59 protein-coding genes, 1 tRNA gene and 2 pseudogenes (1 of these 62 cut by a window edge) are annotated in these 54757 nt (G+C 69.5%); 38 read left to right on the top strand and 24 right to left on the bottom strand.

The features are described from left to right. The 10 genes from G3I40_RS28560 to G3I40_RS28515 all read left to right on the top strand — a co-directional run. Positions 1 to 1244, top strand: the 3' portion of a protein-coding gene (locus tag G3I40_RS28560) for a methane monooxygenase (RefSeq protein WP_164305315.1). The gene continues 397 nt to the left of window position 1, outside the view; only the last 1244 of its 1641 coding nucleotides appear in the window; the start codon falls outside the window, past its left edge; its stop codon occupies positions 1242 to 1244. A 101-nt stretch (positions 1245 to 1345) separates the two neighbouring features. Further along, a complete protein-coding gene (locus G3I40_RS28555; RefSeq protein ID WP_164305313.1) occupies positions 1346 to 2368 on the top strand; it encodes a 2Fe-2S iron-sulfur cluster binding domain-containing protein in 1023 nt (340 codons plus the stop codon). A gap of 43 nt (positions 2369 to 2411) precedes the next feature. Continuing rightward, positions 2412 to 3542 (top strand): aromatic/alkene monooxygenase hydroxylase subunit beta, encoded by a 1131-nt coding sequence (locus tag G3I40_RS28550; RefSeq protein ID WP_164305311.1) that lies wholly within the window; start codon positions 2412 to 2414, stop codon positions 3540 to 3542. Further along, positions 3539 to 3892, top strand: coding sequence for an MmoB/DmpM family protein (locus tag G3I40_RS28545; protein WP_164305309.1), 354 nt, complete (start codon positions 3539 to 3541; stop codon positions 3890 to 3892). The genes G3I40_RS28550 and G3I40_RS28545 overlap by 4 nt, the downstream gene beginning before the upstream one ends. Before the next feature lie 21 nt (positions 3893 to 3913). Then, positions 3914 to 4921 carry an amidohydrolase family protein gene (locus G3I40_RS28540; protein ID WP_164305308.1) on the top strand — a complete coding sequence of 336 codons (1008 nt, stop codon included), beginning with the start codon at positions 3914 to 3916 and terminating at the stop codon, positions 4919 to 4921. After that, positions 4918 to 5658 (top strand): iron-sulfur cluster assembly protein, encoded by a 741-nt coding sequence (locus G3I40_RS28535; protein ID WP_164305306.1) that lies wholly within the window; start codon positions 4918 to 4920, stop codon positions 5656 to 5658. Before G3I40_RS28540 ends, G3I40_RS28535 begins: the two co-directional genes overlap by 4 nt. Beyond that, a complete protein-coding gene (locus G3I40_RS28530) occupies positions 5655 to 6680 on the top strand; it encodes an NAD(P)-dependent alcohol dehydrogenase (protein WP_164305304.1) in 1026 nt (341 codons plus the stop codon). The genes G3I40_RS28535 and G3I40_RS28530 overlap by 4 nt, the downstream gene beginning before the upstream one ends. A 122-nt stretch (positions 6681 to 6802) precedes the next feature. Then, positions 6803 to 8455 carry a chaperonin GroEL gene (groL, locus tag G3I40_RS28525; RefSeq protein ID WP_164305302.1) on the top strand — a complete coding sequence of 551 codons (1653 nt, stop codon included), beginning with the start codon at positions 6803 to 6805 and terminating at the stop codon, positions 8453 to 8455. Between the two features lie 4 nt (positions 8456 to 8459). Next, entirely contained in the window at positions 8460 to 9779 is a 1320-nt protein-coding gene (locus tag G3I40_RS28520) for an Nramp family divalent metal transporter (protein WP_164305300.1), read from the top strand. Between the two features lie 208 nt (positions 9780 to 9987). Then, positions 9988 to 10527 carry an EF-hand domain-containing protein gene (locus tag G3I40_RS28515; RefSeq protein ID WP_164305298.1) on the top strand — a complete coding sequence of 180 codons (540 nt, stop codon included), beginning with the start codon at positions 9988 to 9990 and terminating at the stop codon, positions 10525 to 10527. Positions 10528 to 10814: 287 nt separating this feature from the next. On the opposite strand, the gene G3I40_RS28510 is transcribed toward G3I40_RS28515, so the two are convergent. Further along, positions 10815 to 11684 carry an AraC family transcriptional regulator gene (locus G3I40_RS28510; protein WP_164305296.1) on the bottom strand — a complete coding sequence of 290 codons (870 nt, stop codon included), beginning with the start codon at positions 11682 to 11684 and terminating at the stop codon, positions 10815 to 10817. A 378-nt stretch (positions 11685 to 12062) separates the two neighbouring features. Here G3I40_RS28510 and G3I40_RS28505 point away from each other — a divergent pair, with 378 nt between their 5' ends. The 3 genes and pseudogenes from G3I40_RS28505 to G3I40_RS28495 form a co-directional block, all read left to right on the top strand. Beyond that, the gene (locus G3I40_RS28505; protein WP_164305294.1) at positions 12063 to 12887 is read left to right on the top strand and encodes an ABC transporter ATP-binding protein; all 825 of its coding nucleotides are present in this window, start codon (positions 12063 to 12065) and stop codon (positions 12885 to 12887) included. Next, a complete protein-coding gene (locus G3I40_RS28500) occupies positions 12887 to 15385 on the top strand; it encodes an ABC transporter permease (RefSeq protein WP_164305325.1) in 2499 nt (832 codons plus the stop codon). Before G3I40_RS28505 ends, G3I40_RS28500 begins: the two co-directional genes overlap by 1 nt. A gap of 320 nt (positions 15386 to 15705) precedes the next feature. After that, positions 15706 to 15792 (top strand): annotated as a pseudogene (locus G3I40_RS28495) (DNA-binding response regulator); the annotation flags it as partial. Between the two features lie 11 nt (positions 15793 to 15803). On the opposite strand, the gene G3I40_RS28490 reads toward G3I40_RS28495, so the two are convergent. From G3I40_RS28490 to G3I40_RS28475, 3 genes are all read right to left on the bottom strand, one after another. Then, positions 15804 to 16193: a hypothetical protein gene (locus G3I40_RS28490; protein WP_239091995.1), complete on the bottom strand. Its 390-nt coding sequence runs from the start codon at positions 16191 to 16193 to the stop codon at positions 15804 to 15806. Positions 16194 to 17186: 993 nt separating this feature from the next. Next, positions 17187 to 17468 carry an ANTAR domain-containing protein gene (locus G3I40_RS28480; RefSeq protein ID WP_164305290.1) on the bottom strand — a complete coding sequence of 94 codons (282 nt, stop codon included), beginning with the start codon at positions 17466 to 17468 and terminating at the stop codon, positions 17187 to 17189. Positions 17469 to 17590: 122 nt separating this feature from the next. After that, positions 17591 to 17866 carry a hypothetical protein gene (locus tag G3I40_RS28475; RefSeq protein ID WP_164305288.1) on the bottom strand — a complete coding sequence of 92 codons (276 nt, stop codon included), beginning with the start codon at positions 17864 to 17866 and terminating at the stop codon, positions 17591 to 17593. 390 nt (positions 17867 to 18256) lie between these two features. Between G3I40_RS28475 and G3I40_RS28470 the strand changes: the two genes are divergently transcribed. The 4 genes from G3I40_RS28470 to G3I40_RS28460 all read left to right on the top strand — a co-directional run bounded on the left by G3I40_RS28470 (position 18257) and on the right by G3I40_RS28460 (position 19611). Then, a complete protein-coding gene (locus G3I40_RS28470) occupies positions 18257 to 18451 on the top strand; it encodes a hypothetical protein (RefSeq protein ID WP_164305223.1) in 195 nt (64 codons plus the stop codon). Between the two features lie 158 nt (positions 18452 to 18609). Further along, positions 18610 to 18783, top strand: a complete 174-nt coding sequence (locus G3I40_RS47420) for a hydrophobic protein (RefSeq protein WP_239091987.1) — start codon at positions 18610 to 18612, stop codon at positions 18781 to 18783. 47 nt (positions 18784 to 18830) lie between these two features. Then, complete coding sequence (locus tag G3I40_RS28465; protein WP_164305287.1) at positions 18831 to 19004, top strand: CsbD family protein; 174 nt, start codon at positions 18831 to 18833, stop codon at positions 19002 to 19004. 199 nt (positions 19005 to 19203) lie between these two features. Next, positions 19204 to 19611 carry a hypothetical protein gene (locus tag G3I40_RS28460; protein ID WP_164305285.1) on the top strand — a complete coding sequence of 136 codons (408 nt, stop codon included), beginning with the start codon at positions 19204 to 19206 and terminating at the stop codon, positions 19609 to 19611. A gap of 92 nt (positions 19612 to 19703) precedes the next feature. Here G3I40_RS28460 and G3I40_RS28455 read toward each other — a convergent pair whose 3' ends face one another. Together G3I40_RS28455 and G3I40_RS28450 are read right to left on the bottom strand one after the other, a co-directional pair. Next, entirely contained in the window at positions 19704 to 20267 is a 564-nt protein-coding gene (locus G3I40_RS28455; RefSeq protein WP_164305283.1) for a hypothetical protein, read from the bottom strand. 253 nt (positions 20268 to 20520) lie between these two features. Continuing rightward, positions 20521 to 20943, bottom strand: a complete 423-nt coding sequence (locus tag G3I40_RS28450) for an adenylyltransferase/cytidyltransferase family protein (RefSeq protein WP_164305281.1) — start codon at positions 20941 to 20943, stop codon at positions 20521 to 20523. 499 nt (positions 20944 to 21442) lie between these two features. On the opposite strand from G3I40_RS28450, the gene G3I40_RS28445 reads away from it, so the two are divergent. Then, positions 21443 to 22099, top strand: coding sequence for a DNA primase (locus G3I40_RS28445; RefSeq protein ID WP_164305279.1), 657 nt, complete (start codon positions 21443 to 21445; stop codon positions 22097 to 22099). Beyond that, positions 22092 to 23177, top strand: a complete 1086-nt coding sequence (locus G3I40_RS28440) for an SRPBCC family protein (RefSeq protein WP_164305277.1) — start codon at positions 22092 to 22094, stop codon at positions 23175 to 23177. Before G3I40_RS28445 ends, G3I40_RS28440 begins: the two co-directional genes overlap by 8 nt. 91 nt (positions 23178 to 23268) lie before the next feature. Here G3I40_RS28440 and G3I40_RS28435 read toward each other — a convergent pair whose 3' ends face one another. Continuing rightward, positions 23269 to 23967: an alpha/beta hydrolase gene (locus G3I40_RS28435; RefSeq protein WP_164305275.1), complete on the bottom strand. Its 699-nt coding sequence runs from the start codon at positions 23965 to 23967 to the stop codon at positions 23269 to 23271. Between the two features lie 300 nt (positions 23968 to 24267). Between G3I40_RS28435 and G3I40_RS28430 the strand changes: the two genes are divergently transcribed. Next, positions 24268 to 25056, top strand: a complete 789-nt coding sequence (locus G3I40_RS28430) for an LLM class flavin-dependent oxidoreductase (protein WP_239091986.1) — start codon at positions 24268 to 24270, stop codon at positions 25054 to 25056. A 118-nt stretch (positions 25057 to 25174) separates the two neighbouring features. Here G3I40_RS28430 and G3I40_RS28425 read toward each other — a convergent pair whose 3' ends face one another. Together G3I40_RS28425 and G3I40_RS28420 are read right to left on the bottom strand one after the other, a co-directional pair. Then, positions 25175 to 25798 carry a TetR/AcrR family transcriptional regulator C-terminal domain-containing protein gene (locus tag G3I40_RS28425; protein ID WP_164305271.1) on the bottom strand — a complete coding sequence of 208 codons (624 nt, stop codon included), beginning with the start codon at positions 25796 to 25798 and terminating at the stop codon, positions 25175 to 25177. Between the two features lie 182 nt (positions 25799 to 25980). After that, complete coding sequence (locus tag G3I40_RS28420) at positions 25981 to 27225, bottom strand: FAD-dependent monooxygenase (protein ID WP_164305270.1); 1245 nt, start codon at positions 27223 to 27225, stop codon at positions 25981 to 25983. 330 nt (positions 27226 to 27555) lie between these two features. On the opposite strand from G3I40_RS28420, the gene G3I40_RS28415 reads away from it, so the two are divergent. The 5 genes from G3I40_RS28415 (at position 27556) to G3I40_RS28395 (ending at position 31073) form a co-directional block, all read left to right on the top strand. Continuing rightward, positions 27556 to 28371 (top strand): SDR family NAD(P)-dependent oxidoreductase, encoded by an 816-nt coding sequence (locus G3I40_RS28415; RefSeq protein WP_164305268.1) that lies wholly within the window; start codon positions 27556 to 27558, stop codon positions 28369 to 28371. Positions 28372 to 28474: 103 nt separating this feature from the next. Beyond that, positions 28475 to 29068 carry a TetR/AcrR family transcriptional regulator C-terminal domain-containing protein gene (locus G3I40_RS28410; protein WP_164305266.1) on the top strand — a complete coding sequence of 198 codons (594 nt, stop codon included), beginning with the start codon at positions 28475 to 28477 and terminating at the stop codon, positions 29066 to 29068. A gap of 147 nt (positions 29069 to 29215) precedes the next feature. Continuing rightward, positions 29216 to 29887, top strand: coding sequence for a DUF998 domain-containing protein (locus tag G3I40_RS28405; protein WP_164305264.1), 672 nt, complete (start codon positions 29216 to 29218; stop codon positions 29885 to 29887). Further along, complete coding sequence (locus tag G3I40_RS28400) at positions 29884 to 30537, top strand: helix-turn-helix domain-containing protein (protein ID WP_343245042.1); 654 nt, start codon at positions 29884 to 29886, stop codon at positions 30535 to 30537. The genes G3I40_RS28405 and G3I40_RS28400 overlap by 4 nt, the downstream gene beginning before the upstream one ends. A 323-nt stretch (positions 30538 to 30860) precedes the next feature. Beyond that, the gene (locus G3I40_RS28395) at positions 30861 to 31073 is read left to right on the top strand and encodes a hypothetical protein (protein WP_164305262.1); all 213 of its coding nucleotides are present in this window, start codon (positions 30861 to 30863) and stop codon (positions 31071 to 31073) included. A 192-nt stretch (positions 31074 to 31265) separates the two neighbouring features. On the opposite strand, the gene G3I40_RS28390 is transcribed toward G3I40_RS28395, so the two are convergent. Continuing rightward, on the bottom strand, positions 31266 to 31871 hold the full coding sequence (locus tag G3I40_RS28390) for a DinB family protein (protein WP_164305261.1): 606 nt from the start codon (positions 31869 to 31871) through the stop codon (positions 31266 to 31268). 205 nt (positions 31872 to 32076) lie between these two features. On the opposite strand from G3I40_RS28390, the gene G3I40_RS28385 reads away from it, so the two are divergent. Next, positions 32077 to 32307, top strand: a complete 231-nt coding sequence (locus G3I40_RS28385) for a hypothetical protein (protein ID WP_164305259.1) — start codon at positions 32077 to 32079, stop codon at positions 32305 to 32307. Positions 32308 to 32648: 341 nt separating this feature from the next. Here the strand turns inward: G3I40_RS28385 and G3I40_RS28380 are convergent, their stop codons facing one another. Then, entirely contained in the window at positions 32649 to 33773 is a 1125-nt protein-coding gene (locus G3I40_RS28380; RefSeq protein ID WP_164305258.1) for an NADH:flavin oxidoreductase, read from the bottom strand. Between the two features lie 567 nt (positions 33774 to 34340). On the opposite strand from G3I40_RS28380, the gene G3I40_RS28375 reads away from it, so the two are divergent. Both G3I40_RS28375 and G3I40_RS28370 read left to right on the top strand, forming a co-directional pair. Next, positions 34341 to 35393, top strand: coding sequence for an alpha/beta fold hydrolase (locus G3I40_RS28375; RefSeq protein ID WP_164305256.1), 1053 nt, complete (start codon positions 34341 to 34343; stop codon positions 35391 to 35393). A gap of 262 nt (positions 35394 to 35655) precedes the next feature. Then, positions 35656 to 36363 carry a L,D-transpeptidase family protein gene (locus tag G3I40_RS28370; protein ID WP_164305254.1) on the top strand — a complete coding sequence of 236 codons (708 nt, stop codon included), beginning with the start codon at positions 35656 to 35658 and terminating at the stop codon, positions 36361 to 36363. A 164-nt stretch (positions 36364 to 36527) separates the two neighbouring features. Here the strand turns inward: G3I40_RS28370 and G3I40_RS28365 are convergent, their stop codons facing one another. Both G3I40_RS28365 and G3I40_RS28360 read right to left on the bottom strand, forming a co-directional pair. Further along, positions 36528 to 37082 carry a hypothetical protein gene (locus tag G3I40_RS28365; protein ID WP_164305253.1) on the bottom strand — a complete coding sequence of 185 codons (555 nt, stop codon included), beginning with the start codon at positions 37080 to 37082 and terminating at the stop codon, positions 36528 to 36530. A gap of 171 nt (positions 37083 to 37253) precedes the next feature. Further along, positions 37254 to 37427, bottom strand: a complete 174-nt coding sequence (locus tag G3I40_RS28360) for a CsbD family protein (protein ID WP_164305252.1) — start codon at positions 37425 to 37427, stop codon at positions 37254 to 37256. A gap of 245 nt (positions 37428 to 37672) precedes the next feature. Here G3I40_RS28360 and G3I40_RS28355 point away from each other — a divergent pair, with 245 nt between their 5' ends. Continuing rightward, entirely contained in the window at positions 37673 to 37843 is a 171-nt protein-coding gene (locus G3I40_RS28355; RefSeq protein ID WP_164305251.1) for a hydrophobic protein, read from the top strand. A 403-nt stretch (positions 37844 to 38246) separates the two neighbouring features. Here G3I40_RS28355 and G3I40_RS47415 read toward each other — a convergent pair. Continuing rightward, positions 38247 to 38414: pseudogene (locus tag G3I40_RS47415) on the bottom strand (epoxide hydrolase N-terminal domain-containing protein); the annotation flags it as partial. Positions 38415 to 38999: 585 nt separating this feature from the next. Continuing rightward, complete coding sequence (locus G3I40_RS28345; RefSeq protein ID WP_164305249.1) at positions 39000 to 39764, bottom strand: hypothetical protein; 765 nt, start codon at positions 39762 to 39764, stop codon at positions 39000 to 39002. Between the two features lie 239 nt (positions 39765 to 40003). Between G3I40_RS28345 and G3I40_RS46605 the strand changes: the two genes are divergently transcribed. After that, complete coding sequence (locus G3I40_RS46605) at positions 40004 to 40168, top strand: hypothetical protein (RefSeq protein ID WP_203644915.1); 165 nt, start codon at positions 40004 to 40006, stop codon at positions 40166 to 40168. 126 nt (positions 40169 to 40294) lie between these two features. Beyond that, a complete protein-coding gene (locus G3I40_RS28340) occupies positions 40295 to 41503 on the top strand; it encodes an MFS transporter (protein WP_164305248.1) in 1209 nt (402 codons plus the stop codon). Between the two features lie 216 nt (positions 41504 to 41719). Here the strand turns inward: G3I40_RS28340 and G3I40_RS28335 are convergent. From G3I40_RS28335 to G3I40_RS28325, 3 genes are all read right to left on the bottom strand, one after another. Then, positions 41720 to 41793: transfer RNA gene (locus tag G3I40_RS28335), tRNA-Met, on the bottom strand. Positions 41794 to 42148: 355 nt separating this feature from the next. Further along, positions 42149 to 42754: a hypothetical protein gene (locus G3I40_RS28330; protein ID WP_239091985.1), complete on the bottom strand. Its 606-nt coding sequence runs from the start codon at positions 42752 to 42754 to the stop codon at positions 42149 to 42151. Between the two features lie 233 nt (positions 42755 to 42987). After that, entirely contained in the window at positions 42988 to 43743 is a 756-nt protein-coding gene (locus G3I40_RS28325) for an SDR family oxidoreductase (protein WP_164305246.1), read from the bottom strand. Positions 43744 to 43876: 133 nt separating this feature from the next. Here G3I40_RS28325 and G3I40_RS28320 point away from each other — a divergent pair, with 133 nt between their 5' ends. Beyond that, positions 43877 to 44311, top strand: a complete 435-nt coding sequence (locus tag G3I40_RS28320) for an Rrf2 family transcriptional regulator (RefSeq protein ID WP_164305244.1) — start codon at positions 43877 to 43879, stop codon at positions 44309 to 44311. Positions 44312 to 44476: 165 nt separating this feature from the next. Here G3I40_RS28320 and G3I40_RS28315 read toward each other — a convergent pair whose 3' ends face one another. Beyond that, the gene (locus G3I40_RS28315) at positions 44477 to 44845 is read right to left on the bottom strand and encodes a hypothetical protein (protein ID WP_164305242.1); all 369 of its coding nucleotides are present in this window, start codon (positions 44843 to 44845) and stop codon (positions 44477 to 44479) included. Between the two features lie 279 nt (positions 44846 to 45124). Here G3I40_RS28315 and G3I40_RS28310 point away from each other — a divergent pair, with 279 nt between their 5' ends. Continuing rightward, positions 45125 to 45841 (top strand): MIP family channel protein, encoded by a 717-nt coding sequence (locus G3I40_RS28310; RefSeq protein ID WP_164305240.1) that lies wholly within the window; start codon positions 45125 to 45127, stop codon positions 45839 to 45841. Between the two features lie 84 nt (positions 45842 to 45925). Here the strand turns inward: G3I40_RS28310 and G3I40_RS28305 are convergent, their stop codons facing one another. The 3 genes from G3I40_RS28305 to G3I40_RS28295 form a co-directional block, all read right to left on the bottom strand. Further along, positions 45926 to 46174 (bottom strand): hypothetical protein, encoded by a 249-nt coding sequence (locus G3I40_RS28305; protein ID WP_164305238.1) that lies wholly within the window; start codon positions 46172 to 46174, stop codon positions 45926 to 45928. Continuing rightward, positions 46171 to 46383: a hypothetical protein gene (locus G3I40_RS28300; protein ID WP_164305236.1), complete on the bottom strand. Its 213-nt coding sequence runs from the start codon at positions 46381 to 46383 to the stop codon at positions 46171 to 46173. Before G3I40_RS28300 ends, G3I40_RS28305 begins: the two co-directional genes overlap by 4 nt. A 152-nt stretch (positions 46384 to 46535) precedes the next feature. Beyond that, positions 46536 to 47000, bottom strand: a complete 465-nt coding sequence (locus G3I40_RS28295; protein ID WP_164305234.1) for an SRPBCC family protein — start codon at positions 46998 to 47000, stop codon at positions 46536 to 46538. A 46-nt stretch (positions 47001 to 47046) separates the two neighbouring features. Between G3I40_RS28295 and G3I40_RS28290 the strand changes: the two genes are divergently transcribed. Beyond that, complete coding sequence (locus tag G3I40_RS28290) at positions 47047 to 47655, top strand: TetR/AcrR family transcriptional regulator (protein ID WP_343245041.1); 609 nt, start codon at positions 47047 to 47049, stop codon at positions 47653 to 47655. 739 nt (positions 47656 to 48394) lie between these two features. Next, a complete protein-coding gene (locus G3I40_RS28285; RefSeq protein ID WP_164305230.1) occupies positions 48395 to 48820 on the top strand; it encodes a DUF6221 family protein in 426 nt (141 codons plus the stop codon). Between the two features lie 54 nt (positions 48821 to 48874). On the opposite strand, the gene glgX is transcribed toward G3I40_RS28285, so the two are convergent. Beyond that, positions 48875 to 50986: a glycogen debranching protein GlgX gene (glgX, locus tag G3I40_RS28280; protein ID WP_343245040.1), complete on the bottom strand. Its 2112-nt coding sequence runs from the start codon at positions 50984 to 50986 to the stop codon at positions 48875 to 48877. Beyond that, a complete protein-coding gene (locus G3I40_RS28275; RefSeq protein WP_164305228.1) occupies positions 50983 to 51474 on the bottom strand; it encodes a pep a2 in 492 nt (163 codons plus the stop codon). Before G3I40_RS28275 ends, glgX begins: the two co-directional genes overlap by 4 nt. Positions 51475 to 51757: 283 nt before the next feature. Here G3I40_RS28275 and G3I40_RS28270 point away from each other — a divergent pair, with 283 nt between their 5' ends. From G3I40_RS28270 to G3I40_RS28260, 3 genes are all read left to right on the top strand, one after another. Next, positions 51758 to 51997, top strand: a complete 240-nt coding sequence (locus G3I40_RS28270; protein WP_164305226.1) for a DUF5133 domain-containing protein — start codon at positions 51758 to 51760, stop codon at positions 51995 to 51997. A gap of 28 nt (positions 51998 to 52025) precedes the next feature. Then, the gene (locus G3I40_RS28265) at positions 52026 to 54011 is read left to right on the top strand and encodes an alpha-1,4-glucan--maltose-1-phosphate maltosyltransferase (RefSeq protein ID WP_164305225.1); all 1986 of its coding nucleotides are present in this window, start codon (positions 52026 to 52028) and stop codon (positions 54009 to 54011) included. A 57-nt stretch (positions 54012 to 54068) separates the two neighbouring features. Beyond that, positions 54069 to 54757: alpha-amylase family glycosyl hydrolase (locus G3I40_RS28260; RefSeq protein WP_239091984.1), on the top strand; the 689-nt coding region annotated here is incomplete at its 3' end.

Genomic DNA, 54757 nt, shown 5'->3' with positions numbered 1-54757 from the left:
TCCAGATGAACCTCAAGCGCCTGTACATGAACCACTACATCGACCCCGCCGGGTTCGACATCTCGGAGAAGGCGTTCGCCAACTGCTACGCCGGCACCATCGGCCGCCAGTTCGGCGAGGGCTTCATCACCGGCGACGCGATCACCGCCGCCAACGTGTACCTCACCCTGGTGGCCGAGACGGCATTCACCAACACCCTGTTCGTGGCCATGCCGGCCGAGGCCGCCGCCAACGGCGACTACCTGCTGCCGACCGTCTTCCACTCGGTCCAGTCGGACGAGTCCCGCCACATCTCCAACGGGTACTCGATCCTGCTGATGGCGCTGGCCGACGAGGACAACCGACAACTTCTGGAGCGCGACCTGCGCTACGCCTGGTGGAACAACCACTGCGTCGTCGACGCGGCGATCGGCACGTTCATCGAGTACGGCACCAAGGACCGCCGCAAGGACCGCGACTCCTACGCCGAGATGTGGCGCCGCTGGATCTACGACGACTACTACCGGTCGTACCTGATGCCGCTGGAGAAGTACGGCCTGAAGATCCCGCACGACCTCGTCGAGGAGGCGTGGAAGCGGATCTGGGAGCAGGGCTACGTCCACAAGGTCGCCCAGTTCTTCGCCACGGGCTGGCCCGTCAACTTCTGGCGGATCGACGGCATGACGGACAAGGACTTCGAGTGGTTCGAGTCCAAGTACCCCGGCTGGTACGCCGAGTACGGCGCCTGGTGGGAGGCGTACAACCGGCTGCGCCATCCAGGGGCGAACAAGCCGATCGCCTTCGAGGACGTCGGCTACCAGTACCCGCACCGCTGCTGGTCGTGCATGGTGCCCTGCCTGATCCGGCAGGACATGGTGGTCGACAAGGTCGACGGGCAGTGGCGCACCTACTGCTCCGAGACGTGCGCCTGGACCGACACCACCGCCTTCCGACCCGAGTACGAGGGCCGTGCGACGCCGTCGATGGGCCGGCTCACCGGCAAGCGCGAGTGGGAGACGATGTATCACGGTCAGGACCTGGCGGACATCGTCAAGGACCTCGGCTACGTACGCGACGACGGCAGGACACTGGTCCCGCAGCCGCACCTCGACCTCGACGACGCCTCGAAGCTGTGGACGCTCGACGACGTGCGCGGCAACACGTTCGTGAGCCCGAACATCTCCCTCAACGAGATGTCCGACGAGGAGCGCGAGGCGCACGTCGCGGACTACCGCGGCCGCAGCAACATCACGCCCACGCGCTGACCCGGTCGAACCGTTCCCACCGTTCGACCCGTCCGAACCGTTCGTGACGCAGGGGCGGCGGCGCACCGTCGCGGGGTCGCCGCCCCGGAAAGCTGATCCTTGTGGGTGACAAGCACCGTGTCCGCTTCGAACCGGTCGGCATCGAGATCGAGGCCGACGAGGAAGAGACCGTACTGGACGCCGCCTTCCGCCAGGGCGTCATGCTCATGCACGGCTGCAAGGAAGGCCAGTGCTCCTCCTGCAAGTCGTTCCTGCTCGACGGCGACCAGCAGATGGAGCGCTACTCCACCTTCGCGCTCGCCGACTACGAGCACGAAGAGGGATATCTGCTGCTGTGCCGGGCGCACGCCTACAGCGACCTGAGCGTGGAACTCATCAACTACGACGAGGAGATGCTCCTCTCGGGCATCCCGCCGCGCCAGGTCTCCACCACCGTCACCGCCGTCGAACCGCTCACGCACGACATCGCGCGCCTCACCCTGGCCCTCGACGCGGACGGTGAACTCCCTTACCGCACGGGCCAGTACGTCGACATCCAGGTGCCGGGCACCGAGCAGTGGCGTTCGTTCTCCATGGCCTCCCTGCCCGGGGACGGCCTGGAGTTCCTGATCAAGCGCTATCCCGGCGGCCTGTTCTCCGGACTGCTGGACGGCTTGCGACTGCCCGTCGGAGCCCCCTTGACGGTGAAGGGCCCCTACGGCACCTGCGTGCTGCGTGAGGCACCGGAACGCGACCTGATCCTGCTCGCGGGCGGAGCGGGCATGGCGCCGATCCTGGCGCAGCTGCGCGCCCTCGCCGCGGCCGGCAGCGGGCGGCGGACCCGCTTCTACTACGGCGCCCGCGGCGCGGCCGACCTGTTCGCCCTGGACGAGATCGCCCGGCTCGGCGCCGCCCTGTCCGACTTCGCGTTCGTCCCCGCCCTCTCCGAGGAGTCCTCACAGAGCTACGAGCAGGGGTTCGTCACCGAGGTGCTCGACCGGCACGAAGGCGACCTGTCGGGCTCCGACGCCTACCTGTGCGGTCCGCCGCCCATGTGCGACGCCGCGCTCGCCGTCCTCACCGGCAAGGGCATGCCGCAGGAGCGGATCTTCCTCGACCGGTTCACCACCTCCACAGACATCTGAGTACGCCGTCCGCGCACGCCCGACGAAGCGAGGAGTTGCACGCATGACCACCCAGGCCGACAAGCCGAGCAGGGCCGAACGCAGTTTCCCCCGGCCCCAGTTCACCGACGCGGAGGCGGGAGCCCTGGACTTCCCGAGCTCCACCAGCCGCGCCTTCTCGTACTACCAGCCGCAAAAGCTCCGGGCGACGATGTACGAGGACGTCACCTTCGACGTACAGCCCGACCCCGAACGCCACCTGCTGCAGGGGTGGATCTACGGCTTCGCCGACGGCTCCTCGGGCTATCCGCAGGACTGGACCGCACTGAAGTCGTCCGACTGGCACCGCTTCCTCGACCCCAACGAGGAGTGGGAACAGACCATCTACCGCAACAACGCCAACGTGGTCCGCCAGGTCCAGCAGAACCTGGCCAACGCCCACAAGGCACAGGCGTACCAGCAGTGGACCCGCTCCTGGAGCACCTTCGTCGAGCGGCACGTAGGCGCCTGGATGCACGCCGAGCACGGCCTGGGCATGCACGTCTTCATCGCCGCGCAGCGATCCGCCCCCACCAACATGATCAACAACGCGATGGCGGTGAACGGCGCCCACAAACTGCGCTTCGCCCAGGACCTCGCGCTGTACAACCTCGACATCGAGGAGCACCTCGACGGATTCGACGGCTCCGCACACCGGGAGGTCTGGCAGTCCGACCCCGCCTGGCAGGGCGTGCGGGAGAACGCCGAGCGGCTCACCGCGATCACCGACTGGGCCGAGGCCCTGTTCGCCACGAACCTGGTCTTCGAACCGCTGGTCGGCGAACTCTTCCGCAGCCAGCTCGTCCTGCAGATCGCCGCCCGCAACGGCGACTACGTCACCCCGACGATCATCGGCGCCGGCGAGAACGACTACGACCGCGACCTGCGCTACAGCCGGGCCCTGTTCGCCCTCCTGCTCGACGACGACACCCACGGCGCCGACAACAAGGCCGTCCTCCAGCAGTGGCTGGAGCGCTGGACCCCGGTCAGCCTCGACGCGGCCCGCCGCCTGCAGCCGCTGTGGTCGCAGCCGGCCGAGAAGCCCGCCCGCTTCGAGGACGGCCTCGACCGCGCGAAGGAGCGCTTCGCCCGCCTCGCCGAGGACCTGGGTCTGCACACGCCCGCCGACCGCACCAGCGAGAGGAGCGCCAAGTGAGCACCGCACACCAGCCGTTCAGCATCGACAGGACCTCGTCGAACAAGTGCGGCGTGACGCTGATGAACAACCAGAACGGATACGTCGTCGCCGACGTCATGCGCACGAAGGACAACGTCACCGTCACCGACTACCCGTCGATGATCCGCGTCGACGGGGACCGCGTGCTCACCTTCGACTTCGACGAGATCTCCAAAGCCCTGGGATTCGACTTCGACCAGTCCGACTTCGAGGAGGTCATGTCCACCCACTACGGGCGGATGGTCCACCTCGACGACAGCACGGTGCTCTTCGCCAACCCCGAGGACGCCGCCGAATACATCGACTTCGACCTCACACCGGTCGACTGACGCTCGGACCCGGAGGGCCGCATGTACCGCAAGGAGGGCGTCGACTACTTCATCGTCGACGGACACATCCACTACTGGGACGCCAGCGAGGAGAACACCGCCAACAAGTACGGCGAGGGCTTCATCCGCTGCTTCTACGACTACCAGCGCAACCTGAGCCCCGCGGAGTGGGTCTGGCCGCTGGAGAAGTTCCGCAAGTACAGCGAACAGGACCTGGTGCACGACCTGTTCGAGACCGGCTACGTCGACGTCGGCATCTTCCAGCCCACGTACCTCAGCGAGTTCTACCGCACCGGCTTCAACACCACCGAACGCAACGGCGCGTTGGCCCGCAAGTATCCGGAACAGCTCATCGTCAACGGCGCCTTCGACCCGCGCGAGGGCGAGCCGGGCCTGGAGCGGCTGCGCGCCCTGCACGCTGAATGGCACCTGCGCGGCGTCAAGCTGTACACCGCCGAGTGGCGCGGCTCCTCCAAGGGCTGGAAGCTCTCCGACCCCGAGGCCCAGGCCTATCTGGCCCTGTGCGAGGAACTCGGCATCCGCAACGTCCACGTCCACAAGGGCCCCACCATCTGGCCGCTGAACCGCGACGCCTTCGACGTGGCCGACGTCGACCACGCCGCCAGCGCGTTCCCCGGCCTGAACTTCATCGTCGAGCACGCCGGACTGCCGCGCCTGGACGACTTCTGCTGGATCGCCACCCAGGAACCCAACGTGTACGCGGGCCTGTCCGTGGTCATGCCGTTCATCCATTCCCGACCGCGCTACTTCGCCAAGGTCATCGGCGAACTCCTGTACTGGCTCGACGACAACCGGATCGTCTTCGGCAGCGACTACGCGATCTGGAGCCCGAAGTGGCTGATCGAGAAGTTCGTCGACTTCCAGATCCCGCAGGACCTGCAGAGCGAGTACGGCTCGCTCACCACCGACATCAAGCGGAAGATCCTCGGCCTCAACCACGCCCGCCTGTACGACCTGAAGGTGCCCGACAGCGCGGCCCTGCCCGATGCGCCGACGGTCGCGGCATGACCGCCGTCATCGACGCGGTCGACCGGGTGACCGCCGTCAACCAGGCACTGGCGGCGGTCCTCGATCCAGAACTCGACCGTCCCATCACCGAACTCGGCTTCGTCCGCTCGGTGAGCGTCGCGGCCGACGGGGCGGTGGAGGCCAGACTGAGGCTGCCCACCTACTTCTGCGCCCCCAACTTCGCCTGGCTGATGGTGGACGACGCCCGGCGCGAACTGGCGGCGCTGCCCTGGGTGAGCGTCTGCACCGTGATCCTGGAGGACCACTTCGCCTCCGAGGAGATCAACGAGGGCGTGGGGCGGGGGCGCTCCTTCGCGCAGGCCTTCCCCGGCCTCGCCGACCCGGACCGCCTCACCGAACTGCGCGCCGTGTTCCTGCGCAAGGGCCACCTGGCGGCCCAGTCCCGCATCGGCCGCCGGCTCCTGGAGCGGGGCTGGACGCACCGGCAGCTCGCCGACGCGGCCCTCGGCGACCTGCCCGACCGCCTCACGGTGACCCTGCGGCGCAGGCGCGCCCTGCTCGGCCTGGCCGACGACGCCTCGGCGCCCCTGTTCACCGACGACGACGGGCACCCCGTCCCGGCCGCCGGCCTGGAGGAGCACCTGCGCAGGGGACGCACCGCGGGCGTCGGCATCCACACCAACACCGAGTTCTGCGAAGGACTGCTCGCCACCCGCTACGGCGGCCCCGAACAGCCAGGCGCGGAACGGTCCCCAGGAAAGGACGGCACCCGGTGAAGGCCGTACGCCTGCACGAGTACGAGCACACCCCCAGGCTCGACGAGGTACCGGACCCGGTGATCTCCTCACCGCTCGACGTGCTCGTGCGCATCGGCGGCGCCGGGGTGTGCCGCACCGACCTGCACATCATCGAAGGGCAGTGGCAGGCCAAGAGCGGCGTGCAACTCCCCTACGTCCAGGGCCACGAGAACGCGGGCTGGATCGTCGAGACCGGATCCGCCGTCACCGGCCTGGCGCCCGGCGACCCGGTGATCCTGCACCCCCTGGTCACCTGCGGGCTGTGCGCGGCCTGCCGGCGCGGCGACGACGTGCACTGCGCGGCGAGCGCCTTCCCAGGCATCGACGCGGACGGCGGCTTCGCCGAACTGCTGCGCACCAACGCCCGCGCGGTCGTCCCCCTCGGCCCCACCCTCGCCCCGGTCGACGTGGCGGCCCTGGCCGACGCGGGCCTCACGGCGTACCACGCGGCGAAGAAGGCCGTACGGGCGCTGCCTCCAGGCAGCCGCGCCGTGGTGATCGGCGCGGGCGGCCTCGGCCACATCGGCATCCAGGTCCTGCGGGCCCTGACCGCGGCCGAGCTGATCGTTGTCGACCGTTCGCCCGACGCCCTCAAGCTGGCCGAGACCCTCGGCGCGGACCACACCGTCGTCGCCGACGGCGGCCAGGTCGAGCGGGTCGCCGAACTCACCGCGGGGCAAGGCGCCGAGGCCGTGCTCGACTTCGTCGGCGAAGGCGGCGCCCTGGAGGACGGCGTCCGCATGCTGCGCAGGGCCGGCGACTACTACGTCATCGGCTACGGCGGCACTCTGTCCGTGCCCACGATCGACATCATCTCCGCGGAGATCAACTTCGTGGGGAACCTGGTCGGCTCCTACACCGACCTGGTGGAACTGATGGAACTCGCGGCGCGCGGCCTGGTCAGCCTGCACACCGTCACCTATCCGCTGGCCGAGTTCGGCCGCGCCCTGGACGACCTCGACCAGGGCCGGGTGCGCGGCCGCGCCGTGCTCGTGCCCTGAACCCTCCGTACAGGTGGCGGCGGCCGGCCCTCCGTGGACCCCGTTCACGAGGTCGGCGCACCGCGGAGCCAACGCCGTCGCCACCGCCCGTACCCGACACAGCCCGAAGGGACGACACCGCCATGGCGAAGGAACTGCGCTTCAACGCGGAGGCGCGCGCACTGCTGGAGAGCGGGGTGAACGCACTGGCCGACGCGGTGCGCACCACCCTGGGACCCAAGGGACGCAACGCGGTCCTGGAGAAGCTGACCGGACCGCCCACCATCACCAACGACGGCGTCACCATCGCACGGGAGATCCAGCTCAAGGACCCCTTCGCCAACATGGGCGCCCAACTCGTCAAGGAAGTGGCCACCCGCACCAACGGCGACGTCGGCGACGGCACGACGACCGCCACCGTCCTCGCCCAGGCCATCGTGCGCGAGGGCCTCAGGGCCGTCGAGCGCGGCGCGAACCCCGTCCTCCTCAAGAACGGCATCGAGGCCGCGGTGGCCGCCGCGCTCGACTCCCTCGCCGCGCAGGCCCGCCCCGTGCGCACGGACGACGAACTCGTGCGGGTCGCCGCTCTGTCCGCGAACAACGACCCGGCCATCGGCGAAGCCATCGCGCAGGCCGTGGCCCGGGTCGGGCGCACCGGCGTCGTCACCGTCGAGGAGTCGACGACGTTCGGCATCAGCGTGGAGTACGTCGAAGGCCTGGAGTTCGACAACGGATGGATCTCGCCGTACATGGTCACAGACGAGGGCCGGATGGAGGCCGTCCTGGAAAACCCCTATCTCCTGTACTGCGACACGAAGATCACCAAGGTGCAGGAGCTGATGCCGGTCCTCGAACTGGTCACCCGCACCGGAGCGCCGCTCGTCGTCGTCGCCGAGAACGTCGACGGCCCCGCGCTGGGCATGCTCGTCACCAACGCGGCGCACGGCACGTTCCGTTCCCTCGCCGTACGCGCCCCGGGCTTCGGCTTCCGCCGGATCGCGGAACTGGAGGACATGGCGGCCCTCACCGGCGGCCGCGTCATCACCGGCACCGCGGGCCGGGCCCTCACCGGCGTCACCCTCGCCGACCTGGGCCGCGCCGAGAAGGTCATCGCCACCGAACGCTCCACCGCCGTCCTCGGCGGGGCCGGCGGCGACGAGCGCGTCGCCCAGCGCATCGAGAACCTGAAGACCGAACGCGAACGCGCCACCAACGAGCACGACCAGGAAAAGCTCGGCGAGCGCATCGCCAAGCTCTCCGGAGGCGTCGCCGTCATCCGCGTCGGAGCGGCGAGCGGCGTGGAACTCAAGGAGAAGCAGATGCGCCTGGAGGACTCCCTCGCCGCCACCCGCGCCGCCGCCGAGGAAGGCGTCGTGGCCGGCGGCGGAGCCGCCCTGCTGCACGCCCGCACGACGGTGGAGGCCCTGCACCTGCCCGACGGTGACACGGCCACCGGCCGCTCCCTCGTCTCGCGCGCCCTTGCCGAACCACTGCGCTGGATCGCCATCAACGCCGGCCTCGACCCCGACGCCGCCGAGGCGAAGGTCGCCCAACTTCCCGACGACAGCGGCCTGGACGCGCTCAGCGGCGATGTCGGCGACCTGTACGAACGGGGGATCATCGACCCGGTCAAGGTGACGCGCAGCGCGCTGCTGAGCGCCGCCTCGATCGCCGCGCTGCTCCTGACGACCGAGACCCTGATCGTCGAGGAGGTGATCGGTCACCCGGGCGCCATCCACTCCCCCGAGATCGGCGACCTGGCCGAGGGGTTGCCGCGCCCGTCGAACATCCCCTGACGGCATGGCGACCGAATCCACCCCGGCGCGCTCCGGCCGCACCCGGGCCCCGCAACCACGCGGCGGACCGGGGCGCGCGCCCGGCGAGCGCACGCCCCGGCTCCGCTCCGGCCTCTCGTACACCCTGCTCGGTCCCGCGTTCGTCGCCGCCGTCGCCTACGTCGACCCCGGCAACTTCGCCACCAACATCCAGGCGGGGGCGACCTTCGGGCCGCTCCTGCTGTGGGTGCTCGTCACCGCGAACGTGGTGGCCATGCTGCTGCAGTACCTGTCCGCCAAACTCGGCGTCGCCACCGGCATGAGCCTGCCCGAGCTGTGCCGGGGCCGCTACCGCACACCCGTGGTGTTCGGGCTGTGGATGCAGGCGGAAGCGGTCGTCGTGATGACCGACCTCGCCGAGGTGGTCGGCGGAGCCGTGGCACTGCACCTGCTCGCCGGACTGCCCCTGTGGCTCGGCGGGGTGGTCGTCGGCGTCGTGTCGCTGGGACTGATGCCGATGCGCGGCCGCGGCCGACGGCGCTTCGAGGTCTTGATGGCCGCCGGCCTGGCCTGCCTGCTCGCCCTGTTCCTGGGTCAAGTACTGGGCACCGGAGGGTCGTTGAGCGGAACGGCGGAGGGCCTGACGCCCCGGCTCGCCGGCTCCGAAAGCCTCGTGCTCGCCGGCGGGATCGTCGGAGCCACCGTCATGCCCCATGTGATCTACCTGCACTCGGCCCTCACCAGTGACCGCTACAGCCTCTCCCTGCCCACCGCCTCCGACGCCCCGCTGCGGCGCAGGTTGCTGCGCCATGTCCGCACCGACGTACTCATCGCCATGGGCCTGGCGGGCGCGGTCAACGTCATCCTGCTCGTCTCCGCAGCGACCCTCTTCCACCCGGGAACCCCCGGCGCCGCCACGTCCCTGACCGCCGCCCACGACGCCTACGGCCACCTGGTCGGCCCGCTCGCCGCGCTCGCCTTCGCCCTTGCACTGCTCGTGTCCGGTCTCGCGGGTACCAGCGTGGGCATGTACGCCGGCGAAGTCGTCATGGGCGGCTTCCTCGGACGCCGCATCCCCGTCCTGCTGCGCCGCCTGGTGACGATGACACCTGCCATCGTGGTCCTGGCCGCGGGGTCGAGCCCCACTCACAGCCTGGTGCTCAGTCAGATCATCCTGTCGTTCGGCATCCCGTTCGCCCTGATCCCCCTGGTCCTGCTCACCCGCGACCGCGCGCTCATGGGCGGTTGGGTCAACCGGCGGCTCACGACCTGCGGAGCATGGCTGGTGAGCGCCGTGGTGATCACCCTCAACGTCACGCTCCTGGTCAACCTGTTCTCGGGGTGAACGGGCACCGGGCCTGCGGGACCGGTCACACGAGCCGCGCTTACCACGAAGCCCGCATGCCCCGCTCCAGGCGCTCCGTGCGGTGAAGGCTCGCGCATGTGTGCCCGTAGAGGCGGCGTGCGCTGCCGATCTACAGTCGTGCTCAATGTGATCCTCGACCTGGTCGGCGGCGGTGTCCCGGCTCGGTTCGGCGCGAGGGAGGCCTCTCATGGCCAGTGCCTTTCAGGAGCGAAAGCTCAAGGGGATGTTCGCTGCCTTCGACGCGGACGGCGACGGATACCTGCGGGAGAAGGACTTCACGGCGCTCGTCGCCCGCTGGAGTCGGCTGCCGGGTGTGGAGCCCGGGACGGAGCTGCGCGCGCAGGTGGAAAATCTACTGATGGGCTGGTGGGCGACGCTGCTTGAGGTCGGCGACGCCGACGGTGACGGTGGCGTCGACATGGCCGAACTGCTCCGCCTCGTGGATACGCTGCCCGCCATGATCGCGGAGGTCACGGCGACCGCGGACACCCTCTTCGACGCGGTGGACGCGAACGGGGACGGGCGCATCTCCCGGGAAGAGCATCGTCGGCTGGTGGAGACCTGGAACGGGCAGGCCGTCGACATGGACGGCGTCTTCGAACAGCTCGACCTCGACGGTGACGGTCACCTCAGCCGTGAGGAATTCGCGCTGCTGTGGCGCCAGTTCTGGATCAGCGACGATCCGGCGGAGCCGGGGAACTGGCTCTGCGGCCGGATCCCCGCATAGAACGGCAACTCCTGTCGTCCGGGCGGAAGCTCATCGCCGACGACCGCTTCCAGAGAAGGTGTGTACGACAGCGCCTGAGGGGCCAGAGGCAGGCGGAAGGTCCTTCGGCACACGCCCGTCCCTCAGGCCCACCTGCGCCCGTCGCCGCGGTGGGGGCCGGATTCATGCGCCTGCCTCCACCACGGCGGCATCACGCTGTGGCGCGGCCTCGGCCTTCCTCCGACCCCGTATCCGTGCCCGCCGACCGTCAACGGATCGGCGGATCGGCGGATCAGCGGGTCGGCGGATCAGGCCGGTTCTACGGGAAGCCACAACTCGCAGGTCGCGGTGGTGAAGTCCTCCGCCCGCTCGAGCACGGCGACGATCGACGGCCCGGGCCGCAGGCGCCACGGATTGGAGGGGAACCATTCGGTGGCGGTCGCCGCCCACATGGTCTGCAGGGCCTGCGGATGCGGTCCGCTGGAACGGAAGACCGCCCACGCACCAGCCGGCACCTCGATGGCGTCGAGGTCGTCGGGCGTCGACGTGCCCGGGGAGACGGCGACCCCGTGCAGATAGGTCAGTTCGCTCCCCTCGACCCCGTCGGCGTCGACATCGTCGCAGATCTGCAGCAGACCGTGCGGCTCGGTGCTGCTGAGGTCCTTCAGCCGCCCGTGCTCCTGCGGCGGCAGCGCGGTGATGTGCCGCTGGATGTGCGGATTGATGCCCTCGTGGAAGAGCGGAACCCGGGCCGCATGTCCGATCAGGCGGAACGAGGGGCGGTTGACGAGGCGGATGTCCATGGGGGTGCTCCCTTCGACGGTCAGGCGGAACCTGAGCTGCGGTTGTGCGCGCAAAGGGCCCCCTGCCCGGCGGACCTCGCTGAGTCCTGCGCCGTGGACGGCGCGGAACGCCCGCCCGAACGCCTCGGTCGAGCCGTATCCGAACCGCACGGCGATGGTCAGCAGATCTTCCTCGCCCCGCACCACGTCGGCGGCGGCGACCGTCATACAGCGTCGGCGCACGTACTCCGACAGCGGCATGCCGGCCAGCGACGAGAACATGCGTCGCAGGTGGTGCTCGGTCGTGCCGAGGTCACCGGCCAGCGCTTGGAGATCAAGAGCCTCGGCGAGGTGCTCCTCGACGACAGCCACGAGCCGGTTCAGTGCAGAGATCATGGGGGCCTCCTTTCGCACTCGACTTTGCCTGGTACGAACCCCGCCGCTCCCGATCGTTGCGGTCCGATTCGATCATGTGCGCGGCGGCACCGCAGTGCCTGAGACCTCACGAGGGTGTACTGCAGCTGTCACCAGTGCCAGCGCAATGGGCGATCGCCGCGCGAGGTCGTTGGGTGACCAAGCCGGTGGCGAGCACCACGTAGGGGCATCCCAGCCCTGGTGAAGGACGCCGAGGAAGGCTGAGCAACTCTCCCACCGGAGTCCCTCACCCCCTACTGGGGTAGCACCTCCACATTGGCTCCTGGGTATGACGCCAAGCGCCCAGCCGTCCCCGCATTCTTCGCCTCGTCAGCACGACGCATCGCGAAAGGGCGGATCATGAGGCTACGCAAGGCCGAGCGGCACCACGCGGAGGAACGGCCGCAGACCCAGGGCGATCCGGGTCTCGCCGTCGAGCTGCGCGGCGTCCGGCGGCAGTACGGGCGCGGCGCGGGCGCCGTGCACGCCTTGGCGGGCGTCGACCTCGCCCTGGCGCGCGGCACGTTCACCGCGGTCATGGGCCCGTCCGGTTCCGGCAAGTCCACCTTTCTGCAGTGCGCGGCCGGCCTGGACCGGCCCACTTCCGGGTCGGTGTGGCTCGGCGGCACGGAGATCACGGGCATGAACGAGAACCAGCTCACCGAGCTGCGCCGCAGCCGCCTCGGATTCGTCTTCCAGGCATTCAACCTGCTGCCCTCACTGACCGTGGAGCAGAACGTTCTCCTGCCGATGCGCCTGGCCGGCCGGCGCCAGGACCGTCGTCGGGCGGCATCGGTGCTCACGCAGGTCGGGCTCGCCGACAAGGCGCGGCGCAGGCCCGGGGAGCTCTCCGGGGGCCAGCAGCAGCGGGTGGCCGTCGCCCGCGCGCTGGTGACCAGCCCCGACGTCGTGTTCGCCGACGAGCCCACGGGCGCCCTCGACACCGGCACGGCCGCCGAGGTCCTCGGCCTGCTCCGGCACGCGGTGGACAGTCTCGGCGGCACTGTCGTCATGGTCACCCACGACCCGGTAGCGGCTGCCTGGGCCGACCGCGTGCTGTTCCTCGCCGACGGCACCTTCGCCGACAGTCTGGAACGCGGCTCAGCAGAACAGATCGCACAGCGGATGGCGTTGCTCACCGCCCGTTCGGCCCGCACCGGCGCGCTGGCGGGTGCGGCAGCGTGATGACGCCCAATGGACTCGCCCGAGCGGCCGTCCGCTTCAAGCCCGCATCCTTCGCAGGAACCTTCGTGGCGCTGATGATGTCGGCACTGATCGTCACGGCCTGCGGCATCCTGCTCGAAACCAGCCTGCGCGCGTCGGTGCCGGCCGAGCGGTACGCGAAGGCGCCGGTGATCGCGGCGGCGGACCAGAACGAGTACGTCGTGACGGGCAGCGGCGAGGACCGCGAGGCGGAAGCGGTCCCGCTGCCCGACACCGCCCGGATCGAGGTCAAACTGGCCGCGAAGGCCTCCCATGCGCCGGGCGCGGCCGGTGCCGTCGCGGACTTCACCTTCCCGGTACGCGCCGGGGACAGCCCGCTCACCGCGCACGGCTGGGGCTCGCACGCGTTCACCGGCACCGAGATCACGTCGGGGAGCGCGCCCGGCCCCGGCGAGGTGGCACTCGACCATGCCTCCGCCACCGCTGCGAAGGCCACCGTCGGCGACACCGTCACGCTCCAGAGCGCCGCCGGCAAGCAGGACTTCCGCGTCTCGGGCATCGCCGCGGCCGGCCCCGAGGACACGACCGCGAAGGCGGGTCCCGGCGGTGCTCTCGCCTGGTTCGCGGACACCCAGGCCCCCACACTCGCCGGCCACCCCGGCAAAGCAGACGCCATCGCCGTGCTCGCCGAGCACGGCACCGATTCCCGGGCCCTCGCCGACTCCGTGACGAAGGCACTGGCCGGCTCCGGCGCCCAGGTGCACGCGGGCGACGCCCGGGGTGCGGTCGAGGACCCGGGACTCGGCTACGCCAAGGTGACGCTCTTTGGAATCGGCGGCTCCTTCGGCGCCATCGCCACCATCGTCGCGATCTTCACCGCAGCCGGGACCGTGGCCCTGTCCGTGTCCCAGCGCGCCCGGGAGTTCGCGCTGCTGCGCGCCATCGGCGCCACCCCTCGGCAGATCCGCCGCGCGGTCGCCTCCGAGGCCCTGCTCGTCGCACCGCTCGCCGGCATCGCCGGCTGTCTGCCCGGTATCGGGCTCGCCCACTGGTGGTTCGGGCAGTTGCAGGACCGGGGCGCCATTCCCGAATCGGTGCGGATGCACGTCTCCGGGATACCCCTTCTCGCCGCCGTCGTGATCGGACTGCTGACCGCGCTCGGCGCGGGCTGGATGGCCGGACGCCGGCCCGCGAAGATCAAACCGGGGCAGGCGCTCACCGAGGCGACGACGGAGCGGCTGCGGCCAGGTCTCATCCGTACCGTGCTGGGAATCGGTGCTGTCGTGGGAGGGGCGATCCTCACCGGCGTCGCGGCCCGTGCCACGGGAGACGACGCGGCCGGCGCCGCCCTCGGCGTCGTCCTGCTCTTCATGCTCGCCGTGGCGCTGCTCGGACCGCTCCTGGCCCGCCTGTGCGCGGGGCTCTTCGGTCTCCCGCTGCGCGGCGCGGGACCCGCCGCAGGGCTGGCGGCCGCCAACTCCCGTGTCAACGCCCGCCGTCTCGCCTCCGCGATCACCCCCATCGTCCTGGCCATGGCGTTCGCCTCGACGCTCGTCTTCATGCACACGAGCGAGAACCACGCCGCCGACAAGCAGGTGCGCGCGGGCATTACGGCAGACCACGTGGTGACGGACCCGGCCGGACTCCCGGTGGACGCGGCGGCGCAGGCCGCGCGCGCACCGGGCGTGGACACGGCCGTCGGTCTGCTGAACACGCAGGTGCTGGTCCCGGTGGGCTCCGGAGAGTTCAAGTCGTTGCAAGGCGCGGCGACGCAGGCAGTCACCGGCTCGGGAGCCGCACTCGCGAAGGTCCAGGACCTGGACATACGTGAAGGCAGCCTCGACCGACTCGGCACGGGCCGCATCGCCATCGACAAGACCCTCGCCACCTCGGCGAGCGCCAAGGTCGGCGACCGGCTCCCGCTCTACCTCCCCGACGGCACCAAAGCCGACCCCGAGATCGTCGCCGTCTACGGCCGGGGCCTCGGCCTGTCCACGGTGACCATGGACCGGGCGTCCCTGAACGGCCACGTCACCTCCGGCTTCGACAGCACGCTGCTGGTGCGCGGCGGCTCCGAGAAGTCGCTCACCGCCCTGGGTGAGGTCACCGACGCCTCCGGCTACGCCACCGAGCGGAACCTCGACGCGAAACTGGGCTCCTGGACCAACAACATGATGGCCGCGGTCCTCGGTGGCTTCGCCGCCATCGCCGCCGTCAACACCCTGATCATGACGGTCCTCGACCGCCGCACCGAGCTGGGCACACTGCGCCTGATCGGCTCCACCCGACGCCAGGTGCTGCAGATGCTCCGCTGGGAGGGCCTGCTGGTCTCCGCGGTCGGCATCATCCTCGGCTCCGCGATCGCCGCGGCCACGCTGATCCCGATGATGCGCGGCACGACCGGCGAGCTGCCCTACGTTCCCCCGCTGCTGTACGGATCCTTCGCAGCCGGGGCCGGCGGCCTGGCCCTGCTGGCGCTCGCGCTGCCCGCGCGAGCGACACTCCGCCGCTGGTCGTAGCCCTATGACGGGGGGCGGAAGCCCGCACGACGCCCGACCGGCTGACGGCTCCGCCCCCTCGTCGACCCCCATCACCGCACAAGAGGAGTACAAGCATGTCCTCGGCCGGCGAAACCGCTGTGGCACACCCCGCAAGCCTCACGCCAAGACCCTCCGCGCCGGGCACCGGCAACGAGTTCACCCCGCTGCCGCGCGCGGTCCGTGAGCAGGAGCTGCTGGCTCGGCGCCCCGGATGGTACGCGCGCACTCGACGTGGGACCACTACCCAACGGCGACTTCCGAGTGAGCGCCCAACTCCCCCTCATCGACGAGGACTTCACGTGACGACGCGTGTCATCGTCGTCGACGACCAGGCCATGGTGCGGGCCGGCTTCGCCGCACTACTGGCCTCCCAGGGCGACATCGACGATGGACGGCCTCAACGCGGCACGCCGTCTCCTCGCTCCCCGCTGCTGTCGGTAATCACTAGAAACAGCTCGCGGGCCCGCCTGCAGAACTGCTCGACCTCCCTGACATCCGGCTCGTGACCGTCCGCCAGCATCCGGGCCTGCAACTGCTCGGAGCGCAACCCGCCATAGCGCGCCCCCACCTCCGCCGTCACCGGTTGGACCGCGATGTGCAGATGCTTGCGCGCGTCACGGCCATGCGACCACATACACATATAGGTCTGCTCGGGCCGGCACAGTGTCTCCACGACACGAGCGGCATCGCGCAACAGGGGGCCCAGTTCCGCGACCGCAGTGTCGTCGAGCTCCGCGAGGGCCACGACATGCTCTCGAGGTCCAACGATCAAGGTGCCGAGATTCATCGGACCGACAACGTGGTTCACCACCCATGCAGCGGTTCCGTACAGAACGCCGCCCCGGCTCGCGGCGTGAATCCGACAACTCCTCATCCAGGCCCGCCAAGAGGCCCGGCGCACCCTGGTACCTGCGCCCGGTTGCGCCACAGCGAGTTCGGGCAAGCCGCACACAGACCCCGCCCCTGTGCGAACGCTTCGGGACCCCGCGTCGTGAACCGCAGAGGGGCCGACGACTCGGACTGGGCCGCGGCAGGAGGCGGCGGGGCAGGCCGATCGACAAGGTGCACCGCACTGTGACCGCAGGCCGGGGCCGACCCCCGGGCGTTGTCGTGTCACGCCCCCGGCCTGCACCAGCACCCTCAGGCAGCAGTGGGACCGTATCGCCACATCGGCGCCATTTGCGGAGTAGGCTTCAAATTGCGTGGTAAACAGAAGACTTCGGTGCCCCACCGGTCATCTTCTCGCGATCTCTGCCTCAGGGGCAGCGGAGGACATCCGATCCGCAGCGCCACCCGCTCTCCGTCCACGCAACGAAGCGGCCGCAGACCGTTCAGGCACGTCCCTCTCTTTTCGCCGGAGACGGCAGCACCCCGTTGTCCGAGCCATGGGACATCGGCCTTTTCACACTCGCGGCACACCTTGCACCCGCCCGTGAGGCCAGCGCCACCAACCACCGGAAGTAACCATGTTGAATCCCACCGCCACAGAAGTCCGCACCGCACTGGCCCTCTTCGCGGACACGGTCATCGCCGATTTACGCCACTCGACAGCAGACAGCCGCCGCAGACGTGCAGACTCCGCCCGCACGCTGTGCGCCCTCACAGGAACACGCGACCTGACCACCGCACTGTCCACCGCTGACGGATTCCTCCTCAAATCCCTCCACCTTGGCAAATTGAAGTAGGCAACACCCCGGGCGGTCCCCTCCACCGACATGGAGGCGTGGCGTTCCCACGCGCCTGCGCCGAGACGGGCACGAGGGGGAGACCGGCCCGGACCTCAGCGCCGTCCCCCCACGTCGAGCCGTCGCGCACGGCGCAGCGCCCGATGCATCTGCCACACGACGGACTCAGCCTTCGCCGCGGGGACCAGAGCCGCAGCCACTTCCCTCAGTTCCATGTCCAGTTGTCGCGACATGCCCACCAGGAGTTCCTCGGCATCATCGCGACTGCACGAGGCCAGGACCATCACCGCGCCGCAGGCCTGCTCGATCACCGCGCGTTGGGCCATCTCGCGCTGCAGCTGAGTGATTTCCTCACACAGTGCGACCTCCGCGTCCATGCCCCGCTGTTCCTCCGGCGGCGCGGTCATTCGACCCATGGCATGTACCTCTCCGCTGCGCGGTGCCCCGCCCGGCCACAACCGCACCGGAACGCCCGGCCGGGACATCCGCCGCATCCGTCTCAGTCGCGGTACTCGCGATCCCTGCGGTCCTGGCGGATCCAGCGCCCCCGACGCGGACGGCCGGAGCGACGATCCCAAAGATCCTCACGCTCACGGCGGTCCAGATACTCCCCGTACTCCCCGATGTCAGCGTCCCGCCGGCCGAAACCCCGACGACCGCTCCGGCCGTACCGCGTGCCCACGAACAACAGCACGGCTCCGAACACCCACCACAAAGGGTTGAGGAATCCGAGGCCGAACAGCACAACGAGAAGGATGAGCAGAAGGACGAACACGACGGGCCTCCGGTGGGGCATGGGCATCGCTGCCGGGGTCCGGGGCCTCTACGCACAGGGTAACCCCGCCCGTCGGCCAGGGATCCGCGCACGGTGATCCGGCACAACTCAGCGCGTTCGATGGCCACTTGGCACCTGTTCGGCGAAGGAGTCGGGGACTAGCGTGCAACGAGCCGCCCCGGCCCCCGGCAGCCCGAACAGCCAGCGCGCCCCGCCACGGGGCGCACCTGCGCATCGGATCCGGAACCCGCCACGCCACGAACGTGGCCATTCCCGTGCTCGCCCGCCGCGACGTGATCCCGCGCGCCCCCGGCACGAGCCCGATGCACTCCGAGCGGGCGCCCGTCCCTCGCCCGCCGCGACGCGCTCGTTCCACATCTGGCGGTGCTCATGTACGCACTGATCCTTACGGCAGCGACACCCTTCGTTCTGCTCGCCACCGTGATGGGCCTGTCCTGGTGGGAGGACCGCGTGCTGCCACCGGTCACGCCGCTCGAGGAGGTTCTGATCGAGGCCCAGGTCGCTCCGGTGGCCCCGCCCGTGCTTCCCCACCTCACCGGCGCCCATGAACCGTTGACACCGTAGGTCGTCCGGCGTTGACTGACAGCGCGGGTAGGGCTGTGCCGCTCCGGATCGTTCGGGCCGGGCATACCGCCGCTCCCGCTTCGCCCGGACCCCGCGGAAGGCAGCGACTCCCCCGCGGTCCGGAGGTCCGGGCATGCTCTTCTGGTTGCTTCTCCTCCTTGCTGATCCTTTTGGTGTTCGGGCTCGGCTTCACCGTGCAGATTCTCTGGTGGGTCGCAGCCGTTCTCCCCGTCGTCTGGATCGCCGGCTTCGCCCTGCGCAACCGCAGGGAAGGGCGCCGCAACGCTCACAGGAGCGGACGCCGTCACAGCCGCAGCAGCAGCCACGGATGATCCGCGCCGGACACGCTCACCCAGCCGCCCACAAGCAGAGGACCGACATGAGCTTCGGACAGACCATCAAGCACAAGACCCAAGCCATCACGGGCCGTGTCACCGAACGCATCGGCCGCAAGACCCGCAACCGCCGCATGCAGCGCCAAGGCGCGGGTGACCGTGTCACCGGAAACCTCAAGCAGTCCGGCGACAAGGCCAAGGACGCCTTCAAACGCTGACCACGAACGCAGCGGTGCCCACCTCACGTTGACGCCACCCGGCCGGTGTCAACGCGCGACCACCCACCAGGGATCGACCGGCATGAGGCGCAACTCCCCGCATGCCCGCGACAGGAGTCGGCAGCCATGCTCACCACCGTGATCAACGGTCCGCCCACTCCGACGACCAGCATCACCAGGTAAAGGAACGTGCCACGCCATGACGTACGACCAAGAACGTGCACGTCAACCGCAGAGCGGAATCCCGCACACCGCCGGAAAGCAGCCGCCGCGGGCTCCGTCGCCCAGCCTGCACGAACCGACCGTCAGCACCGTCGACGCCCACCGCATCACGGCACCGGAACTACTCCCGCAGGGCGACCACGACAAGCTCACCACGCGCCTCCAACAAGCCCTCAGCACCTTCGTCGAGAGCCCGCGCCAGGCAGTGGAACAAGCGGACACCGCGCTCGGTGAAGCCACCACCCAGCTGACCGAAGCCCTCACGGAACGGCGACGCATGCTGCGTACCGTCTGGCAGGGCAAGGACACCGAGGCCCAGACCGAGGAACTGCGCCTGGCCCTGCGCCAGTACCGCGAGACCGTCGAACGCATACTCAGCCTGTAGGCACCCGCGCCCAGCCGCCCGCGTTTCGGACGACCGGGCGGTGTGCCGTCCGTTCGTCGCCGGGGCGTCGCACCGTTCGCGCCGGTCCGGAATCAGTGATCGATTCGTTCCCTGTGCTGCGCCCGGAGTTCCTCGCGCAAGTGGCGGGCCGCAACACCGGCCTCCAGCCCGAAGAGTTCAGCGGCTTGCTGGTAGGTGTGGCCGCCCAGGAGTGTGACGCCCAAAAGCGCCTTCTTGGTGCCGCACGCCGGAGCTGGACACAACGTCTTCCCTTGCCCGTCTCCGTCGCCCCTCCCGCGGGCACGGGGCGCGGCATCGGCGAAGCCATGGCGCGGCCGCCGCCTTCGCACGGCTCGCGCGCGGATCGCGTCCCAGAGCTCCACGACGAGTCGCCGCCGCTGTTCGCGCGGACCGGCATCGCCGTCTCCCACGAGCGCCCCGCGCGACATGGCCTCGACGAACGTCTCCTGAGCAGCGTTGTTGTCCTCGCACAGCAGACACGCGAGGGTGTACAGCTCTGCCGCGTGCCGGTCATACAGTGCACCGAGGGCATCGGCTGATGCGCTGTCCCGGCTCTGATCGGGCAAGGTGTGTTCGTCAACGCCGTGGTGAGACCTGCGAGCCGAGCTGTGGGCCCCGTGCAGAATCGGTTTCATGATCTATACCGCCTGTGGCCGACTGACATGGTCAACGGCCAGGGCTGGGGCCCGCGCACCAATGCTAGTACTCGCATGCGTCATCCGCGAGAACGCCGGCGCCGTGCGGCCGGATGACGAATTCCGCTGGCATGACGTGTGGTATTCGCTCAGGGGGTTACTCCGGCGGCACGGCGTGGTCAGCAGTGAATCCCCCCGGGGGTCTGCCTCGTCGAGGCTCTCCTGGTTCAGGCTGTAGCCAGGAGAGCCGCCCTCATGAAGGGCCCGCCGCACGGCACCGTCGGATGAGATCGGTCGTGGAGACACCGGCCGTGTACCGCACGAGGCGCAACCTTCCCGCATCGGCGACCGGGCCGAAGGCCTCTTCGAGTGCCTCCGCCGAGAGGTCGTCCCCGTGCACGACCACGTCGATGCCGTGCAGGTCCAGGAACCCGTTCGTGACACGGTAGGGCGCGTTCGGGAGCACCGTGTCGACGTACCGGCACGCCTCGATCACAGCGACCCGCTCCGCCAGCGTCATGATGGGCCTGCGCTTGTACGTGGCCACGACCTCGTCCGAGAGCACTCCGACGATCAGCCGCTCCCCGAAGTCCCGCGCGGCCCTGAGCAGGGCGACGTGCCCCGGGTGGAACAGGTCCCCGACCATGTCGACGTATACGTTCCCGCGCTCAGCCACGCCTGTTGCCTCCCGACGGTTCCGAGCGGGCCAACACCGTGCTGGCCGCCGCACTCTGTCAACTGTCCGCCGGTCGAGGGCCGAACCGGTCGAGGACCGCAGCAGATCAAGAAGGGTCACTCACGCCCCTGGTACGAGCCTTCGACCGGGAGTGGTTTACCCAGGGGCAGCGCGGACACCCGGCTCCCTCGAACGAACGGTCGTCGGCATCCGCCCGGACCCCAGCGGCAGGCCGACACGTCGATCCCGCGGTCCCGAAGTCGACGCGGTCGCTCGCGACTCGCGCGTCGGCACCGTGGTCCTCAACGTCGGCCTCGTCGACATCAGGGTCGTCGCCTGCAGTTCGTGCAGGCCCGCGCCGCGCGAGCGGTCGGGCCCGCGCCATGACGGACCCGGCGCCCTCATGTACAGGGCCACCAGGGCGGCCCAGCCCCGCCACCCGGTCTCCCGGCTGTCCCCCGGACAGCTCTTCACCTCATCCCAGAACGGATCAAGGTAAATGAACCGAGTGATAATGGGCCTCGCCCTGGGCGGAGGCTACGTCCTTGGCCGGATGAAGAAGGCCAAATTCGCCTTCGCCGTCGGAACGTTGGTGGCGGGCAAGCGAATGAAGCTCGACCCCCAGGCCCTCACCGAGCTAGTGTCCAAGCAGTTGGAGAGCAATCCCCAGTTCAAGGCGCTGGGAGAGCAACTCCGCGAGAACGTCCGCGGCGTCGGTAAGGCAGCGACGGCCTCTCTGGTCACCCGCCGCTTGGAGAGTGTGGCGGAACGGCTGCACGACCGCACTCTCGGCGTGCAGGACCGGCTCTCCGAGGTCGGGGACGTCGCCCCCGAGGCGACCGCCCCGGTGAAGGATGCGGCGACGCGCGTCACCGGGAGGCGGGGCAAGCAGACCGCGGACGAGTCGGCCGAGACGGACGAGACGGACGAGACGACCGAGACGGCCGGGCCTGACAAGGCCTCCGAGAAGACACCGAAGACGCAGGAGTCCTCGAAGGAGGAGGACGGCGCGCCCGACGAGCACCGCAACGGCAAGCAACAGCGTCCCGCCGCGAAGTCCCGGCCCCGTCGCGGCGAGGAGACGCCCTCCACACCACGCGGCAGCGCTCGCCGGACCGTGTCGTCCCGCACGCAGGGAGGTCGGCACAATGGCTGATGCCAAGAACCCGCTGGGGGCGATCGCCACCGGTCCGGCCGTCGACCGCCTGAAGGCAGAGGCCCAGGCCTATCTGATGGCGCAGGTCATGCGTCTCGTGTCCGGTGCGGGCCAGAAGCTCGACGGAGCCACCGGAAAGCTCACCGACATGGCTGAGGGCCAGGGGCCCGGCCTGATGAAGATGGCCCTGTCCGGCGGCAAGAAGCTCGCCGAGGGCAAGGGTCCTCTGCGTACCGCGATGGAGGTCGGAGCCGGCGGAATCAAGGACAAGGTGACAGGCATGTTCAAGGGCCTCGGCGGCAAACGCAAGAAGGGCGGCGCCGGCCAGAAGCCCACCGTCATCCTGGAGTACGTCGACGTGGGCGTGCCGCTGCGGCAGGCATACGACCAGTGGACGCAGTACCAGGAGTTCTCCCAGTTCGCCACGGGCGTCAAGGGCGCCACCGTCGCCGACGACACCACCTCCGACTGGAAGCTGAAGGTGTTCTGGTCCAACCGGAGTTGGAAGGCCCACACCACCGAGCAGGTCCCCGACCAGCGCATCACTTGGACGTCGGAGGGTGCCAAGGGATCCACCAAGGGCGTCGTCACCTTCCACGAGCTGGGCGAGAACCTCACGCGCATCGTGCTGGTCATCGAGTACTACCCGAAGGGGCTGTTCGAGAAGACCGGCAACATCTGGCGCGCGCAGGGGCGTCGTACCCGGCTGGACCTCAAGCACTACGCCCGCCACATCACGATCAAGGGCGAGGCGGAGGACGGTTGGCGCGGCGAGATCCGCGACGGCGAGGTGGTGGTCAGTCATGAGGACGCGCTGGAACAGGAGGAGCAGGAGCGCGAGGAGTTGGAGGCAGCAGAGGGCGGCGACGGCGACGAGGACCTCGATGCCGAAGAGTCCAAGAGTCAACAGGACGAGTACGAGGCCGAGTTCGACGACGAGGCCGACGCGGACGCGGAAGAGCGCAACGCCGCGCACGACGAGGAGCAGGGCGGTTCGGAGCACGCACAGGACGAACGGGAGCCCGAGGGTGAGAATGAGGACGGCCATGCCCTAGCAGGCGACGGGCGCCGGCGGTAGACGCACCGCTCCCCCTTCGCAGGGAGGTCCGCCCGGGCATGGACGCGCCCGGGCGGACCGGTGCGAGTGGAGAGGCGGCGGCGAGGAGCCGTTACGCGTCGCCGGTGGGGCCCTCGGTGGCCTGGGTGATGACGCCGGCCACCGTGGCGGGTCGGGAGACGTAGACGGAGTGGCTTCCGGGGGTTTCGGAGACGATGGCTCCGGTGCGCTCGGCCATGGCGCGCTGGGCGGGCGGCGGGATCATGCGGTCGTCGGTGGCTACCAGGTACCAGGCGGGCTTGGTCCGCCACGCGGGCTCGGAGACCGCCCCGCCGAGTGCGTCGACGCCCCAGGGCACCTGGGAGTCGGCCATGAACGCGGCCTGGGCTGCGGGCAGATCGGCGGCGAAGGAGTCCGCGAACTTGTCGCGGTCCAGGAACAGGAATCCGTTCTGCGGGGGCAGGATCGGCGGCACCGGCGCGCCGGGCGGCGGGTCCGCGATCAGGGTGTTGACCGACTCGCCCTTGTCCGGGGCGAACGCGGCGACGTAGACGAGGGCGGCGACGTTCGGGTGGTTGCCGGCCTCGGTGATGACGGCACCGCCGTAGGAGTGCCCGACCAGGACGGCCGGTCCGTCGAGCCCGTCGAGGATCTGGTGGGTGGCGGCGACGTCGCCGGCCAGTGACAGGGTCGGGTTCTGCACGATGTGCACCCGGTAGCCGTTCTCGGTCAGTTCCTTGTGGAGGCCCTGCCAACCCGAGCCGTCCACGAACCCGCCGTGCACCAGCACGATGTTCCGGATCGTCGCCATGATCACTCCTGCCGGAGAGGGACAGGCCCGGCGCCTGTCCGATGCCGCACAGTCAAGTCGTGGGGCGGGCGGTGGACCATGCGGAACAGTACGCAGAAATTCTGCGCACATCGGCGTCGGCGGCATCCGTCCGACGGCCTGCCACGACCGCGCACGGACCGCGGCTGCCTCACTGCTCTCTCGTGTACGGCAGTCCTCGGACGGCGCCCGTCGCGGCAGTTGCTTGTCAGCCGGTGTGCCGCGGGACGCGCTGTGGCACTGTCACTTGCGACGTGTACGTCCTGGACCCTGGGGGTTGCGATGAGGTCGGCACTCTTCTTGGCCCCCTTCGACGAGCTCGCGGATCCACGGCTCGTCGCGGACCTGGCGGTCGAGGCGGAGGACGCGGGGTGGGACGGCTTCTTCCTCTGGGATCACGTGTCGTGGCGGCCACCGGTCCGGGAGTTGGCCGACCCGTGGGTGTCCTTGGCCGCGACGGCCGCCACGAGCCGGATCCGGCTCGGGCCGATGGTGACGCCGCTGGCCCGCAGGCGTCCGGTGAAGGTGGCTCGTGAGACGGCCACGCTCGACCGGTTGTCGGACGGGCGCCTCACGCTCGGCGTCGGTCTGGGAGACGACCGGTTCGGTGAGGAATGGTCGCGCACGGGCGAGCAGCTCGATGCGAAGGAGCGCGCGCACATGCTCGACGAGTCGCTCGACGTGCTCAGGCAGGCGTGGAGCGGCGAGCCGGTGCATCTGATCGGGACACATGTCGTGGTCGACGGCGTCCGGTTCCTGCCGCGTCCCGTCCAGCGTCCCGGTGTGCCGGTCTGGGTGGCGGGTTTCCCGGGCAAGGCGGCGCCGCTGCGGCGGGCGGCGCGGCACGACGGCTTCGTTCCGGTCAATCTGCAGCATCCCGATCAACTCGCCCGGATCGCCGCGTCGTTGCGGGAGTTGCGCGGTGACGAGGCGGGGGACATCGCGGCGGTCCTCCCGCGCGACATCGACCCGGCGCCGTACGAGACGGCGGGTGCGACGTGGTGGCTGGTCGAGCTCGGCCCGGGCACGACGCCCGACGGTGTTCGCGAGGTCATCCACCGCTCGTTCTGACGACGCCAACGGCACGTGGAGCGTCCGTGCCGTCAGCTCGCCGGGTCCTCGATGCCGGGCGGGCCCACGGCACACTGCTCGGGCCGGCCCACGCCGTGGCGAGCGCACCGCAGAACGTCTATGTGCGATGCGCGAGCTGCCACCGCACCCCGTCGATGATGGTCTGCAGTCCATCGCGGAAGCGGGCGTCGAAATCCACGTCCGCGTACAGCGATCCGACGGCGGCGGCCATCTCGGCGAGCTCCGGGTCCTCCTGGGCCTGCGGAAGAACCTTCGTACCTTCGGTGGACATGCCGTGGTAGGCCTGCTCCTCCACCGTGAAGCCCAGAACGAAGTAGAAGACGGAGAAGAGTTTGCTCAGGGCCTCGTTCGGTGACAGGCCCGCGTCGACGAAGGCTCGGCGATAGAGGTTCCCCGCGCGCAGGGTGTTGCTCCGGCTCACGTGCGTACCGGCCACGAGCCGGGCGCCGTCACGGCGGGACAGGAGCGCCGCTCGGATCCTCTCGGACAGGTCCATGACGCGCCGGTCCCAGGCCGCCGACGGAGCGTCTTCGGTGACGTCCGCCATCAGGAGTTCGGCCAGCTCGCTGAGCAGAGCGTTCTTGTCGGCGAAATGCCAGTACAGGGCTCCCGGAGCGACCGTCAGGGACGCGGCCAGGCGACGCATCGTGAGTCCGTTCAGCCCCTCGGCATCCAAGAGCGAGAAGGCTTCTCGCGTGATGTCCGAGCGTTTCAAACCCATCTCCCGCGCTCCACTCCCGTTCGCGGTCCGGACGGCCCGCCGGAGAACTCCGGCGATGCCTTCCTGACGGCACTCCGCGTGATGTTAGCCAATCGCCGACACCCACGGCGGCCCGCCCACCGCAGCGGGGAACGGGCTCCTCCGGATCCGGGCCGACGCCTGGCATGGCGTCACGCCGCACCTCAGTGACGGGCCGGAAGAAGACGGGCGTCGGAGTAGTCCGGCAGCCGGAACCCGTTGGACACACGGAGCTGCGGACGCACCAGGAGCGGCCTCATCCGGCTCGGCAGATATCCGAAGAGCTGCACGAGCCGGGTCCGTGCGGCTACACCGAAGGGCGTCGCCGGCGTCATCATCCTCGCCCCCTCGTTCCGACCCAGTTCCTGCACGGTGGTGATCCACGGCCGGAGCACCCGTTCGTAGGAGGCCAGACCGGCGGCCACGTCACCGCCGCACCGGGCCAGCTCGCCCGCCAGGACGTAGGCGCCGACCAGGGAGATGGTGGCGCCGTGCCCGGAGAGCGGCGAGGCACAGTACGCGGCATCGCCCACGAGGCCGACCCGCCCCTTCGACCAGGAGCCGAGCACGACCTGGGAGAAGGAGTCGAAGTAGAAGTCCGGCGTCTCATCGATGTGCCGGGCGATGCGGGAAGCCTCCCAGCCCATGTCGGCGATGCGCGAGCGCACGATGTTCTTCGTCAGTTCCGTGTCGCGGTAGTCGTAGTCCAGGGGGCTCTCGTTGAAGGTGAAGGCAGCGAGGGCTCGCGTGTTGCCCTCGGCCGAACGCACCACGAGGGAGCGGCCCGGTTCGCCGTAGAGGTGGGCGACGTCGTGCAGTTGGAGGTCGTTGGGAACGGTCCACCATGCGATGTACGAGCCCAGGTGGCGCAGGAACGCCCGCTCGGGACCGAACAGCTTCTTCCGCGTGGCCGAGTGCAGTCCGTCCGCGCCGATGACGGCATCGAACGTGCGCGGTTCAGCGTGGTCGAACTGGACGCGGACGCCTTCGTCGCTGTCGTCCAGGACGGCGATGCGGTCGCCGAAGAGGTACTCGACATCGTCCGCGGTCGCTCGGTAGATGACCTTCGAGAGTGACCCGCGGCCGATCTCGATCTCGGCGATGGGTCCGTCACCGTGGAACCCCTCGACCGGGATGAAGGCCTGGGCCGCGTTGCGGTCGTCCACGAGGCGGAGGCCGTCGGTCGGGGTGCGGGCCGCACGCATCTCCTCCAGCAGGCCCATGCGCCGCGCCACCTCGCGGCCCACGCCGCGCACGTCGATGATCTGGCCTCCCGTGCGCAGTTCGGGGGCCTGCTCGACGACGGTGACGTGGGCGCCGTAGCGACTCAGCCAGTAGGCGAGTGCGGGCCCGGCGACGCTCGCCCCGGAGATCAGCACAGAGGTTCCGCGCAGCGATTCCTTCGGCATGACAAAGGCTCCCAAAGTACTTGAACGGCGTTCATTGAACAGCGTTTAAGTTAGGGCGCCCTTAGTTTGATCGTCAAGCGCATCGGCCGGTTGACTTTTGGTCGCTGACCAAGTTCACTGAAGATGAAGTTGGTCAGTGACCAAGGCGTGATTCGCTCGCCGAGACGCCGCCCTCCGGCAGGACCACGGCGCGCACGCAGCGCTCCAGGCACACCTCCGCACGGCATGGCGCCTTCCGACACCGCGATGCGCTGTCGGCAGCCAACTCCCCTTCCCTACAAGGCAATTGCCGTCCCCTGTCCGGCTCTCGCCCTCACCCAGGAGCAAAACATGACTGCGAAAACATGGTTCATCACCGGCGCGTCCAAGGGGTTCGGCCGGCAGTGGACGCAGGCCGCGCTGGAACGCGGGGATCGCGTCGCCGCCACGAGCCGGACCACCGGCGTCCTCGACGACCTGAGCAAGGAACACGGCGACCGGCTGCTGCCCATCCAGCTGGACGTCACCGACCGCCCGGCGGTCGACGCCGCCGTGCAGCTGGCCGTCGCACACTTCGGGCGCCTCGACGTCGTGGTCAACAACGCGGGTTACGGCCTGTTCGGCATGGTCGAGGAGACCAGCGAGGAACAGGCGCGCACGCAGCTCGACGTCAATCTGCTCGGTCCGCTCCGGGTCACCCAGGCGACGCTGCCACACCTGCGCGCCCAGGGCAGCGGGCACATCATCCAGGTCTCGTCCGTCGCCGGCGTCTTCTCGCTGCCCGGCCTCGGCCTCTACCACGCCTCCAAGTTCGGACTGGAGGGGTTCACGGCGAGCCTGGCCAAGGAGGTGAAGGACTTCGGCATCAACGTCACCCTGGTCGAACCCGCCGGCTACGCCACCGAATGGACCGGCCCGTCCGCCGTGCACGCCGAGCGGCTGCCCGCTTACGACGCCTTCCGCGCCGCCATGCAGCGTCCGGCAGGAGTCCGGGGCGAACCGGCGGCCACCCGCGCCGCGATCCTCGCCGTGGTCGACGCCGAACAGCCGCCCCTGCGGGTCTTCTTCGGCAAGGGCCCCCTCGACCTGATGCGCACCGAGTACGCGTCCCGCATCGAGGAGTGGGAGCGCTGGGACGACGTGTCGCAAGCCGCCTTCGGCGCCTGACCACGACCGCGGAACCGGCCGATAACCAGGGCCGTGACCAGCCCACTTGTACCATGACCGGGAAAACACCAGTGGGCGACGGGGCAAGGAACGGGGCACGGGGATGCGCTGGACGCTGGACGACGTGATCGAAGCGGCGTTCGCCACGCTCGAGGCCGAAGGGCTCGACAAACTGTCGCTGCGCGGCGTCGCCCGCACCCTCGGCTCCCACCTCAACTCGGTGAGCTGGTACGTGAAGACGAAACAGACGCTCATCGAGACCCTGGCGGACCACATCATCGGGTCCGTCGACGTCACCCACCTGCCGGACCAACCGCTGGACCGCGTCCGGACGGTAGCCGTCCGCTACCGCGACGCCCTGCTCGCACACCGCGACGGCGGCCGCCTGGTGGCCGGCACCTTCACCGGCACGGGCAGGACGCTACGGGTCGCCGACACCATCGTCGGGGCCCTGTTGGACGCCGGGTTCGACCGGGCGGGCGCCGCGCGCCTGTGCTGGGCGATCGTCTACTTCACGCTCGGTCTGACCCAGGAGCAGCAGACGCCGGCCGCTGACCCCCGGGGTTCGTTCGGCGAACTCGTTGCGAGCGGCGCGTACCCGGCCCTCGCCCGCGTCGGCGAGGAGCTCATGGTCGCCGACTCCTTCGACGACCGCTTCCACTACGGCCTGGAGCGGATGCTGCACTCCCCCGCGTGACCACCCGCGCCGCCCCCACGAGCCCGCCCCGCACACATGCCATCAAGTCGCCCGACCACGCCCATCGATCCTAAGTGGATAGAGTTATCCAGTTCCTGTTACGGTGACATCAGTGGACCCGCGTGGTCCGCATCGAGAGGAGTGACGATGTCGCGCAGGATCTGGCTCCCGCTGGGGGCGGTCGTTCTGGTGGTGAACGCGGTGCAGTGGGTGACCGCCGAAGCGATCACGGCGGCGGCTTGGACACACCCGCCCTACAGCTACGCGACCAACTACATCAGCGACCTCGGCGTACCCGACTGCGGTGCCCAGTTCCAGGGCCGCGATCTCTGCTCACCGATGCACCCCCTCATGAACACCTCCTTCGCCCTCGAAGGCATCCTGTTCGCGACCGCGGTGGTCCTCCTCGCCCGGCTCACCGCCGGACGGACACGACGCGTCATCACCGCCCTCGCGCTCGCACACGGCGTGGGCATGGTGATGGTCGGCCTGTTCCACGGCTCGGCAGAAGGCCCCGACTACTCCCTCGCCCTGCACATGACCGGTGCCGGGATCGGCATCCTGTGCGCGAACACGATCGCCATCGTCGCGGGATCCCTACGCAGCCTCCGACTCCCCCGCGCCTACCGGGTGTTCAGCATCGCCGTCGGCGGGCTCGGCCTGCTCAGCGAGGTGTTCGTGGGCGCCTCGGAGAACACGGCCGGCGTCTTCGAGCGCGGCGGCGTCTACTCATGGCTCCTGTGGAGCGTCGTCACCGGCACTCTGCTCCTGGCACGGCATCTGCGCCGCCCGGCCATGGTGGAGAATGTCCCGGCGTGAGCCCCGACCCGAACCCCCCGCTGCGCGCCGACGCCGAACGCAACCGCCGACTGATCCTGCACACGGCCGATCGCATGCTCGCCCAACGGGGGGCGGCCGTCACCCTCAACGAGATCGCGCACGAAGCGGGCGTCGGGGTCGCCACCGTCTACCGGCGCTTCCCCGACCTCCAGGTCCTCATCGACACGCTGTTCACCGAGCGGTTCACCCACTTCGTCCAGCTCGCGACCGAGGCCGCGTGGCAGCCGGAGCCGGGCCGGGCCCTGTGCCACTACCTGCTCGAAGCCGCGCAGTGGCGGGCCCGGGACCAGGCGCTGGAGGTCATCCTCGCCCACGCCAGCCTCAAGACGGAAGCGGTCACCCGGGCCCGCGACGAGCTCGGCCGGCTGGTGGACTCCATGGTCGAACGCGCAGTGGCCGCACAGGCGGTCCGCGCCGACTTCGCGTCCGCGGACGTGTACCACTTCTTGTACATGGTGGGCGCGGTGGCCGACCGCACCCATGGTGTCTCTCCCGACGCCTGGCGCCGCTACGCGGAGATCCTGCTGACCGGATTCGGCCTGGAACCGGCGACGGACGCGCGCACGCCCGCGATGACCGACGCGCAACTGCGCCGGTCCTGGCCCACACCCGCCCCGCCCACGGACTGACCCGGCGCCCGCTCCCCTGCCACCTCTCCACACCGGGCCACCGCCAGGACCCTCGATCGCCGACATCATCCGGTCCATCGCGGGCGAGCTGCGGCGCGCACGAAGAGCCCGGTGCGGATCGATCTCCGTCACCTTCTCCTTCTCCTTCTCCTCTCCGGATGCGGGTGCGGGTGCCTGCTGGATCGCAGCGGAAAGCGTTGCTGCAGATACCACCGGTCGGCTTCCTGTCGCCCTTCCCTGCGAGTGCAGCCCGCAACACCGCGCTTCTTGGCTAAGAATGATCTCGGAGCGCCTCCGCTCCACCGAACAGAGAGGTCCTCGTCGTGAGCGGTGCGCACTGGTCCTGTTCCGGCTGCGGCGGCGCCTTGTACGTCCTCAGTGACACCCGCGGCCCAGGTGCCGCCATACGGTTCTGGGAAGTCGACCACCAGGCGACCGTCTCCGCCTGTCCCCTGGCGCACCTGTTGCCGTTGAGGGGAACCGCAACGGCCCTGCTGGCGCTGACGGGCATCAACCAGATCCTCGGCCGCCCCTGACGCACCCGCACACTGCACACGCTGCCTCGCATACAGCCCCCGCCCGTACGCGGCGAGCAGTGTCCCGAGGCAGCGCCCACGGAGCCGGAGGAAGCGACCGACTCCAGGACCACCCCAGGATCCAGGAACCGGGAACCGGGAACCGGCGCTTTGAAAAGCCAGCGCCCCGACGGGCCTCGTGCCACACGCACATCAAGTCGCTTGAGACACCCTCTGCGCCTTGGTCGGTGCGGCCGACCTCGCGGCCCGCTCTATCTTCGCGCAGTGGGCGGCTCGGGCTTGTACGTCGATCTGCTTCTCGATCTCGGCGCGCATCCCGGTCCGGCCGTCGAGGCCCTCGCGCAGGATGTCGGCGTGCCCGGCATGCCGGATGGATTCGCCAAGGACGTGGACCAGGATGGCGAACAGGTTCGTATTGGGGGAGGCCTCCGGCCACCACGGCACGTGACCGGGGGCGTCTAGGGGCAGCGCGTCGATCGTCGCGTCCGCGTGCCCCCACGTGCGCCGGCAGAACCCGATGACCTGCTCGCGCGTCTCGTCCTCGGTCGCCCACAGATCACTGCCGTCGGAGTCCTGCCATGGGCCCAGCGGCTCCGGGGAAGGGCGGCCGAAGACCTCGCCGAAGTACCGGGCCTCGACGGTGGCCACGTGCTTGACCAGGCCGAGGAGGTTGGTCCCCGTTGCCGTCAGAGGTCGGCGGGCGTCGTATTCGGACAGGCCGTCGAGCTTCCAGAGCAGTGCCTTGCGGTCCCGCCGCAGTCTCCCGTGCAGGTGGTCCTTCGCGAATTCATCGATCATGCAGCGTGAGCCTGCCATGTGCCGCCTCGCGGTCTCAAGATCCCGAACGGGGTCCGCAGGACAGGACTCGAATGACAGCTCGCCCAACGGGGTCAGGCGACCGCGGCGCGCCGCGCCGCGGAACAGGGGGGTGGCGAACCTGGCGCACGGTGGCGTTTCGCTGTCAGGCCATGCCTCTCGCGGCACGGACGTCGTTGGCCTTCACATGCACGACGACCACGGCAGCACGAGCGCGAACATCGCGCAGTTGTCCGACGCCTACTGGCTCAGCACGCCGCCCCTCGTACGCACACATCAGCCCTGTGCACACTGCACCCCCGCCCTACCCGGCCCCGAGGCCCGTCCTCGACGCACGCTGTGCCGGCACGCGCACCCGGTGATGACGGCCGTCTCCGTGCTGACAGTGGCCACTTCCGTCATCGCCACCACGCGATAGACACCGCGCCGATCCACCGGGTACGAATGCTGCCGCGCAAGTGACGGACTCTGCCAGCTCAGCCAGGCGACCCAGCGGGCCCTGGCCCGAGCCCAAGGCGACGGCTCATGAAGCTGCGGCGATCGGAGCACGCGGACACCTCCCACAAGAGCCCGACGCGCCCAACCAGCTTCCCCGCAAGGCGCGTTGGAGGGCACGCTCTCGTCACAGCGAACGCGGGTCTCGCCCGTCCGGTCGGGCACGGGCCAGGTGACCCAGGGACGAGAAGGGGCGCGCGGTGCGTCCTCACGCACCGCGCGCCCCTGAGCGAACGGGACTCCCTCACCTACCGGGCAGGCGGCTCAGCTGAGCGTCTTGAGCGCCGCGGCGTCGTACGGCTTCAGCTCGTCGAAGCGGTCGGCGAGTACCTTGGCCGCCCACTCCGGGTCCTGGAGCAGCGCGCGGCCGACCGCGACCATGTCGAACTCCTCGTCCTCCAGGCGGTCGAGAAGGTTGTCGATGTTCTTGACCGCCGAGCCCTCGCCCTGGAAGGCCTTCACGAAGTCGCCGTCGAGGCCGACCGAGCCGACGCTGATGACCTGCTTGCCGGTGAGCTTCTTCGTCCAGCCGGCCAGGTTGAGGTCCGAGTCCTCGAACTCCGGCAGCCAGTAGCGGCGGGTGGACGCGTGGAACACGTCGACGCCGGCCGCGGCGAGCGGACTCAGGATGGCCTCCAGCTCCTCCGGGGTCTCGGCGAGCCGTGCGGTGTAGTCCTGCTGCTTCCACTGCGAGTAGCGGAACAGGATCGGGAAGTCCGGCGAGACCTTCTCACGGACCGCCGCGACGATCTCCGCGGCGAACTTCGTGCGCGCCACCGGGTCACCGCCGTAGGCGTCGGTGCGCCGGTTCGTGCCGTCCCACAGGAACTGGTCGAGGAGGTAACCGTGCGCCCCGTGCAGCTCCACGCCGTCGAAACCTATGCGCTCGGCGTCCGCGGCAGCCTGTGCGAACGCGCCGACGACCTCGTCCAGGTCCCGCTGCGTCATGGCCTTGCCGGTGGGCTCGGCACCGGCGGTGACCAGTCCGGAGGGGCCGACGGCGGGAGCCTCGGGATAGGGGGCCTCGCCCTGCTGGCGCACCATGCCGATGTGCCACAGCTGCGGAACGATGGTGCCGCCGGCCGCGTGCACGTCTTCGGCGACCTTGGCCCAGCCGGCCAGCTGCTCCTCACCGTGGAACCGCGGGACGCGGTCGCTCTGCCCGGCCGAGTCGTGACCGACGTACGTCCCCTCGGTGACGATCAGGCCCACTCCGGCGGCGGCGCGGCGCGCGTAGTACGAGCGCACGTCCTCGCCGGGAATGCCGCCCGGCGAGAACATGCGCGTCATCGGCGCCATCACGATCCGGTTCGGGACGGTCAGGCCGCCCAGCGCGATCGGGCGGGACAAGAGGCGGGCCGCGCGGGAGGCGGACGTCGTGACGGTCACATGGACTCCTCGGAGAATGTGGGGCTAACCGCTGGTATGTGTGCATGCATTGTTACAGCCTCTGAAGTAACTGCATGAAGGGGGACCTTGTTCCCCATCCGCCGAACCTTTCCCAAGGACCCACCGGCCAGACGTCCCGCGTCAGCCAACGCCCAGCGGACTCGCCTCGCCCTGGACCCGCCCGTAGCGTGGCGGTGGACGCAAGGTCGGCATGGCGCGGCGCAGATCGCAAGCGATGGAGCTCGCCACCACGCCGAGTCGAAGCAGCCCGAGCCAATGTGCCGTAGGCGGCTCTCACCCTCACCGATCCACCAGGTGCGGCTCGGGATGGTGCGCAGGTGCGGTTCAACTGTGGGTCGGACCACCACAACCGTCCGCACGTCCAAGCCCGTTGCGGAGGGCCACTTGTGGAGGGCCACTTGTGGAGGGCCCCCACCGTTGATGACTGGACGCTGCTCTACCTCAGCCATGGAGCCGTAGGAGCGAATCGATCTGCCGATCGCGAGGCGGCACGCACCGCAGGGAACCGATTTCGGGACATCCAGCTCCCTGACGCAAGGAGATCCCATGCGTGCGCGTTCCCTTCTCGCCGCCGCACTCGGCGCCCTCGCCCTGGCCTGCGCCGGCCCCGCCGTAGCCGCTCCGCCGCCGGTTCCCCGGGCCGATCCTGCCGTCTCCGCGACCCCGCGATTCGAGACGTTCGCCCAGGCCTACGCGTACAGTCTCGCCGCGCCCCAGGCGTATCCGGCGGGGGTCAACGACTTCTCCTGCCGCCCTTCGTCGGCGCATCCCCGACCGGTCGTCCTCGTGCACGGCACGGCCGCCGACAGCCTGTCGTCCTTCGGCCGCCTCGCGCCGCTGCTCAAGGACGCCGGGTACTGCGTGTTCGCCCTGGACTACGGTGTGGTGCTGCCCGGCGCGGCCAAGGCGCTCGCCGCAGTTCCGGACTCCGCGCAGGAACTGTCCGCATTCGTGGACAAGGTCCTCGATGCGACCGGCACCTCCAACGTGGACCTCGTCGGCTACTCCCAGGGCGGAGGCGTGATGCCTCGCTGGTACCTCAAGTACCTGGGCGGACAGGAGAAGGTGGACCAGCTGATCGGCATCTCGCCCAGCAACCACGGCACCAGCCTGTCCGACCTCGTGACCCTGTTGCGCGGGATCGGCGTCATCGCTCCGGCCAGCGCCCTGACGGGCGCACAGGCTCTCCAGGACCAGACCCCGTGTTCGGAGGTGAACGCGGCTCTGGACGCCGGGGGCGACATCCGACCGGACGTGCGCTACACCACCATCGTTTCCGACCAGGACGCCGTCGTGACACCGCACACCAACCAGTTCCTGCACGACAACGCCGGCCGTCCGAAGACGCTGTGCGGCAACCGCGATCCCGAACGCGAGCCGACCGTCGTGGCCACCCCCGGCCCCGACGGCATCGTGCCTCCCGCGTCCGGCCCCCTCACCAACATCCTGCTGCAGGACGTCTGCCCCAGTGACAAGTCCGGGCATCTGCGCAGCCCCTACTCCCCCACGGTCGACGCCCTCGTCCTCAACGCCCTCGACCCCCACCACGCCACGCCACCGCCCTGCACCACCGTGCTTCCCGCAGGTCTCCTCGGCTGACGCCCACAGCACCGTCCGGGTCCCGCCGCCTGTGGCACGGCGGGGCCACGGTCCTGCACACGGTCCTGCACCGTTGCCTCCCACCCCTTCCGTTCCGCGGACTTGTCACCGTTCTGTTCCAGCCGGAGGAACGGCACAACCCGCACGCCCCAACGGCTGTCTACCTGCGAAAGGCCTCGGCGAGACCCGCATCGAGACCTGGACGCGCTCATCCGCAGGGGAGACCGGCGGTGCGGCCGAGGGAGCAAGGAAGGGACCTGCCATGGGGGACAACAACAGACGACGAGTGGCTTCTGTCGGCTTCATAGTGATCGCCGGACTGGTCGCACCGCTGGCCCTGGGGCTCGGCGCGACTCCGGCGCAGGCGGCCGGCAGCTGCACGACCCAGGTCGGGCCGCATCAGAAGCAGGTGGAGAAGTTCCTCGGCCGTCCGGTCGACGGAAAGCAGTCGGCCACCGACTGCAAGGCCATCAAGGCGTTCCAGACGAAGCACGGCATCACCCCGAACATCGGCTACGCCGGGTCCGTCACCTGGGGCGTCATGGACCTCATGAACAAGCAGAAGGCCGTCGGCCGGACGCCGAACAAGAGCGGGAAGTGCCCCGTCAACAAGGGCCGCATCGCCTGTGTGAACCTCACGCTCCAGCTCAGCTGGATCCAGGACGGCAAGAAGCTGGTCTACGGCCCGGTCCCCGTGCGCACCGGACGCAACGGGTACGAGACGCGCACCGGCCTGCACAAGGTCTACTGGCGCCACATCAACCACGTGTCCAGCATCTACAACGTCCCGATGCCGTACAGCCAGTTCTTCGACGGCGGCGAGGCCTTCCACTCCGTGGGGGTGAGCATGTGGAACCCGCCGGGCTCGCACGGCTGCGTCAACATGACCTCCTCCACCGCGAAGAAGTACTGGTCGCTCCTGAAGACCGGTGACGACGTGTTCGTCTACGGCCGCAAGCCCGGAACCTGAGCCGTCGGCGCACGTCGCGCGGACCATGTGTGCCGGATGTCCCGGCTGGGCCGCGTACCAGCCGGGACCGGGTGCAGTGGCCATGCCGACCCGCGTGATGCGTCCGCGTCGTGGCGTGCTGCGCCGCGTGTGCCGGCCTCTCCCGACCGGAACGCCCCTGGTCGTCAGTCTCCGCGCGCGAGGTGCGGCCCGGCCCACCCCGTCGCGGCCACCACCTCCCGCGCGATGTCGACGACGCACCGTTCGTCCGTCGCCACGCGCACGGTCTCCGCGGAGACCCGCTGGTCCAGGAGCCGCGCCTTGCGGACGCTTCCCTCCACCTCGTGCTCCAGCTCCGAGCCGAGTTCCCGGCCCACCAGCCGCGCCCGGGCAGTGGCGTCGGAGGCGGTGAGCAGGACGCGCGTGATCCGCACTCCGGCCCCCAAGGCACGCTCGAACATGCCCGTCGCCTCCGGCAGGACACTCATGGTGTTCGTGTAGACGAGGTGTCGGTAACCGCGCTCGGCGAAGTTGGCCCACACGGCAGTCAGGTTGCTCTCGGTGATCTCCCAACGGTGCGGGTCTCCCGGGGGCGCCGGATGCACCTGCCCCATGAAGTCCCCGTCGATGATCGCGTGTGCGACCGCCTGCGCACGCAGCAGCGCCGAGACCTCCCACCCCACCGTCGTCTTGCCGACTCCGGCACGCCCTCCGATGAGCAGTGCTTCCGCGTGATCCATGGGGCCAGCGTGCCAGCGGTCGGATATCGACGGCGACCCGTTAAGCGACCGCGCCTCCGATGCCGTGCCGGCCGAACGGCCCGGTGGCCCGGGCCCGGTGGTGCGGCACTGCAACGCACGTGGGGCGGCCCCCACTCGGGGCCGCCCCACGTGCGTTGCGAGCTACGCGTATCAGTGTTTGCCGATGTCCTTGGTCTTTTCCTTGGCCTGGCGAGCGTCGCCCTTCATCTGCTGGGCGCGGCCCTTGGCGGTGAGGCGCTCGTTGCCGACTGCGCGGCCGGCGGCTTCCTGTGCGGCGCCGGCGGTCTGCTCGGTCTTCGCCTTGGCCTTCTCGTTGGCGGTCATATCCGCTCACGCTCCCTTGGCATCGACATCATGTGTGCACCCTCCGACTGGCCGCTCAGGGCTGCGCTAAACACGACCACCACACGAAGAACCGACACCATTTTCCCGGCCTTCACCTGCATAAATGAGAGGAGAGGGGGCAGCCCGCGGCGCGGTCGAATTCCCGGTCTCCCGGCAGACAAACACGCTTTTTGCGTGTTTGTAGGTGCCGGTTAAGAGCACAAGATCGCCAGGAGGTTTTAACAATGTTTCCCTTGATTCTGGTTCTTCTTCTGGCTCTGATTCTCTTCGGTGCGGGCTTCGCGCTCAAGGCTCTGTGGTGGATCGCGGTCATCGTGCTGGTCGTATGGCTGCTCGGCTTCGTGATCCGGCCCGCTGCAAGCGGTGGCCGCAAGGGCCGCTGGTACCGATGGTGACCCGCACCTGATCACTTAGCGGTGTCCGATACCACTGTCACGCGGCTGGATATCTGCACCACAAGGGGTGGGTGGACGCCTGCCTCTCCATAGAGGCCCGGAGGACAACTCGCCCTGCTTTCCTGCCCACTTACGCCGATACGTGGAGGGACAGAGGGCAGCCGGGTAGGGGCGTCACGCACCTTTCGGGCGAAGTCCCTTACGTCGGAGGCGGCACAGCGCGGCTGCTCGAAGGCCGCGAAGTGGCCGCCGCGCGACTGCTCCGCCCAATGCACCACGTTTCACTGGCGTTCGCTCCGCCGGCGTGGGGACCGGGTCTTCTCCCTCGGGTAGAGCGCGATGCCGGGGGGGACGTCCACCCTGCGTCCCCACACCTCGGCGTCCGAGCCGTACGCATCCGACGCGGCAGCACCACATGGAAGGCGTCCTCGGCACGCCCGCCATGCGCGGTGGGGTCGGTCAACGCCGGCAGGCATCCGAGGAACTCCAGCGCCGAACCCGGCCAGCCGTGGCACAGCAGCAACGGAGTGGCGTCCCTATGAGGCGAGCGCACCACGAACGCGTGCACGCGGCAGTCCGGCGAAGTTCCCGACAACCTGCCGCGGCCTCTCCGCACCGGCCGGCGGCAGAACCCAGTGGGTTCGTTGTCGTCGTTGGTGCGTGGCGCCACGCCGTCCGCCCCGGTCCGGGGGCCGCGCCCGGATGGGACGCCGCCGTTGCATTGGCGCCGCCTGATGGTCAACGCCGGATGCGACGATGCGGAGACACGAAGCGCGTTCGTGCGCTCGCCCGGGCCCGGCCACCTCGGCACTCTCCTCAGCTCGGCAAGTGCCGGGCCCGAGACAGCACGGGCCCGATCCGGCCACCGCCCGGTCGGGGGGCTGCCGTACCCGCCGTCCTACCCCTACGGTGAAGGACATGGGCCGCTCGCCCTTCTCCCCCGTAGGTCGAGCGGCCCTCCGTATGCAAAGACTCTGTGACCAATGCACCCCGCCGGTGTGCACGCGGATTGGTCTATGCCTACCGTGTCCCGGCCCTGCCGCGTCACGGGGGTGGCAGGAAGGGCGAGGGGCGCGGACGTGCCCTGACACGCGTCCGCGCCCCGCCATCGGACTCATTCCGGACTGAGTCGAACCGCGCCCCGATCGGCCCGGGGTCAGGACACGAAGCCGCGCGTGACGTGGGCCCCCGATCCGTCGTCCTCCGCGTGGTAGCCGGCCTCTCCGACGCAGTTGCTGTACTCGTACTCGGCCCTGGTCGTACCGCTCAGACCGCCCGCGTCGGTGGACGTGGGACCGCCGAAAACGCCATCCGTGCGCGGCATTTCGGCGCAGCTGGGAACCCCTGCGTAGTACTCGACGAAGCCGACCTGAGAGCCCTTGAGGTTGCCGCTGCCCGTGGGCAGCGTCCAGGTCCCGAGGTGGGTGGCGGCACCGGTGACGGTGTCGGTCGCCGTACCGGACCAGGTCTCGGTGCCGGTGCGGGCGACCTTGATGTCGTAGCGGTGGCCGTAGACCCCGTCGAAGTCCACCGCGCAGGTGACACCGGGGCCGCCGTCCGCTCCCTCGTCGCAGAGCGGGTCGGTGGTGCTCGCACCGGCGGTGAAGGTGGAGAAGCGTGCGGACAGGCGCTCGGTGCTGCCGTTGTTCTCCCGGGGCTGCAGGCCCGTGTAGCCCATGGCGTTGGCGAAGTCGTACTGCTGGGCGAAGTAGGTTCCGGCCTGGTGGGCCGTGGCAGGGTTGACGGTGATCGGGAACGTGATGTTGGTCAGGCCCTCCGACGGGGTTCCCGGGATTGACCAGCTGACCAGGACGTTCCCACCGCCGACAGACGCGCTCGCCGTCGCGGGCGCGACGGCCAGCAACAGCCCCGCTGCCAGGGCGAGTACGGCGCTTCTGCCAAATGTCGATCCTCGCGGCATGTCCTCGTACTCCTTTGTGTGGGGGGAGTGTCATGGCCGCCCTGCGGAACAGACGCCATGACGTCGCTCGTCGAACTTCCTACGGCTCCTGTGCCATAGGAGCCATGGACGAATGCACGACCGGACTTGGACTCTCGGAGGATCATGGCCGTTTGCGGCAGGGCTCGAGGACCTGTGGCGGCTGCTTGTAAGGCCGTTTGTTCTGGCCCGGCCGTACGGGCCGTGGTTACGCTTGCGCCATGCCGATCACCGTCCGTCTCGCGCCTGGCTGCCGTCCCCGCGGCTGCCGGGCGCCCGCGCGACGCGTGCACGGCCGCCGGGTGCGGTACGTGATCGGCTCCGAGCGTGGCCAGGTCAACGGGATGCGATGGCCGGGCCCGCCGCGCACCGAGCAGGGTGCCTGAGGGGAGTTCGCTCCCCCGCCCTGTCGCCCGGAGTGCCCGGCCCCATCTGCCCTTCACCCTGCGCTCAGCCGACACTGCGGTTGTCCGCTGGGCCTCGCCGCGCTCGAAGATTCCGGATGCCCCCGCATGTCGACGCCCCTGACCGAGCCGTCGGTCGCCCCTGCTGCCACGGCAGGCCGCCCGAAGCTGCCTCTGTCCCCGCTGCTGGCCCTGTCCATGGCTGCCTTTCTCACCCTGCTCACCGAAGCGCTGCCCGCAGGCGTCCTGCCGGAGATGGCCCATGACCTCGCGGTCGGCGAACCCGCGATGGGCCAGGCCCTCACGGTCTACGCGATCGCCACCGGCCTCGCCGCCATCCCCCTGGCCAAAGCCACCGCCACCTGGCACCGCAAGCGACTGCTGCTGACGGCGGTGGCGGCCTTCGCCCTCGCCAACACCGTCACGGCCCTTTCCGCCAGCTATCCCCTCACCCTGGTCTTCCGCCTCTTCGCCGGCATCGCCGCCGCCGCGGTCTGGGCCGAACTGGTCGGCTACGCACGCCGTTTGGCCCCGCCCCGACTCCAGGGCAGGGCGATCGCCATCGCCCTGGCCGGCATTCCGCTCGCCCTGTCCCTGGGCATCCCGCTGGGCACCTTCCTCGGCCACCTCGTCGGCTGGAGGCCGACGTTCGCCCTCATCACGCTGATCGCCCTGGCTCTGCTCGGCTGGATCAAGGTCTCGGTCCCCGACGCACCGGGACAGAACCCCGGGCATCGTCGCCCGGTCCTGCAGGCGCTGCGACTGCCCGGCGTCTCAGCCATTCTGGGGGTGACCGTGGCCTATGTACTGGCCCACAACATCCTCTACACCTACATCGCCACGTTCCTCGACGCGCACGCGATGAGCAGTGCCCGCGAAACCGTCCTGCTCGTCTTCGGCGCGGCCTCGATGGTCAGCGTCTTCCTCACCGGCGCGCTGGTCGACCGCCGGCTGCGGACCCTGACGATCGTCGGCGCGGTGCTGTTCCTCGCCGCCTGCGGCCTGCTCGCCGTCCTGCCAACCAGCCTGTTTGCCGTGTACGCGGCGACGGTCCTGTGGGGACTCGGCTGGGGCGGCGTCGCCACTCTGCTCCAGACCGCCGTCACCGACGCCGGGGGTGACCGGGGCCAGGCGCTGTTCGTCGCCACCTGCAACTCCTCCATAGCCGGCGGCGGCGCCCTCGGTGGTGTCCTGCTCGGCACACTGGGCCCCGATGCCTTCCCGTGGACCGGGCTGGCCCTCCTGGCCCCCGTACTGCTCATCGTGCTCGCCGCACGCACCCACGCCTTCCCCGCCCAACGCCCCACCGGCCGCTGAGGCTGCGTTCGGATCACCGGGCCTGGGCATGTTGAGGGCACTCGTCGAGCGCGGCACACCTGTCGGTCACTGAGGTCACAGCGGTCACAGCGGTCACAGCGGTCACAGCGGCAAGGAACGGCCGGACAAGGCCCAGGCGAACCACTGCGGTGCGAGCCGTCGACACAAATGCTTGAGGGCCCGGATCCACAAAAGGATCCGGGCCCTCAAGAGCAGTAGCGGGGACAGGATTTGAACCTGCGACCTCTGGGTTATGAGCCCAGCGAGCTACCGAGCTGCTCCACCCCGCGTCGGTGAGATGAACACTACGCCATCGCCGCGGCCCCGAAGACCACTTTCCGCGCGCACCGGCAGTCCTCGGCCAGTTCTCGGCAGCACGCCGTGCGGATCAGAGTCCTTACCGGGCCGGTTCCAGCTTGGCGCGTATCGGCTTCCAGGAGGTCTTACCGGCCCGCGGGCTGGTCCGGTCCGCGGGCTGGTCCGGTGGGATTCCTCCGGACCGCCGGCAATCCGTCTACGTAGGGGCAGTGCGGCCTGCGGTGAGTCCGGCTCTGCCTCCCGGCCCCGGCCCGGCTCCGGATCCGGTCCCGCTCACGGGGGCACGGCGCTTCCCTCGCGCCGCGCCCCCGTACGGAATGCGGACGGTCAACTCAGCTTGTTCACCGCCGTGATCGTCGTCTGCTTGAAATCGTCGACCGGTGCGTTCGTGAAGTCGCCCATCTCGCCCCACTGCACGACGGTGACGACATTGCCCACGCGGCCGATGGAGAAGAGGTTGATGTCGGTGGCACCCCACGTGGTCGTGGTGTTGATGCCGAAGACCTCGGCTCCGTCACCGACATCGAGCGGACCGTAGAAGCGCTCGGTGGCCGTCACGTCCGGGTCCTGCGTGACGAGCTCATGCGGGCATCCCGACATGTCCTCGCGCAGCAACGCCACGTAGTCCTTCGCACGCTGGACGCTGCGCTCGACCACGGTCACCTGCAACGCCGCCGTGTCGTAGTCGGTGCGGAAGACGCGGTGCTCGGACGTCGACGGCAGCGCCGCGCCCACGCACATCGGCAGCGGGTCCGGCTGCCCGGCGGTGACCGGGCCCGCCACCCATGCGGAATGCGGGTGCGGCGGCAGTTCGGACGCTGCGAGGAACTGCGGGTCGGTGGCGGCTGCCGCAGGTGTCGTCGCGGCGGCGGCGCCCGCGACGGCCGCCATCGCGGCCAGCGCCAAGGTTCCCTTGCGCAGGTGAGTGTTCATGTCGGTGATCCCCCGTCGTGTAGGCATGTAGGTCGATACTCACCCCATACGACCCTCCGCCCCGTGCACCCGTTGCCCTCGTTTCTGTCACAGGCCTGTCACCGTGGCACCAACGCATCGGGCCGGTGACGACCGCGATCCGCCTGTTGCCCACCGCAAAGCCATGAGGGCGGCGGCGAACGCCCGCCGGTTTCGGTCCGGGCCCTCAGGACGGGGGCGACCCGGGTTGCGGCTCAGGCGTTGTAGCCGCCGTGGGCATCCAGCACCGCGCCCGTGACGTACGACGCGGCGGGGCTCGCCAGAAAGCCGATCGCCGCGGCGACCTCTTCGGGGCGACCCACACGCTGCAGGGACAGCGAACCGATGAGGGCCCTGAGGGTCTCGGGACCCGGACCTTCCATGCCGCCCTCCATCAGTCCGGCCTCCACGACGTTGGCGGTGATCTCCCGCGGTCCGAGGTCCCGTGCGACCCCCAAGGTGTACCGCTCGATCCCCGACTTGGTCGCCGCGTAGTCGGCAAGGCCGGGGGCGCCGACCCGGGAGCCCAGCCCCGAACTCACCGTGATGATGCGGCCTCCCGCGCGCAGCACCCGGGAGGCCGCCCGGATGACCGCGATCACGCCGAGGTAATTGGTGGCGTGCATCCGGTCCAGTGCGGCGGTGTCGACGTCCGGGTCGTCCACCGTGCGGCCCTGTTCCACGGAGATCGCCGCGTTGTTGACGAGGATGTCCAGGCCTCCGAAGTGTGCGACCACATCGTCGATCAGCGCGGGCGCCCGACCCGTGTCCGCCTGGTCGGACCTGAAGGCGACGGCCTTCGCTCCCGTGCCGGACACCTCGTCGACGACCGCCTGCGCCTGCTTCTCGGAGCTCACGTAGCTGAAGGCGACGTCGGCGCCCTGCTCCGCCAGCAGACGCACGGTCGCGGCTCCCAGCCCTCGCGACCCTCCGGTGACCAGGGCGACCTTGCCCGTGAGTGACTTGCTCATGTTTCCCACCTCGCTGATCGAGACATTCCGACCGTCGCAACGTTAATTGTTACGACAGTCAGTTGCAACCATGCCTGTTACGACAGTTCCGTCGTAACCTAAAGCGTTGCGGCAGACAGAAGCAGGAGGGTGCATGAGTGCCAACAGCAGGTTGACCATTGCCGCCCACGCGCTGGCCTGGATCGGCCTCTACCAGCGCCAGGGCCACGAGGTCGCCACCTCCGAGCAGATCGCGACCAGCGCGAACACCAACCCCGTGGTGATCAGGCGACTGCTCGGCGACCTGCGCAGAGCCGGGCTCGTGGAGTCTCGCCGAGGCATGGGTGCGGGCTGGTCGCTGGGGCGCGACCTGGAGTCGATGACCCTGCTCGACGTGTACGAGGCCGTGGAATCCGGGCCGCTGTTCGCGATGCACCGCACCACCCCGGACCAGGAATGCGTGGTGGGCCACGGCATCCAGCCCGCGATGCAGGACGTCTACGACGGCATCGAGAAGACCCTGCGAAGCGAGCTCGCCCGCGTCACGCTCGCGCACGTACTCCAGGACGTGCTTGCGGCACCGCGCTGACCTCGGCCGACCGCTCAGTGCGCGGAATCAGCGCGCGATCCTCGGGGCGAGGGAGTCGGTGCGCGCGCACGCATTCCGGGCTCGACCGCTCGGCGCGTGACCCCGGTGGCCGTTGGTGCGGGCTCAGCCCGGACGCCGCACCACGGCCCATCTGGCACCTCGTCCCTACGCGAGTCGGCGGCCCGCCTGCAGGACCTCCGCCACCACCACGACGCCTCCCGCCGCAGCCACTGCCGCCCCCGCGGCCAGGAACCCGCGGGAGGAGCGCCAGGACAGCACCGACCAACGCGACTGCGCCGAGAACAGGGATCCCGTACTCAGCCACGACCCGGTCGAGATCAGGGACAAGGAGGAACCGATCGAGCCCACCGAAAGGGCACTTCCGATCGAGCCGACGGACAGGGCCGATCCGACGGATCCGAGGGAGAGCACCGAGCCGACGGAGCCGATCGACAACACGGAGTCCTGCGACCACAGGGAGAGCACCGAGCCCGAGGAGGAACGACGGTCAGACCGCACCCACAGCTTTGACATGACGTCATTCTGCGCGCCCGATGCCCGCTTCGGCCCCGGGAACCGTCCAAATCGACCGCCGACCGAGGATTTCCCGTGGACGCTGATCGGCGCCGGTGACACCAGGTACCGCCTCAGCTCGCAGACACGGTCAACGCCCCACCCACTCCCGCACCCAGTGGTCAACCGCAGAGGCGAAGATTCACCCTTCCGGCCCAGTCAGGTTGCTCCCAGCGGGCACGTCCCCCCTCACCCGACTGAACTGATCCCACACTCAGTCTCACGTGCGAGGTGGTAAGGATGCAGACACGCGCCCTGGTGTCCGAGTTCCTCGGAACGTTGCTGCTCGTCTTCTTCGCCGTCGGATCAGCAGTCCTGGGAGTCGAATTCATCGGCACCCTGGGCATCGCCCTTGCCTTCGGTTTCACCCTGCTCGCCCTGGCGTACGCACTGGGCCCGATCTCCGGTTGCCATGTGAACCCGGCCGTCACCCTCGGCATGCTCTGTGCGCGCCGCATCGACGTCAAGACTGCCGTGTCGTACTGGATCGCGCAGTTCGTCGGCGGTATCGCGGGAGCGGCTCTGCTGTTCCTGCTCGCCAAGCAGGTACCCGGCATCAAGACCCACGGCGCCTTCGGGACCAACGGTTACGGCGACCGCTCCGCCGTCCACATCAACACGGGCGGAGCCTTCCTCGCCGAGGTCGTGCTCACTTTCCTGCTCGTGTTCGTGGTCCTCGGTGTCACGCACCGCGTCGCGGTCACCGGCTTCGACGGCCTGCCCATCGGCATCGCGCTCGCCGTCATCCACCTGGTCGGCATCCCGCTCACCGGCACCTCCGTCAACCCCGCGCGCAGCCTGGGCCCGGCCCTGTTCGCCGGCGGCCCCGCACTGTCGCAGCTGTGGCTGTTCATCGTGGCGCCGCTCGTCGGCGGCGTGATCGCGGCGATGGTCCACCTCGTGACGCATCCGTCCGGGGAGGACCGCAACATCGCGGACCAGGTCTCGGCGGCCTGAACCGCCCCGCGAACGCAGGACCGCCTCGCCTCAGCGGAAGTCTTGCCGGCCTCGCCCGATCGTCCTGGGCGGGGCCGGCCGTATTCATGCGGTGGGTTCGTCGCCGAGCGCGGCGGTCAGCCGATCGCGCAGGAGGCGCGCGGCGGCCGGGGAGAGCAGCGCTTCGGCATCGGCTCCCCCGTCGAACAGCGCGAGCCGGATGTGATCGTGAAAGCCGTTGGTGGCCACGTCTATGTTGATCACGGGCTCACCCGCGGCGTGGTAATTGGCTGCGTCGTCGGCGCCGTCCAGGGCGAGTATGTCGGGGCCCGGAAGCCTCAACCAGATGCTCAAGGGGCAGCCTCCTCAGCCTTCTTGGCCAGTCGGCGCAAATGCGTTCCGGTCCAGCCGGTAATCCGTGCCACCTCCGCTTGCGCCCCGCTCTCGTCGGTGTCGCGCAGGAAGGCGAGCGCCTCGGCTTGGACGTCGGCGCGGGCGGCGTCGAGGGCCGCTTCGGCTTCGCGGTAGCGGATGGCGGCGAGTTCGAGTTTGGCACTGTCCATGCCGTGAGCCTTCCACAGAATGGCTGACCGGGATGACCAACCCGATGGAGGCGAGCCAAGGGGCTCTCGGAGACAACCCGGTCCGGCGTCAACTCCCGTGACCACACCCGCCCCTCCATCACGCCGCCTCGCCCCGACGATCCCTTCTCGGCTCACGGTGGGAGGGGGTGTTCGGACCGGGCCAACTCGGCCGCCAGTCTCGTCAACACCCTGCGGTTGGCACGTCGCATCGTGGCCCGGACGACGGGGGCCAGGAGCCGATCGGCGAACGGGGCCAGCTCCCAGGCGTACGTGAACGAGACGCGGCTGCCTCCGCCGCGCAAGCGGTCGACGACATAGGTGCCGTGTGCCAGACGCCGGCCGCCCGCGCTGACGTTGCGCTCGACCAGGCGATGCGGCGCCTCGGCCTCGACGACCTCGATCGCGACGTCGGTCTTGGTGCCACCCAACGCGGCGGTGACCGTGGCAGCGGCACCGATGCCGCGATCAGGGCCGCTGCAGCGCCAGTTGGTGAGGTAGTGATCAGTGAACTTCTCGTGGTGAGCCATGACATCGAGGAAGTCGTAGACCTGCTCGGCCTCGTGGGGGACATCGATCGACACACTGACATCCTTCATGTACCACACGGTACATGAAGGATGTACCGCTTGGTACACTCGCGAGGTGGCTACTCCAGACGACGTGCACCCGACGCGCGAGACCACCCCCGCGGGCGTCGGCGAGCGACCGGCCCAACTCCTCGACGCGGCGGTCGACTACGTCGCCGCACACGGCATCGGCGACCTGAGCCTGCGCCGCCTGGGCGCCGCGATCGGCGTCAGCCATCGCATGCTGATCCATCACTTCGGCTCCAAGGAGCAGTTGCTCGTGGAGATCGTCAAGACGTCGGAACAGCGCCAGCGCGATCATCTGTCCCGGCTCCGATGGGATCCGGACCTCTCTCCCGCCGACGTCTCGCGTCGCCTCTGGGCACAGTTGACGGACCCTCAACTGGCAGACCAGGAACGCCTTTTCTTTGAGATCTGTGCGCAGGGAATGCGCGGCAGGCCGGAGGCGACACCCGTACTCGAAAGGATCGTGACGGACTGGCTGGGACCACTCGTGGCCGCCGAGGTGGCCGCGGGAACGGATCCCGCCGTGGCCCCGAGCCGAGCCAGACTGGGGCTTGCCACCGTTCGCGGCCTGCTCCTGGACCTGCTCGCCACCGGCGACCGGGCCGGGGTCGACGCGGCGATGGAGGAGTTCCTGCGGCTGTACTACCCCTCGCAGTAATGACGCCGGTACAGCGGCCAGCCGCAGCCATTCGCCGTGCTCACTCCTGCGTCCAGGGGCCGCCTCACTTACCGAACTGAGCTGCGGAACAGGGCAGTTCAGCAGGCACACCCGCTACCGGCGGTCGGCCCGAAGGCGCACCCACACGCAGAAGACCAGCCCGGACACCACGCCCCAAGCCGCTCCCGAGCCCACGGTCACCGACCACGGCAGATCGGTCGCCGCCCACACGAGGGCACCCCAGAACAGCCCAACCGCGACCCATACGCCAGTTGCCTCGACCGTCCTCATGCCGACCGGCTACCCGCGGAGGAGCCGTATATGAGCGCGACTCCACCACGGCATGTCGATCTCGCGGCCGGGCACCTGTGCGGTGAGCGCAGGGAGGAAGCCATGATCATCGCTGTGTACGGAAGGCTGGCCTACCGGGACATGCCGATGTGGGGCTGGCTCGTGGTCATCATGGCGTTCGCCGTGGTGCTCATCGCCATCGCCCGGCGACGCTAGTCCCACCCTGCTGCGGCAGTTGAGAGCGCGCCCCCGAACTGAGTCCGTCTGGAAGGCGGGCGGTGCGCGTGGGACTATGCCGTTCATGGCCACCGACGGGGAGAGGCACCGCAACGCCCTGCCCAGGGCTTCCGCTCGATCCGCATGGAGGCGCGTCTGAACGCGCGAGCCGTCCGCGCCCTCTGCCGAGACACCAACGGCGCTACCCGCGCCCGCAAAGAACGGAACTGCCATGGGTGATCTCGCACAGTGGCTCGGTGAACAGCTCGACGAAGACGCACGGCGGGCGAGCAGTTGGCACGCGCTTGAGTGCGACATCCACGCCTATCTTCAGGGCGACCTCGACTCCGTGAAGGCGACCATGGCGATGTTCCACGATGCCCCTGGCGCTGTCTGCGACTGCGGGACCCCGGCACGGGCGCTGCGGGAGATCGACGCCAAGCGGCAGGTGCTCGCCGCGTACGCCCGGACCGTCCAGGAGATGGAGGACGGCACGAACCGTCGCGTGCCATTGTCCGCCGGAAGCGGCGATCTGTTCATGACGGAGGTGGAGCACGCATCCGCCGTGCACAGGCGTGACGCCCTGCGCGAAGTGCTGCATCTGCTCGCCCTCCCCTACGCGGACCGCCCTGGCTACCTGACGTCGTGGCGCCCGTGACACTCGCGTTCCCCTCCCGGATCGGCGGTACATCGCCGCATTACGCACCCGGGCTCAGGCCGGACTCCGTTCTCCCTCCGGGCCGCGCAGCGGTGGCCGGGACAGCACGATGAGGCTGCGTGAGGTGACCGGCAGCGTGGTCTCGGCCTTGTGTTCCTTCTCGTCGAGCTCCTCGGGCTCGCCCGTCGGCAGCGCCGTGTCGACCCGTGTCGTCCAGCACGCTCCGAACGTCGCGTCGGGCAGCCGGAACTCCAGGTCCTCCCAGTAGCAGTTGAAGAGCAGGAGGAAGGAGTCGTCCACGACCGGGTTTCCGAGGGGGTCGGGTTCCGTGATCGCGTCCCCGTTCAGGAAGACGGCCAGCGCATGCGCGTCCGGCCACCGCCAGTCCTTGGCCGTCATCTGCGTGCCGTCCGGCAGCATCCACACCAGATCCGCCGGCCGTTCTCCGGTCGCTCGTCGCGTCTCGCCTTCGAAGAAGCGGCGTCGGCGCAGGACGGGATGCGCCGTGCGCAGTTCGCCCAGTCGTCGGGTGAAGTCCAGCAGGGCCGACTCCTCCTCGCCGAACTGCCAGTCGACCCAGGCCAGTTCGTTGTCCTGACAGTAAGCGTTGTTGTTGCCGCTCTGGGTGCGGCCGAGTTCGTCGCCGTGGCTCAGCATGGGAATGCCTTGCGACAGCATCAAGGTCGCCAGGAAATTGCGCTGTTGCCGGGAGCGCAGCGCGCGCACGGCGGGTGCGTCGGTGGGCCCTTCGACGCCGCAGTTCCAGGACCGGTTGTTGCTCTCGCCGTCCTCGTTGTTCTCGCCGTTGGCGTCGTTGTGCTTGGCGTCGTACGAGACCAGGTCACGCAGCGTGAACCCGTCATGCGCGGTGATGAAGTTGACGCTGGCGCGCGGTCGGCGGCGGTCGTGCTGATACAGGTCCGCGGAGCCCGTGAGGCGGGCGGCGAACTCGGGCAGTGAATGCTCTCGGGAGCACCAGAGGTCGCGCACGCTGTCGCGGTACTTGCCGTTCCACTCCGACCACAGCGGCGGGAAGTTGCCCACCTGGTAGCCGCCCGCACCGACGTCCCACGGTTCGGCGATCAGCTTCACGCGGCTGATGACGGGGTCCTGCTGAATGAGGTCGAAGAACGCGGAGAGCCGGTCGACCTCGTGGAACTGCCGTGCCAGGGTGGCCGCGAGGTCGAAGCGGAACCCGTCGACGTGGCACTCGGTGACCCAGTAGCGCAGCGAGTCCATGATCAGCTGCAGGACGTTGGGGTGCCGCATCAGCAGGCTGTTCCCGGTGCCCGTGGTGTCGTAGTAGCGGCTGAAGTCCTCGTCGGACAGCCGGTAGTACGACGCGTTGTCGATGCCGCGGAAGGAGAGCACCGGCCCCTTCTCGTTCCCCTCGGCCGTGTGGTTGTAGACCACGTCGAGGATCACTTCGAGACCCGCGGCGTGGAGGGCCTTGACCATGCCCTTGAACTCGTCGACCTGCTGTCCCAGCGTGCCGGTGGCGGCGTAGGCGTCGTGCGGCGCGAAGAAGCCGATCGTGTTGTAGCCCCAATAGTTGGACAACCCGCGGTCCAGGAGAAATCCGTCCTGGACGAACTGGTGGACCGGCATCAGCTCGACCGCCGTCACCTTCAGGGACGTCAGATGCTCGAGGACCGCCTCGCTCGCCAGGCCGGCGTACGTGCCGCGCAGTTTCTCGGGCACGCCCGGGTGCGTCCGTGTCAGTCCGCGGACATGGGCTTCGTAGATGACGGAGTCGGTGTAGGAGTGCCGGGGCGACTCGTCGCCCTCCCAGTCGAAGGCCGGGTCGACGACGACTCCGCACAGGCCCTGCGCGAATCCGGCGTCAGCCGCGCTCTGTTGGTGGACCGCCCGCGCATAGGGATCGAGCAGGAAGGCCGAGGCGTCGCAGCGGTGTCCGGACGCCGGCTCCCAAGGGCCGTGCACCCGGAACCCGTAACGCTGTCCCGGTCCGGTGTCCGGCACGTAGCCGTGCCAGACGAATCCGTCGACCTCGGGCAGTGTCACCGTGCGCTCCGTGCCGTCCGGATCGACCAGGACCAGATCGACCCGCTCGGCCACGGCGCTGAACAAGGCGAAGTTCGTGCCGCGACCGTCGTAGGCCGCCCCCAGCGGATAGGGGCGGCCTGTACGCACGGGTGTCGTCACGAAGCCGCACCGGCCGGCTGCGGCGCGTCCATGTCGTTCGCCGGTGCCATGGCCCGCGGAAGCTGCCGCGCGGCACCCGCGAACGGCGCGGGTCGCTTCGGCGCCAGCGGTTCGCGGACGCTGTTGCGGCTGCGCAGCGAGAACCAGACGATCCACTGGGCGTGCGTGGTCAGGCTTCCCCAGCCGTCGCTGAGCGCGGCGATGCGGCTCAGGCAGGTCAGTGCGGCGGGCTGCCGCGGCGCTCCGTCGGCGTCCTGGTGCGAGGCGGCGGTGATCAGGTGCTGGCCGGTCCACCACGTCTCGATCGTCACGGGGCCCTTGCCCTCGTTGGCCTCCATCAACAGCCCGACTCCCCGGGTCGCGGCCGTCACCAGTGTCTGCAGCCCCCAGTACCGCAGGTGCGCGCCGACGATGCGCTGCACCTGCCCGATGCGCTCCGGCTCGGCATCCACTTCCACGTGGTAGTAGCGGGGCACTGTCCGGTTCATGGTTCCTGCTCCTCACCGCGGGGCTCACGCCCGTCGACACGACGAGTGGTGCACACGGAACGTGAGCACTGCTTGCTCGAGAGTCACAGATCAGCTTCACCCCGCTACTCCATTCGTGCAACACGACCACGCTCGCGTGGCATTCGGCTCAACAGGACGGATGGCGATTCGCCGCGCACGATGAGGGAGGAGCTGCCTCGTGTGACCGGCCGCTCTCTCTCCGTGCACGGTATTCGGGCCTGCCGGGCCCGGCGTCGCGGAGCCCAGGAGGTCCTCGGACGCCATGGACGCCTTGCGTACCCGTGAGGAGATCGACCGGTGCCTGCGGTGCTACCGCCACTGGGAGCGGCGTTTCCTCGCCGCTCCGACGAACGCGACCGTGCGCGCACGGTTCGAAAGCACCGTCGCCGCGCTGTGCGCCGCAACCGGTGAACGCTGCGGACGGGAAGCGGCCGCGGCGGCGGAACGCCGGCTGCGCGCCGGACCGCGGCCCGCCCGGGTCGTGACCAGCAGTGCCGTGTGATCCTCAACTGCCGAGCCCAGCACAGGAGATGAGTCCGATGACGACGGTGTCGCATCATGTGCCCGTTTCCATCGAAGGCGTGGAACCCCGCGTCGACGGCGGTCCGGGGGCGGCCAAAGCCGTGGTCGGTGAGCCCTTCCCGGTCACGGCGACAATCTTCGTCGAAGGATCCTCGGTCGTCCGGGCCCGGGCCGTCCTGCGGGAGACCGACGGCTCCACCGTCGACAGCCGCGCGATGCGCGAGCTGAAGCCGGGAGAGGACCTCTGGAGCGCGCAGGTCACCCCGTCCGCGGTCGGCAGGTGGAACTTCTGCGTCCAGGCCTGGTGCGATCCCGTGGCCACATGGCAACGGGATGCCGCGCTCAAGGTGGAAGCGGGCACGGACACGGATCTCACGCTCGAGGAAGGGGCGCTCCTGCTGGAGCGGGTCCTGCTCGGTATGCCCGACGGCACCGCACAGCAGGCTGTGCTGCGGAGCGCTCTCACCGTGTTGTGCGACGGCCGCCACGAAGCCCGCGACAGGCTTGCGGCGACGACCGTCCCGGCGGTCCGCGCGCTGCTCAAGGCCCACCCCGTGCGCGAGCGCCTGACCCAGAGCGATGTGCTGCCGTTGCTGGTGGAGCACGAGAGGGCCTTGTACGGGTCCTGGTACGAGTTCTTTCCGCGCTCTGAAGGAGCGTCGGTGCAGCCGGGGAAACCGGCGGTGAGCGGGACCTTCAGGACGGCGGCCCGCCGGCTCCCGGCCATCGCGGAGATGGGCTTCGACGTCGTGTACCTGCCGCCGATCCACCCGATCGGGACGACGTTCCGCAAGGGCCCGGACAACGCGCCGACGGCCGGTGCGCACGACGTGGGGGTGCCGTGGGCGATCGGGTCGCCGGAGGGCGGCCACGACGCGGTGCACCCCGATCTGGGGACGCTGGAGGACTTCGACTCCTTCGTCGCCCGGGCCCGGGAGTCGGGCCTGGAAGTGGCCCTGGACTTCGCCTTGCAGTGCTCGCCGGACCACCCGTGGGTCGACAAGCACCCGGAGTGGTTCCGCCAGCGCCCGGACGGCTCGATCGCGTACGCGGAGAACCCGCCGAAGAAGTACCAGGACATCTACCCGATCGCCTTCGACCGGGACATGCCGGGCCTGATCGCCGAGACGACGCGGATCCTGCGCCACTGGATGGCGCACGGCGTGCGCATCTTCCGCGTCGACAACCCGCACACCAAACCGGTGGTGTTCTGGGAGCACGTCATCGCCGACGTCAACGGCACCGACCCCGACGTGATCTTCCTGGCCGAGGCGTTCACCCGCCCCGCGATGATGCGCGCGCTGGCCCGCAGCGGCTTCCAGCAGTCGTACACGTACTTCACCTGGCGCAACACCAAGCGTGAACTCACCGACTACGTCAACGAGTTGGCTCACGACACGGCGGCAGTGCTGCGGCCCAACTTCTTCGTGAACACACCTGACATCCTGCCCGAGTTCCTGCAGAACGGCGGCCGCCCGGCCTTCGAGCTGCGTGCGGTGCTGGCCGCGACGCTGTCACCGAGCTGGGGCGTCTACAGCGGCTACGAGCTGTGCGAGAACACCGCGCTGCGGCCGTCCGGCAGCGAAGAGTACCTGCACTCCGAGAAGTACGAACTGCGGCCGCGGGACTGGGAATCAGCCGCTCGCGAGGGACGGACGATCGCCCCGCTGATCACGAAGCTCAACGCCATCAGGCGGCGCAGCCCGGCCCTGCACCACCTGCGCAACGTGCACTTCCACCACGCCGACCAGGACGCGGTGATCGTGTACTCGAAACGCAGAGCGGCGAACACCGTCCTGACCGTGGTGAACCTCGACCCGCACCACACCCAGGAAGCGACGGTCCGGCTCGACTGCGAGCACCTGAACCTGGCCCCCGGCGCACCCCTGCGCCTTCGGGACGAACTGACCGGCGCGACCTACACCTGGGGCGCCGCCAACTACGTCCGTCTGGTGCCGGGCGAGTCCCCCGCCCACATCTTCACCGTCCTGTGAGCGAACGGTTCGCTCCGCCCACACCTGCCATGACGCGGCAACGGAGGGAGATCTCCCATGACTGTCGAAGAACCGGTGCTGATCCCGTCCAGCACGGCCGGACAGCGTGATCCGAAGTGGTTCAAGCGCGCCGTCTTCTACGAGGTGCTCGTTCGTTCCTTCTACGACAGCAACGGGGACGGCATCGGCGACCTCAAAGGGATCACGGCGAAGCTCGACTACCTCCAGTGGCTCGGCGTCGACGCGCTCTGGCTTCCTCCGTTCTTCAAGTCCCCACTCCGCGACGGTGGTTACGACGTCGCCAACTACATCGCGGCACTGCCGGAGTTCGGTGATCTGGCCGACTTCGTCGAGTTCGTCGACGCCGCGCACCAGCGGGGCATGCGCGTCATCATCGACTTCGTCATGAACCACACCAGTGACCAGCACGAGTGGTTCCAACAGTCACGCTCCGACCCCGACGGCCCCTACGGCGACTACTACGTCTGGGCCGACGACGACAAGCAGTACCAGGACGCCCGCATCATCTTCGTGGACACCGAAGCCTCCAACTGGACCTTCGACCCCGTCCGCAAACAGTACTTCTGGCACCGCTTCTTCTCCCACCAGCCCGACCTCAACTACGAGAACCCCGCCGTCCAGGAAGAGATCCTCGCCGCCCTGCGCTTCTGGCTCGACCTGGGCATCGACGGCTTCCGCCTCGACGCCGTGCCCTACCTCTACGCCGAGGAAGGCACCAACTGCGA

The sequence above is a fragment of the Streptomyces sp. SID14478 genome, assembly GCF_010548525.1.
In the GTDB taxonomy this organism is placed as follows: domain Bacteria; phylum Actinomycetota; class Actinomycetes; order Streptomycetales; family Streptomycetaceae; genus Streptomyces.
Note: the sequence above shows the minus strand (reverse complement) of the source record. Positions and strands in the feature narration are given on the sequence as shown.

Bases quoted from the DNA above. Each gene is read 5' to 3' on its own strand.
- G3I40_RS28550 (WP_164305311.1), top strand. From the start codon at position 2,412: ATGACCACCCAGGCCGACAAGCCGAGCAGGGCCGAACGCAGTTTCCCC.
- G3I40_RS28540 (WP_164305308.1), top strand. From the start codon at position 3,914: ATGTACCGCAAGGAGGGCGTCGACTACTTCATCGTCGACGGACACATC.
- G3I40_RS28535 (WP_164305306.1), top strand. From the start codon at position 4,918: ATGACCGCCGTCATCGACGCGGTCGACCGGGTGACCGCCGTCAACCAG.
- groL (WP_164305302.1), top strand. From the start codon at position 6,803: ATGGCGAAGGAACTGCGCTTCAACGCGGAGGCGCGCGCACTGCTGGAG.
- G3I40_RS28520 (WP_164305300.1), top strand. From the start codon at position 8,460: ATGGCGACCGAATCCACCCCGGCGCGCTCCGGCCGCACCCGGGCCCCG.
- G3I40_RS28515 (WP_164305298.1), top strand. From the start codon at position 9,988: ATGGCCAGTGCCTTTCAGGAGCGAAAGCTCAAGGGGATGTTCGCTGCC.
- G3I40_RS28510 (WP_164305296.1), bottom strand. From the start codon at position 11,684: ATGATCTCTGCACTGAACCGGCTCGTGGCTGTCGTCGAGGAGCACCTC.
- G3I40_RS28505 (WP_164305294.1), top strand. From the start codon at position 12,063: ATGAGGCTACGCAAGGCCGAGCGGCACCACGCGGAGGAACGGCCGCAG.
- G3I40_RS28500 (WP_164305325.1), top strand. From the start codon at position 12,887: ATGACGCCCAATGGACTCGCCCGAGCGGCCGTCCGCTTCAAGCCCGCA.
- G3I40_RS28490 (WP_239091995.1), bottom strand. From the start codon at position 16,193: ATGAATCTCGGCACCTTGATCGTTGGACCTCGAGAGCATGTCGTGGCC.
- G3I40_RS28480 (WP_164305290.1), bottom strand. From the start codon at position 17,468: ATGGACGCGGAGGTCGCACTGTGTGAGGAAATCACTCAGCTGCAGCGC.
- G3I40_RS28470 (WP_164305223.1), top strand. From the start codon at position 18,257: ATGTACGCACTGATCCTTACGGCAGCGACACCCTTCGTTCTGCTCGCC.
- G3I40_RS28465 (WP_164305287.1), top strand. From the start codon at position 18,831: ATGAGCTTCGGACAGACCATCAAGCACAAGACCCAAGCCATCACGGGC.
- G3I40_RS28460 (WP_164305285.1), top strand. From the start codon at position 19,204: ATGACGTACGACCAAGAACGTGCACGTCAACCGCAGAGCGGAATCCCG.
- G3I40_RS28455 (WP_164305283.1), bottom strand. From the start codon at position 20,267: ATGAAACCGATTCTGCACGGGGCCCACAGCTCGGCTCGCAGGTCTCAC.
- G3I40_RS28445 (WP_164305279.1), top strand. From the start codon at position 21,443: ATGAACCGAGTGATAATGGGCCTCGCCCTGGGCGGAGGCTACGTCCTT.
- G3I40_RS28440 (WP_164305277.1), top strand. From the start codon at position 22,092: ATGGCTGATGCCAAGAACCCGCTGGGGGCGATCGCCACCGGTCCGGCC.
- G3I40_RS28435 (WP_164305275.1), bottom strand. From the start codon at position 23,967: ATGGCGACGATCCGGAACATCGTGCTGGTGCACGGCGGGTTCGTGGAC.
- G3I40_RS28430 (WP_239091986.1), top strand. From the start codon at position 24,268: ATGAGGTCGGCACTCTTCTTGGCCCCCTTCGACGAGCTCGCGGATCCA.
- G3I40_RS28425 (WP_164305271.1), bottom strand. From the start codon at position 25,798: ATGGGTTTGAAACGCTCGGACATCACGCGAGAAGCCTTCTCGCTCTTG.
- G3I40_RS28420 (WP_164305270.1), bottom strand. From the start codon at position 27,225: ATGCCGAAGGAATCGCTGCGCGGAACCTCTGTGCTGATCTCCGGGGCG.
- G3I40_RS28415 (WP_164305268.1), top strand. From the start codon at position 27,556: ATGACTGCGAAAACATGGTTCATCACCGGCGCGTCCAAGGGGTTCGGC.
- G3I40_RS28410 (WP_164305266.1), top strand. From the start codon at position 28,475: ATGCGCTGGACGCTGGACGACGTGATCGAAGCGGCGTTCGCCACGCTC.
- G3I40_RS28405 (WP_164305264.1), top strand. From the start codon at position 29,216: ATGTCGCGCAGGATCTGGCTCCCGCTGGGGGCGGTCGTTCTGGTGGTG.
- G3I40_RS28390 (WP_164305261.1), bottom strand. From the start codon at position 31,871: ATGATCGATGAATTCGCGAAGGACCACCTGCACGGGAGACTGCGGCGG.
- G3I40_RS28385 (WP_164305259.1), top strand. From the start codon at position 32,077: ATGCACGACGACCACGGCAGCACGAGCGCGAACATCGCGCAGTTGTCC.
- G3I40_RS28375 (WP_164305256.1), top strand. From the start codon at position 34,341: ATGCGTGCGCGTTCCCTTCTCGCCGCCGCACTCGGCGCCCTCGCCCTG.
- G3I40_RS28370 (WP_164305254.1), top strand. From the start codon at position 35,656: ATGGGGGACAACAACAGACGACGAGTGGCTTCTGTCGGCTTCATAGTG.
- G3I40_RS28365 (WP_164305253.1), bottom strand. From the start codon at position 37,082: ATGGATCACGCGGAAGCACTGCTCATCGGAGGGCGTGCCGGAGTCGGC.
- G3I40_RS28360 (WP_164305252.1), bottom strand. From the start codon at position 37,427: ATGACCGCCAACGAGAAGGCCAAGGCGAAGACCGAGCAGACCGCCGGC.
- G3I40_RS28355 (WP_164305251.1), top strand. From the start codon at position 37,673: ATGTTTCCCTTGATTCTGGTTCTTCTTCTGGCTCTGATTCTCTTCGGT.
- G3I40_RS28345 (WP_164305249.1), bottom strand. From the start codon at position 39,764: ATGCCGCGAGGATCGACATTTGGCAGAAGCGCCGTACTCGCCCTGGCA.
- G3I40_RS46605 (WP_203644915.1), top strand. From the start codon at position 40,004: ATGCCGATCACCGTCCGTCTCGCGCCTGGCTGCCGTCCCCGCGGCTGC.
- G3I40_RS28340 (WP_164305248.1), top strand. From the start codon at position 40,295: ATGTCGACGCCCCTGACCGAGCCGTCGGTCGCCCCTGCTGCCACGGCA.
- G3I40_RS28330 (WP_239091985.1), bottom strand. From the start codon at position 42,754: ATGAACACTCACCTGCGCAAGGGAACCTTGGCGCTGGCCGCGATGGCG.
- G3I40_RS28325 (WP_164305246.1), bottom strand. From the start codon at position 43,743: ATGAGCAAGTCACTCACGGGCAAGGTCGCCCTGGTCACCGGAGGGTCG.
- G3I40_RS28320 (WP_164305244.1), top strand. From the start codon at position 43,877: ATGAGTGCCAACAGCAGGTTGACCATTGCCGCCCACGCGCTGGCCTGG.
- G3I40_RS28315 (WP_164305242.1), bottom strand. From the start codon at position 44,845: ATGTCAAAGCTGTGGGTGCGGTCTGACCGTCGTTCCTCCTCGGGCTCG.
- G3I40_RS28310 (WP_164305240.1), top strand. From the start codon at position 45,125: ATGCAGACACGCGCCCTGGTGTCCGAGTTCCTCGGAACGTTGCTGCTC.
- G3I40_RS28300 (WP_164305236.1), bottom strand. From the start codon at position 46,383: ATGGACAGTGCCAAACTCGAACTCGCCGCCATCCGCTACCGCGAAGCC.
- G3I40_RS28295 (WP_164305234.1), bottom strand. From the start codon at position 47,000: ATGAAGGATGTCAGTGTGTCGATCGATGTCCCCCACGAGGCCGAGCAG.
- G3I40_RS28285 (WP_164305230.1), top strand. From the start codon at position 48,395: ATGGGTGATCTCGCACAGTGGCTCGGTGAACAGCTCGACGAAGACGCA.
- G3I40_RS28275 (WP_164305228.1), bottom strand. From the start codon at position 51,474: ATGAACCGGACAGTGCCCCGCTACTACCACGTGGAAGTGGATGCCGAG.
- G3I40_RS28270 (WP_164305226.1), top strand. From the start codon at position 51,758: ATGGACGCCTTGCGTACCCGTGAGGAGATCGACCGGTGCCTGCGGTGC.
- G3I40_RS28265 (WP_164305225.1), top strand. From the start codon at position 52,026: ATGAGTCCGATGACGACGGTGTCGCATCATGTGCCCGTTTCCATCGAA.